Source organism: Mycobacterium sp. D16Q16 (assembly GCF_002013745.1).
Classification (GTDB): Bacteria; Actinomycetota; Actinomycetes; order Mycobacteriales; family Mycobacteriaceae; genus Mycobacterium.
Genome location: NZ_MAEY01000025.1, coordinates 1 through 57,671, shown reverse-complemented (window position 1 = coordinate 57,671; position 57,671 = coordinate 1). Strand labels below are relative to the sequence as shown.

Below are 57,671 nucleotides of genomic sequence, written 5' to 3'. Positions count from 1 at the left end.
GCTGGTCATCGGCGCGCGCCGCAACCACGATCCGCCTGGTCGAGGACGGGGTGTGCGTCAAGCGCCCGGCCATATCTGCGACAGTCGGGGTGAGCATGTCCTCGGCAGCACCAGGATGCGGTCTACTGATGAGCTCGGTGGTGGAGCTGCCCGGATCGACGGAAATCTCGACGTATCCCACAGTCTTACCCGAAAGATTTACTGCAACACGGCTATTCGTTGCGAATATGGCGCGCCGACCCCAGTTGCGCAGTTCGTAGTGGCCGCGTGCCGTGAGGTCGCGCCAGGAACCCCGGGTTCGGCATTCGGGTGTCCTGCTAGTTGCGTTGTCCGGGAGCGTGTCTCGCGTGTGCTGTAGCGCGGCCACGTTCTCTGGGGTATTGCTCTGAAACCAGATCTGATGATCGGTGGGCTTTCCGTCGTACGTGCGCAGCAGGCGGCACGTCTGCAGCTTCGACCAGCCCACGGCCTGGGCCAGGCGCTGCACCGGGACATTCTGGACCGCCAGCGGTGCCACCGCGTGCGGAACGTGAGGATTGGCCTCGAATCCGGCGATGATCAGCGATGCCTGCGCCCACATGGTGACCGTATGGGGAACGCCGGCGGTCCATGTCGATACCTCGGTGCCTCCCGTTCGCGGGTGCCGTCCCGCCATGGCGAGATGGCCCACCACGTGTTCACGGCCGCCATCGAGGTGTACGAGCAGACAAGAGACCCAGCCCTGTGCCGCGTCGGAGAGTGCCTGCTTCCAAGTATGGATCCACATGTATGGCGAATGCGCGGCCGACCACGTCATATCCGTGTGGCCGAACGCCGGTGCCAGCCGCTTCTCGTAGCGCAGGCTGGTTTCCCGCCACGACGCGCCATCGGAAAGCCGCGGCGCGCGCAACATGACCGTCATACCGTCGATTTCGACCGGCCCCAGGGATGGCGGGATGGGCCCATCGCTTGCACGCACCTCGGCAGGGTAGCGCACCGGGGCGGAGACGAATGGCGATTAATAGGCTACTGCGAGAAGGTGATTGCTGTGTACAGCGTGTCTATTTTGGATACGGACTCGCCAGCAGAGTCCACATCCGCAGGGAGGCACCGTGGTCGCCCAGGGTCGGTGGCGCGTCACCTTCGTCGATGAAACCAAACGCGGCGAGCCGATCCGCAAGGGTGCTGTCGACAGCACTGACCGCGATAACCGTCCGGCGCGACCGGTCAGGGCGAGCTGTCAGGTGGCTCGCGAGTGCGGACAACGCCGAAACGCGGGCGTCGTCTGATATCCGCGACTCGAATCGTGGCACTAATTCCGTTGTCGACGTACCAACGTCGGAATGGACGTCGATGGAACCGCCAGGTCGCGCGGCCACCGTCACCCGGTATCGGCCACGGCCGGCCGGCTCGATCTGTACCACTTCCCCACTGGCGGAGGGTATTTCGAATGCAGGCTCGGGCAGTGTGGTTCGCAGCGCGGTGCCGATCAGTTGACGGGTGCGGATCGCCGCGAATCGCGCCCACGCCACCAGATACTCGACATCCGGCCGGCGGGCCGCCGCAGGCGTGAAACGTGTTCTCGTGATGGGAATTTCCGAGAGTTGGTGCTTGACCCAATCTCGGTACTCGGCGGTGTTGGCGAGAATCCACATGTGGTGGTCCGATACCTGCCCGTCGTAGGGGCGCAGAGCTCGGCGGATCTGTAGCTGGTTCCAGCCCATGGACTGCGAGAACCTGTTTGCGCGCATATTCGATACGGCGGTCGGCGCCAGTGCGTGTGGGATGGCGGGGTTTCCCTCGAAAGCGGACAGCACCGTGGTCAACTGCGCCCACCTGCTCACGGCCGGAGGAACGTCGACGGCCCAGGTGGAGATTTCGGCGCCGCCGGTTCGTGGATCTGTTCCGGTCATCGAAAAATGGCCGACGATCGTTTCGCTGCCCTCATCGATCCTTACCAGCAGATATGAGACTCCTCCGGCACGCGCATCCGCACGAGCCGAGCGCCAGGTGTCCACCCAGATCACCGGTGAATGTGCACTCTCCCAGTCCATGTCATCACGGGTGAACGCCGGTGAGAGCCGTTCGGAGAAGGCCAACGCTGTCGTGCGCCAGGACGGACCGTCCGCGAGCCGTGGCGGCCGTAGCACCACCGTCACCCCGTCGATCGTGACGGGCCCCCGGTCCACTGACGACCGGGTTTGGGATTTGCTAGGCACTGAGTCAGGTTACAGGAGAAGAATTCGCTCCGCGATGGTCCTCAGGGGGCGGGCACCAGAACGAGCGGAACCCGCTTGGCACCAATGAGGCGATGTGACACCGATTGCCCGAGCAGTGCGTCCAATGCAGACGCCGGTCCTCCCCGCGGGCTGCCCAGGATGATCATCAGCGCCGCGTACTGCTGCGCCACGGCGAGAATCGCAGCGGTTGCGGGCCCATGGGCGCGGTGGTACTTCCACGCCACCTCCTGGCCGGAGAGCTCTTCCAGCGCCTCTGCCTCGGCGGCGGCAACCGCGGCGCCCGCCTGAGCTTCCCAACTATCCGTATCGGGATCCAGTGGTTCGTCGTCCATATCGAGGATGTGCACGACGTGTACGCACGCGCCCAGGCGCCGAGCCAGATCGATCCCGAAATGCAGCGCGGCAGTGCTCGGTGGGTATCTGTCCCATCCGACCACCAGATGCACATCGGGCTCATCGGTCACAGTGACATCCTCACGCCATCGACCACGCCAGCGCTAGTCCCGCGGCGCAGGCGCCGACGGCGCCCAGCAGCGTGCCGAACGTGTTGCACAGGGCGAGGGACCATTCACGCCGCTCGATGAGTCGCACCGATTCGACACTGGCGGTACTGAAGGTCGTATAGCCGCCGCAGAACCCGGTTCCCAGGACGGTCAGTAGTGCCGACGGCGAGTGGTGGAAGATCACCGCTCCCGCCAGTACACCGATGACGGCGGACCCGGTGAGATTGATGAGCAGCGTCGCCCAGGGGAACAGGTGGTTCCATCGATGTTTGATGGCGGAATCGACGACGAATCGCAACACCGCGCCCAGGGCACCGGCGAGTATCACGGCGATGACCGTCATGCCGACCCCCCCGAGTAGCGTGCGAGGGCTTGTGCGGCAGCGGCTATCCCGGCTATCGCGGCAGCCAAACCCGCGGCAACACTGACCAACGCGTACACGATCGCGATGCCCGAAAACCCGTTGCGGGCGAGTGTGCTGATCTCCAGCGCGAGTGCGCTGTAGGTGGTGAAGGCGCCGCAGACACCCGTTCCAAGAAACAACCGGGCGCGCTGGCGCCAACCGCCGTCGGGGCCCAGCAGCGTGAGGGTTTCCAAGAGCGCGCCGAGCACGAATGCTCCGGTCAGATTGACCGCGAATGTTCCCCAGGGCCACGATGCGCCGGAGGCCGGCCACATCTGCTCGAACCAGTAGCGCAGTCCGGTTCCGCACATGCCGCCGAGAAACACCCACAGCAGTGCGTATGGCCGCAGATGTAGGGGGCGCGGGAATTCCTCGCGTTGTCCACCTGTCACATTCGGCCCCATCGTGTTACGACTCATCAACACAGGAACTATCAGCCGTCAGTGGCGGTTCGGGACAACCCCCGGCGAGATCCATCGCGCGTGACGAATATAGCGCGCGGACCGTCAGTAGACGTCGCGGACGTAACGTTTCTCGGCGACGAGGCCCTTACGGAACTCGAGGGCCTCCTCGCCCGACAGCCGTCCGTGCTTCTGAGCGATCGTGAGCAACGCACCGTCGACGTCTTTGGCCATGCGGCTGGCATCACCGCACACGTAGAGGTGTGCGCCCTCGGCGAGCCACCGCCACATCTGTGCCCCCTGCTCCATCATGCGGTGCTGGACGTAGATGCGTTTCTGCTGGTCGCGCGAGAATGCGAGATCGAGTCGACGCAACGAGCCATCGCGCAGGAAGCCGTCTAACTCCTCGCGATAGTAGAAATGCTGCGTGCGGTGCTGGTCGCCAAAGAACAGCCAATTGGGCCCGGTGTGGCCGAGCGCTCGACGTTCCTGGAGGAACCCGCGGAAGGGGGCAATACCGGTGCCGGGGCCGATCATGATCATCGGTGTATCCGAGGTGCCGGGCGGGCGAAAGTGCGGTGATCGCTGCAGGAAGATCGGGACGGGAAGGGTCTGCGCGCGGTCGGCGAGGAAGGTCGATCCCACACCACCGCGGGCCGAGCCGTCCGGTCCGCGATACCGGACGATCGAAACCGTCAACGCGACGGACTTGGGACTGACCAGGGGGCTTGACGAGATTGAGTACTGGCGCGGGGTGAGTCTGATGAGCACCTGCTGCCACTCATCGATATCGGCGCGGATGGGAAATTCGTGAAGCACGTCGAGGGCATTGCGGCCCTGCAGCCACAGCTCACGCGCCGCGGTGTCGGGGCCGCGTAACAACTTGACGGCGGGTTTGTCGCCTCGTCGGTTGGCCACGAAGCGCAGCAGATCGTCGGTGACGCGGCATATGTCGTAATGACTGGCCAGCGCGGTGGCCAACGGGAGTTCACCCCCATCGATCGTGATCGGCATCTCTGCATCGAAACCTGTTGCCGCGAGCCAGCGTTGGACGTCTTCGTCCCGGTTTGTCGGATAGATCCCGAGTGCGTCGCCCACCGAGTAGTCGACATCGTGGCCGCTCAGATCGAACTCGATGCGCCGCACTTCCTTGCCGGATCCCGGCGCCGACAGAACCTCGTTGTGTGACAATGCAGCCAGGATGGGTGCGTTGCGGGTGAACATTTCCGGCGCGGCAGTCGGCATCCCGTCGCTGCGCAATCGCTTGACCGCCTCCGTGCTGGCGGCGGTTCCTTCCCCGATTGCCTCCAACAGGTCCGCGGTCCACGACGCGATCAGCGATCGATCGGCGGCCTCGCCGTCCACCCGGCCGAGTACCGGGGTGGCACCGAGCTCATGCAACCGGGCGTCGAGTGCCTTCGCATGGCCGCAGAAATCCGCATACGCACGGTCACCGAACCCCAGCACCGCGTACCGCAGGTGATTGAGGGGTTTTGTCTCCCCGGAGAGCGTCGACCAGAATCGCGCGCCGTTATCGGGTGGCCCACCCTCGCCGAAGCTGCTGGCGATGAGCACCGCCGTGCGAACCTCACCGAGATCGGCGGGATCGCATTCGTCCATCGCGGTGATCGTCGCGGAGATCCCCGCCGTCGCCAACAGCGTGTGCACCGAGGTGGCTGCGGTCTCTGCGTTGCCGGTCTGCGAGGTCCACAGAATTGCTATGTCCCCCAGCGCTTGTGCGTGCGAGTCGGTCGCGGTATCGACAATTGTCCGCCCCGTCGGGCGCAGCGCGACGGCGCTGATCTTGAACTCGGGTTGCAGCGAATCCGGGTCGACGGCGTCGTTGGTCACCGCGTTGATCGCCAGACCTGGCCCCTGCGCGTCATTCCAGTGGAAGGGGGCGAAGCAGCTGCCACGCTTGGTTCTGTCGCTGATGATCGCGGGCAGCTCGGCACTGCCGCGGCGCGAAACGATTTCGATGACATCGCCCTCGACGATCCCCAGGGTCGCGGCGTCGTGCGGGTGAATCTCCACAAAGGGTGACGGATGCAGCCTGTCGAGGGACTTGATGCGGCCAGTCTTGGTGAGAGTGTGCCAATGATGTTGTAAACGACCGGTATTCAGGATCATGGGGTATCCATCGCCCGCCAGTTCCGCGGGATCGCGGTGCGCACGGGCGTGGAATACCGCCCGGCGAGACGGTGTGGGGAACGCCAGCCGCGGCATGGTGCCGTTCTCATCGACGTACAGGTCCTGGCTGATTCCGTCATTCAGGTAGCGAATCGGATGGCGATCGCCCGCATTCCCGGGTGGGCACGGCCATTGCACCGGCCCCTGCCGCAACCGGGCATAACTCACACCGCGCATGTCATATCCGGTGCGTGGATTCCAGAACGCGCGGATCTCCTCGAAGATCTCCTCGCTCGAGGAGTAGTCGAACGCATCGCCGAACCCCATCGCGGTGGCGACGTCGCAGATCAAACGCCAGTCGGGTTGGGCATCACCGGGAGCGTCGGCGACCCGGTTGGTCAGCGTCGCCGTGCGCTCCGAGTTGACCGATACGCCATCGGATTCGGCCCACAGAGCGGCGGGCAGCAGTACGTCCGCGTATTCGTTGGTGGCTGTGGCCAGGAAAGCGTCCTGGGCGATCACCAGCTCGGCCCGTTGTAGACCTTCGATGACGTTCTGCCGATTAGCCACCGAGGCAACCGGATTCGTGCAGATAATCCAACATGCCTTGACGTTTCCCGCGGCCATCTGCGCGAACATGTCGACCGTTCCGGCGCCGAAGTCGGTGCGGAGGGATCCGGGCGCCAGGTCCCATTGCCTTTCGACAAAGTCTCGATCGGTGGCGGATTTCACCGACCGCTGGCCCGGCAGACCCGGGCCCATGTAGCCCATTTCCCTGCCGCCCATCGCATTGGGCTGTCCGGTCAACGAGAACGGTCCGCTACCGGGGCGACAAATTGCCCCGGTGGCCAGGTGCATATTGCAGATGGCATTGGTGTTCCAGGTGCCATGGGTGCTCTGGTTGAGGCCCATGGTCCACAAGGTCATCCATTCGCGCGCCTCCCCGATCCACCGGGCCGCGGTGCGGATGTCGTCCTCGGCCAGCCCGGTGATCGCCGCCACCACCGGCGGCGCGTAGCCGGCGAGGAACTCCGGCATTCCGGCCCAGCCCTCGGTGTGCTGGGCGATGAATTCGGAGTCGATGTCACCGTTTTCGACGAGCAGATGCAACAGCCCATTGAGCAGAGCCAAGTCTGTTCCCGGGCTGATCTGCAGGAACAGATCGGCGCGTTCGGCAGTGGCGGTGCGGCGTGGGTCGACCACGATCAACCGTGCTCCGCTGCCGAGTCGGTCGGCCATGCGCAGGAACAGAATCGGATGGCAGTCGGCCATGTTCGCGCCGATGACAAGGAACAGGTCGCTCTGCTCGATATCGGAGTACGACCCCGGGGGCCCATCAGCCCCCAATGATTGTGTGTATCCGGTGCCGGCACTTGCCATGCAGAGACGAGAATTCGATTCGATCTGTGTGGTGCGGATGTAACCCTTCGCGAGCTTGTTGGCGAGGTACTGCGCCTCCAGGCTCATCTGACCGGATACGTACAGCGCGATCGCATCGGGTCCGTGGGTGTCGAGGATGTGGCGTAACCGCCGGCCCGCCTCGGCGGTTGTCGCCGCCAGCGGCGCGGGAACAGGCTCCTGTCCGCGGCCGTGACGAACATATGCCGTTGTCATGCGTCCGTCGGCGGCCATCAGCTGGGCATGGGTGGCGCCTTTGGTGCACAGGCGGCCGTGGTTGCTCGGGTGCAGAGCATCGCCCTCCACGGTGGCGATGGTGACCAAACCTGCCGAACTCGTGTCGGCGCGCACGACCACACCGCAGCCGACACCGCAATACGAGCAGGCGGCGCGGCGCGCGGTGGACTGCGCGCTCAGTTCGATCACCCCGTCATGGTGAGGCACGCAGATTCCCGAATTCTTCCGCCGAGGTTATGCGGCTGTCACGGCGTCCTCACCGCAAGGACCTATCGTGCGTGAGGTGGCGGGCTCATCTGCGGCGTGTCGTTAGAGCACCGGCAAACCGGGTGTTCCACTAGCATCGGCAGCGGGTCGACGCTCGTTTCCTCAGTACCGATACTCGAAGGAGCTAGACATGGTGTTGAACATCATTTGGATGATCATTCTTGGCCTGATCGTTGGCTGGATCGCCCGATTGATCGTGCCCGGCAAGGAGAACTTCGGCTGGATCGTGACAGCGTTGCTGGGCATCGTCGGCGGCTACGTCGGCGGCACGCTGGGCAGTCTGGTGTTCGCCCCACACAAGTTCACGGTGACCCCGCCGATCAATCACGCTTTCCTGGGTGCGTTGGTGGGCGCGGTGATCCTGCTGGTGGTCTACAAGTTCAGCGCGGGAAAAACTAAGAGCTAGTCAGCGCGGCCGGGACTCCGCCGGCGGGGCATGGAAATGCCGACAGCGCATTGGCCGCATTGCCCACGCTGATCGCGTGGGCAATGCGGATCCGATCTTCACCGATAGCTCCACGGCGTTGGCCACTTTCCTGCGGTCCGAGGCACCAGTGGGGTGCCGCGGTGCGCTCGAATCACGGAATCAATCACTGTGGGCAGAACTGATCGAGAGCTAGACGGGAACCCCAGGCGCCGGCGGCGCCGCAGGAGCTGCCGGGGGCGCGGGCTGCCCCGGAGCGGCCGGCTCCGGAGCCGGTGCGCCGGGTGCCGCGGGAGCCGGTGGGGGCGGCGGCTGGTTGGGATCGGCCGGCGGTGGCGGCGGCTGGTTGGGATCCGCGGGCGGAGGTGCCGGCTGGTTCGGATCGGCGGGCTGCCCGGCCGAAGGCGTGGCAGGAGTGGGCGGGGTCCACGGGCGAACCGAGTCGGTCAGGGCCTTGGCCACGCCCTTGTCCACCGGTGATGCCGCCGTGCCGAGCCACACGATGAACCAACGATCCTTGCCCTTGCCCACGGCCGCGGCCCAGATCTGACCGGGCTCCTTGGCGGCGTCATCGAATTTGACCTCGTAGTACGAGGACGCCGCGGGCATGCCCGCGACCTCGAAGCTCTGATCCTCCTGGTTGACGCGGTTACCCGGGTACGGCATGAAAAACTCGCCCATATCCGACGCCAGCCGGCGGGCGGCCTTCTGGTTATCGGGCTCGGCACCCGCGAAGAGCTTGAGGTCGAGGCGACCGAGCAGGATGCTTCCGTTCGGTGCCGCCGGATTGGTCAGCAGCGCCGATCCGTAGGTGAGCCTGCGTGCATCCGACTGTGTCCAGCCTTGGGGCACAACGTAACTAAAGCCGCCTTGGTCATTGTTGACGCGTCCCCCATCCGCCGGCGCACCGGGTGCGGGCGCACCGGGCGGGACCGGCGTCGCGGGCGCGGGCGTGCCGGGTGGAGGTGACGCCGGTGGTGCCGTCACCGTTGTCGGAGTCTCCGGATTGGGTGCCGGTTGACCGGGAGCCGGTGGTGCGGGCGGCGGCGGTGCGTCAGTTGTCACCAGGTGGATATCCGCTGTGCGTACCGACGCCGGCGCCTGACTGGCCGGTCCGGCGACGAGGGTGATGGCCCCTGCCCCTGACAGCGAAGCGACCGCGATGGCGGCCGCCATCACTCGTGCCTGTTGCGCCCGCTTGCCCGCCGATGTTGCCCGTGGTTGCTGCATGTCCATGAACGTACCGTTTTGTCCTGCACGTGCAAGCGTAACCGGCAATCGGCGCGCCCGATTTACCGACAGCTGCCAGTGGCGCCACTTCGCGACCATTCGATGCGGTGGCAAGGGGTTTGGCTGACCAGAGGCAAACATAGGTTTCCTTTCAAAGGCTACCGAAATCCACGTCCCCAGCTATTGCGCCGCCTGAATGACGACCTCATGAGCCTTCACGGCAAAGTATGCCGACGCCTCGGGTGCCAGCTTGAGTTCTGCCGCGGCGGCCGCGGTGATATGTGCCGTGAATATCGCGGCTCCGGCAGACGCCGTTACAACCACGGTGTCCGCATGGGCGCTCAACGTCGTTACCGACACGGCGATGACGTTGCGTGGGCTACCCCCTGGTGGGGACAGATGCACACCGACGGCACGCGGCCCAAACACTGCGATGGCGCGCTGGCCCCGCGCGGGACTACCGGTGCCGGACCACACACCATGGAGGACAAGGTCGCCGACGCGCAGCGCACCGTCCTCGTCCATGGTGCCGTCGAGGAGGTTCACTCCCGCGAATCGGGCGCCAAACTGGCTGGTCGGCCGGGCCAAGACGGTGGTGGTTTCCCCCAGCTCGGCGATTCGGCCGGAGTCCAGCACCATCACACGGTCGGCGATGGCGACCGCATCCATGATGTCGTGGGTCACGATCAGCGCGCTCTGTCCGTCGCGGCCCAGCACCCGCCCGAGCAGTGCCCGGATGGCCGGGGCGCTCTCGGCATCGAGACCGGACAGAGGCTCGTCGAGCAGCACCAGCTCGGGCTCGGTGGCCAGCGCGCGGGCGATGGCCACCCGCTGTGCCTGTCCCCCGGACAGTTGACCGGGTCGGCGTGCTGCGAGATCGCGCGCGCCGACCGAATCCAGCCAGTGATCACGCGTGCCGGGCACCGCTTCACGGTGCAGTCCGCGCATCCCGAACTCGACGTTGCGTGCGACCGTCAGGTGGGGAAACAACAACGCTTCCTGCAGCAGAAGCGCGGTCCGACGGCGGTGCGTGGGCACGAAAGTGGCAGTGGCACAGTTCGTCAGCACGTGGTCGCCGAGCCATATCTCACCGGAGTCGGGTCGCAACAGTCCGGCGATGATCCCGAGCAACGTGGACTTACCCGCCCCGTTGGGGCCGACGATCGCCACCGTCTCTCCGGGTGCAACGGTGAATGTGGCCCGGACTCCACGTCCGGAATGGCCTGCGTCGAATCGGAGTTCACTCATCGCCGCCACCCGCCCGGGCGCCAGGTCCGTGCCCCAACGACGGCCAGGACAACCGCTGCCACCGCCACCAATAGCAGCGAAAGCGCGACGGCCGATTGCGCATCGGATTCGCGCTGCAGATAGATCTCCAGCGGCAGGGTGCGCGTGACGCCCTGCCGTGAACCCGCGAACGTCAAAGTGGCACCGAATTCACCCAGTGAGCGTGCGAAGGCCAGCACCGTGCCCGACATCAGCGCCGGCATCACCAGTGGCAGCGATACGCGACGCAGCACGGTGGTCGGCGGTGCCCCCAAGCTGGCCGCCACGTGGTCATAGCGCTCCCCCGTCGTGACCAGCGCACCCTCGAGGCTGATGACGAGAAACGGCAGCGATACGAAGGTCTGCGCCAGCACCACGGCGGAGGTCGAAAAAGCTATCCGGATTCCCGCCGTGTCCAGGTAGTGCCCAAGCAGCCCCAGCTTGCCGAAGGCATACAGCAGTGCGATACCGCCGACGACCGGTGGCAGCACCAGGGGCAGCAGAATCAACGGGCGCAGCAGCCGGGTCAGCCAACCCGGCCCGCGAGCCAACACAATGGCCAGCGGTACCCCAAGTAACAGACACAGCGTTGTGCTTGCGAGGCATGTCCGGAGGCTCAGCGCCAGAGCCGCCCGCGAGGCGGGGCTCGTGACCAGCGCCGGGAACTGCGCCCAGTCGGCCTTCACCACGAGTGCCAGCAATGGCAGCACGATGAGCCCCGCGCCGATGGCCGCCGGCAGATAGACCCACCGCGGCAGACCGGGCGCCGGCGTCACGGCGCGGAGAACCCCGCCGCCGCCAGAGTCTTGTGTCCAACGTCCCCGGTGACGGTTTCGATGAACTGGTTCGCACGTTCCGGATTGCGTGAATTCGCGGTCACCGCAATGGGATAGGTGTTGACGATGGACCGTGCTTCGGGGAACCCGACGGCGGTGACCTTGTTACCGGCGGCCTTGGCATCGGTGACGTACACCAGACCGGCGTCGGCTTGTCCCGCGATCACTTTGTTGAGCACGTCGGTCACCGAGGACTCCTCGCTGACCGGATTCAAGTGCACTCCAGTCTCTTTGGACGCAGTGGCGGTGGCCGCACCGCACGGTACCTGCGGTGCGCACACCACCACGTCGAGTCCCGGGCGCGCCAGGTCGGCAAAGGTGGCGATGCCCTTCGGATTACCCGGGGCGGCGACGATCGTCAGCGTGTTGGCGGCGAAGTCGACGGGATTGATGACCGTGTGCGCTTTCCACGCCTTATCCATATTGGCCGAGTCCGCGGTGGCGAGCACATCGGCCTCGGCGCCCTGAGTCAGCTGCGTGACCAGGTCCGAGGAGCCTGCGAAGGTGAACTCGACCGTGGTTCCGGCGTGGGTGGACTCGAACGACTTCCCAATCTCGGTGAACGCCTTGCGCAGCGACGCGGCGGCCAGCACATGCAACCGGACGGAGGCGGCCCCCGGACCTGTCGACGAGCCCGTTGCGCTGTCAGCGGGTGCCGATCGCGATCCGCAGCCGGCCATGGCCAGCGAACCCGTGAAAAGAACCGCGACGAGAAGTTTCCATGCTCTGCTGGTCACCACCACGACCCTAGCGGTCGCTGGGCCGATACGCGGTGGTCAAGGGTATTGCTACCGTCCAGTAATATTGGGCGTCAAACCCGTGCGACCCGGCTGCCAAATCCGGGGTATGAGGTCCGGGTTGTGTCACGATCAAGCTGATCAGGCCTGGCTTCAGGTGCGGATTGGTAAGGCTTTCAGGAAGGTAAGGAAGGTACCGCCATGGACGTACTGGTAACCGGAGCGGTTAACGAGGTCGGCCGGGCGGTGGCTGCGGAGTTCCGCAACGCCGGCCATCGGGTCGTCATCACCGGCCCCAACGCGGACGAGCTGGAGATCGCCGCCAAGGAACTCGAGGTCGACGCCATCGTGTGCGACAACTCCGACCCCGACAGCCTCGAGGAGAACCTCGAGCTGTTCCCCCAGCACCTTGACGCCATCGTCAACATCCCCAACCCGGTCTGGAGCGAGCCCGGCCCGCATCTGGGCACCCTCACCGACACCGGAGAGGCCTGGCTGTCGCGGTACGAGTCCAGCGTCCTGACCGCCGTGCTGACGGTGCAGGCCATCGGAGACCACCTGCGTTCCGGCGCGGCCATCGTCAACCTGTGCACATTGGGCACTCGCGACCGATCGGGCGCAACCACTGCCGCCAAGGCCGCACTCTCGGCGTGGACCGCCGAGCAGGCCGAGCGGATGGGCACCCGCGGGATCACCATCAACACCATCGCGCCCGGGCAGTCGGCCGAGGCCAATTACGACGGACTCGACAGGGCCGAGGATGCACAGGATCTGGTCGGCGCCGAGATCGCCCGGCTGGCCTTGTTCCTCACCAGCCCCCAGGCACGTCACATCACCGGTCAGACCCTGCACGTCAGCCGCGGCGTTCCGGCCGGCGTCAGCTAATCTGGAGCTGGAGTGCACTCCAGCTCCAGATCTTCGAATTGCCTTGCGGGGCAAGACAGTAATGCCGCATCAGCGGATCGCGCGTAGGCTGGCCGAGTGACCATTCGGCTCGGATATCAGATCCCCAATTTCTCCTACGGCACCGGCGTGTCCGAACTCTTTCCCACCGTCGTCAACCAGGCGCGCGAGGCGGAGGCGTCGGGTTTCGACACCGTCTTCCTGATGGATCACTTCTATCAGCTGCCCATGATCGGCACCCCTGATCAGCCGATGCTGGAGGCCTACACCGCCCTGGGGGCACTGGCGAGTGCCACCAGCACCATTCAGCTGTCCACGCTGGTCACCGGCAATACCTACCGAAACCCGGCCCTGCTCGCCAAGGCCGTCACCACACTCGATGTGGTCAGCGGTGGACGCGCGATCCTGGGTATCGGCGCGGGATGGTTCGAGCTGGAACACCAGCAGCTCGGGTTCGAATTCGGCACGTTCACCGACCGCTTCGAGCGGCTGAGCGAGGCGCTCGAGATCATTCCACCCATGCTCCGCGGCGAGCGCCCCACCTTCAAAGGCAAGTACTACCGCACCGAGACAGCGCTGAACGAACCGCGGATCCGTCCGCACATACCGATCATGATCGGCGGCAGCGGCGAGAAGAAAACGTTCGGCCTGGCGGTGAAGTACGCCGATCACCTGAATCTGCTCAGCGCACTGGACGAGATCCCGCACAAGTTGTCGGTGCTGAGGCAGCGCTGCGAGGAGGCGGGGCGCGACCCGGCCACGCTGGAGACCTCGGCCTTCTTCTCGGTGTTCATCGACGACGACTCGGCGACAGCCTGGAAACTGGCTGCCGAACAGCTACGCAAAAACGGCCTTGACCTGGAGACCCTGCCCGAGGATGTCCGGGCACAGGTGCTCGGACGCACCCTGGTGGGTAGCCCGGAGGAAATCGCCGAGCAGGTGCAAACCCGGGTTCTCGATCAGGGAATCGACTCCGTCACCCTCAACGCCACCGCCAACGGGCACGTCCCCGGCGTGGTGGAGCTGATCGGCAACACTCTTCGCCCGCTGTTCAAGGACTAGTCGGACGGATTCGGTCTCTATCGCGCGATCCTTCGGCAGGATGTGGGATATGGACGCGCCGTTCAGCTTGAAACCCGCCGCTTCCGCGGTGGCGGCACTTCTTCCCGGGGTATCGGACGATGCGCTGGACAACTCGACCCCCTGTGCCGAGCTCACGGTCCGTGCGCTGCTGAATCACCTACTGGGTCTGTCGATGGCCTTCCGGTACGTCGTCCACCCCGAGGAAGCCGCGGCTCTCGGGGTGGACCTCTCCGGCCCGTCGTTCTCGGAGGACCTTGATCCACAGTGGCGGACCTTATTGCCGCAACGTCTCGCCGACCTCGTCGAGACCTGGGCGCGGCCCCGGTCCTGGGACGGAGAGTCGACCATCGCGGGAACCGTCATGCCCAATGACCAGGTGGCAATGGTGGCCCTCGACGAACTGGTACTGCACGGCTGGGATTTGGCGGCGGCGACCGGGCAGCCGTTCGACCTACCCGTGGGCACCGATCCGGGCCTGTACGGGTTCATCAGTGCGCTCGCTTCCGACAGCGGAATTCCCGGTTTGTTCGGTCCGCAGCGGCCCATTTCCCCGGGTGCCCCACAGTTCGATCACATGCTCGCCATGTCGGGACGTGATCCAGGCTGGCGACCACAGGACGTGTGAGATATTTCGCTAAACTAACTGACGCGACGTGAGGGGAAATCCCGACTACGGTTGGGGTGTTGCACCAAGTGTCAGACAAGGTGAATAACCCCAGTTGAGACACCATTCGATGAGGAGTGATCGATGAGCACGACACCAGACGCCGCCAGCTCTGCGGCGCCTGTCGAGGCCAATCCGAAGCCCAAGATCAAGGACGCGCTGACACCGAAACACCGGGTCGTCATCATCGGGTCCGGGTTCGGGGGCCTGACCGCCGCGAAGACACTCAAACGTGCCAACGTCGACGTCACGCTGATCGCACGCACCACTCACCACTTGTTCCAGCCGCTGCTGTACCAAGTGGCCACCGGGATCATCTCCGAAGGCGAGATCGCTCCCCCGACGCGGCAGATCTTGAAGGACCAGGACAACGCCCAGGTCGTTCTCGGCGATGTCACGAGCATCGACCTGGAGAACCAGGTGGTCCACTCCTCGCTACTGGGGCACGACTACTCCACGCCCTACGACAGCCTGATCGTCGCCGCGGGCGCGGGTCAGTCCTACTTCGGCAACGACCACTTCGCCGAGTGGGCCCCGGGCATGAAGTCCATTGACGACGCTCTCGAGCTGCGCGGTCGCATCCTGGGTGCCTTCGAACAGGCCGAGCGCTCCAGCGATCCCGTACGGCGCCGCAAGCTCATGACCTTCACCGTGGTGGGTGCCGGTCCGACCGGCGTCGAGATGGCCGGGCAGATCGCCGAGCTGGCCAACGAGACCCTCAAGGGCACCTTCCGGCACATCGACCCGACCGATGCGCGGGTAATCCTGCTCGATGCCGCGACGGCGGTGCTGCCGCCCTTCGGTCCGAAGCTGGGAGACAAGGCGCGCAAGCGTTTGGAGAAGCTGGGCGTTGAAATCCAATTGGGTGCCATGGTCACCGATGTGGACCGCAACGGCCTGACCGTCAAGCACTCCGACGGCACCGTTGAACGCATCGAGTCCTGGTGCAAGGTGTGGTCGGCAGGTGTGTCCGCGAGCCCCCTGGGCAAGAACTTGGCCGAGCAGTCGGGTGTCGAGCTGGACCGTGCCGGACGCGTAAAGGTCGGTGCCGACCTGTCGATTCCGGGTCACCCGAACGTCTTTGTGGTCGGCGACATGATGGCGGTCGACGGCGTGCCCGGAGTCGCTCAGGGGGCCATTCAGGGTGGGCGCTATGCGGCCAAGCAGATCAAGGCCGAGCTGAAGGGGCGTAGCTCCGCAGAACGCCCCCCGTTCAAGTTCTTCGACAAGGGTTCGATGGCCACCGTGTCGCGGTACAGCGCGGTGTGCAAGATCGGCCGGTTGGAGTTCAGCGGGTTCATCGCGTGGGTCATGTGGTTGGCGCTGCACCTCGTCTACCTGGTTGGGTTCAAGAACCGGCTGGTGACGCTGATCCTGTGGTCCATCGCCTTCGTGACGCGCTCGCGTGGGCAGATGGCGATCACCGAACAGCAGGCCTGGGCGCGCACACGTCTGGATCAGCTTGAGGAGCTCGTCGCGGAGAAGAACGGCGACGATGAAGAGATCGCACAGCCGGAAGAGGAAAAGGCCGCGAGCTAGTCGGGGTTAGCCGGGCGGAAGACGCCGCCCCTGCCACGTGAGCAGGGTGGCGTCGCCCGCGAGGCGCAGCACGGTGGCGTCAACCGGACCGGACTGAGCGGAATCATTTGCGGGGTAGCGTAATTCGCTGATCAGTGCCAGCGGGCAGCCCAATTCGTCATCGGTCACCGATCCGGCCCCGAGTTCTACGCGGTGCCGCAGCAGCGGGCGATCGTCGATATCCGCGTCGAGCTGGCCACTCCAGAATCCCGACGACTCCCCTGCTCTGCCGATCTGCACGCGCTCACGCAGGCGCAGGCTCGCATCGACCGATCCGCGAACGGTGACGTGCGAGTGGTGGGAGGCGTTGGCCGCCACGATGGTGGGCGCAGGGTCCAGATCCAGGCTGCCAGCCACCGAACAGTCCCAGGCCATCCAGGACTGGAGGGTATCGCGGCCGGGCAGGGCCACCGCGGCCGCCACGGACCGCACCTTCAACAGCACCCCTTCGCCGACCTCGATGCGTACCGAGATCTCGTCGCCACCAAGCGGACTCGCCGCCACTCCGACCAGGTGCACGGTGTCGGCGTCGGTGAGTCGGCCCTGCAGGCTGCCGGAACAGCGCAACCGTGGGAGTCGGCCCTTTTCCGCAATGATCTCGACGTCAGTGCGCATGGTCCAGATGGTGCCGCACCCACGCCAGTACTTCGGCGGCCGTCGGGTCCTCGGTCAGCGAGATCATCGCGGTTGGCCGGCCGTCGCGCACGGCCGCCGCATCACGGGCCATCACGCCCAGATCGGCCCCCACCATGGGAGCAAGATCAGTCTTGTTGATGACCAACAAGTCCGAGAAGGTAACGCCGGGGCCGCCTTTGCGTGGCACCTTATCGCCGCCGGCGACGTCGACCACGAAGATCTGCACGTCGATCAGGCCCGAGGAGAAGGTGGCCGTCAGGTTATCGCCGCCCGATTCGACGAGGATGAGGTCGAGTGGATCATTGGTGGCGATGAGGTCCTCGATGGCATCCAGGTTCGCGGTGATGTCGTCGCGGATCGCGGTGTGTGGGCAGCCGCCGGTCTGCACCGCGGTGATGCGCTTATCGGGAAGCACCGCATGGCGGCGCAGGAAGTCGGCGTCCTCGGTGGTGTAGATGTCGTTGGTCAGCACCGCCACCGAGATCTCGTCACGCAGCGTGCGGCACAGCGCGGCAACCAGCGCCGTCTTACCGGATCCCACCGGCCCGCCGATCCCGATGCGCAGCGGCTCCCCCGGTTGACGGACCCGACGCGGCCTGTCGATGTGCTGATGGGGCTGGCCGTCGAGGAGGTGCGGTGGCATGTTGATCCAATCGTGGTTGTGCGTGTAGACCTAAAAACTACGAAACAAACAGCGGGCGTTCGCGTTTAACATGCTGCTCGGCGAGCACATCCAGGAGCGGGTCCGACAGGCAGGCCAGCCCGGAGCTGGCCAGTGTCGCGGTCTCCTCGCATAGGCCCGTCAGGGCCATGGTGCCGACCGCCACCTCCGCCGGGTCCAGAGCCAGCAGTCGCTGTCCTGCCGTGGCAGATCCGGTCAATGTCGTGTACACGACGACGAGGGCGATATCGCGGCCTGATAAACCCGCTGCCACTCCAATGATGCCGTACACCACGGCCAGATGTGGCTGCCGGCCGTGCGCACGCCAATCGATGTGCGGCCAGACACTCCCGGCGAGGCGCTTGAGTCCCCGGCCCTGAGCGCGGGAGGCGTCTCGCGCGGCCTGCGACAGGGTACGTGCGTCCGTTTCGGCATCTGCTCGCACCGGATCCAGCTGCCCGGATGCTATGGCCGCAGCGATGGACGCCGCGACAAGGCCATGAGTTCGGATACGCCGCTGCAGATAGGCATTGAGCGTCGCACCGTCCCGCACGAGGCCCTGTGTGACGGCCTCCTCCACCCCGCCGGAATGCACATGCGAACCGGTCGGCAATCGGGAATCGGCCAGCGACAGCAGCAGAGCTGTTGTCGCGGACGCATCGGTGGACCCCATCAGAACAGGAAGTACCGTTGCGCCATGGGCAGTTCGGTGGCCGGTTGTTCCTGCCACACCTCGCCGTCGATACGTACGGTGAAGGTATCTGGATCGACTCGGATATCAGGCATCGCGTTGTTCAAGGGCAGGTCGGCCTTGCCGCGATGGCGGACATTGCGGGTGGGAACCAGTCTGCGCCGCAGCGCAAGCCGCGCGGCGAGGTCGTCCTCGATGGCCGTCGGTGAGACGAAATGCACGGCCAAGCCCGGTGCCACATTGGGCATGGCGCCGAACATGGGCCGCGGCAGCACGGGTTGCGGGGTGGGAATGGAGGCATTGGCGTCACCCATGGCCGCCCACGCGATGGCACCGCCCTTGATGACGACATGCGGCCGGACCCCGAAGAACGCCGGTTCCCACAGCACCAGATCGGCCAGCTTGCCGACCTCGATGGAACCCAGCTCATGATCGATGCCGTGGGTAATCGCCGGGCAGATGGTGTATTTCGCGACATACCGGCGGACGCGGTTGTTGTCGTTGCCCTTGGCTCCGGCCGGGTCGCCTTCCAGCGCACCGCGGCGCTTCTTCATGACGTGCGCGGTCTGCCAGGTGCGCATCACCACTTCGCCGATGCGCCCCATGGCCTGGCTGTCACTGCCGATCATCGAGATAGCGCCGATATCGTGCAGTAGATCCTCGGCCGCGATCGTGGATGGGCGAATCCGGCTCTCGGCGAAGGCAAGATCCTCCGGGACAGCCGCGTTGAGATGGTGGCAGACCATGAGCATGTCGAGATGCTCGTCGAGGGTGTTGACGGTGTGCGGGCGCGTGGGGTTGGTGGAGCTGGGCATCACGTTCGGGTGACTGGCCACGGTAATGATGTCGGGAGCATGCCCGCCGCCCGCACCCTCGGTGTGGTAGGCGTGGATCGCGCGTCCCGCGATCGCCTCCAGAGTGCCTTCGACAAAACCTGTTTCGTTCAGGGTGTCCGAATGCAGGGCGACCTGAACATCCGCCTCATCCGCGACGCGCAGGCAGGCATCGATCACCGCGGGCGTGGTGCCCCAGTCCTCATGCAGCTTGAAACCCGCCGCCCCGCCGCGCAATTGCTCCCACATGGATTCGGGGTTGACGGTGTTGCCCTTGCCCAGCAGCAGCACGTTCACGGGCCATCTGTCGAGTGCTTGCAGCATGCGGCCCAGATGCCATGCGCCGGGTGTCACCGTGGTGGCCTTACTGCCCTCAGCGGGGCCAGTGCCACCACCGATCATGGTGGTGATGCCACCGCCGATGGCCTCGTCGACCAGCTGCGGACAGATGAAATGGACGTGACAGTCGATGCCGCCCGCCGTGACGATCCGGTCATTGCCGGCGATGATCTCGGTGGACGGGCCGACGATCAGCTGGGGATGGACCCCGTCCATGATGTCCGGATTGCCGGCCTTGCCGATGCCGACGATTCGGCCATCGCGAATGCCGATGTCGGCCTTGACGATTCCCCAGTGGTCGATGATGACAGCGCCGGTGATGACGGTGTCGGGTGCTCCGTCGGCACGGGTGAGGCGGCTCTGCCCCATCGACTCGCGCAGCACCTTGCCGCCGCCGAAGACTGCCTCGTCGCCCGCTAAACCCGGACCGCCACAGCGATCTTCGGTGATCTCGATGATCAGATCGGTATCGGCCAACCGGATACGGTCACCGGTCGTCGGTCCGTACAGCTTGGCGTAATGCTCCCGCGATAGCCGGGTCATGCGGGGTCACCGCCATCCAGCCGTCCCGGGGCGTCCAGTGTCAGTCCGTGCACTTCGCGGCGACCGCGTAAGGGCACCAGCCGAACCTTCTGGGCGACACCGGGTTCAAAGCGAACCGCGGTGCCCGCCGGAATGTGTAAGCGGTGCCCGTGCGCGGCTTCCCGGTCGAAGTCGAGTGCCGGGTTTGACTGGGGGAAGTGGACGTGACTGCCCACCTGCACCGGGCGGTCCCCGGTGTTGACGACGTCGAGCTCGATGACGGTCGCTCCCGCGTTGAGTTCGATAGCGTCTGCTGCGAAGAGGTATTCGCCAGGAATCATGTGGCTCATCCGATCGGGTGGTGCACGGTGACGAGCTTCGTGCCGTCAGGAAACGTTGCCTCCACCTGGACGTCCGGGATCATCTCGGGTACCCCGTCCATCACATCGTCACGCCCGAGAACTTCGCGGCCACTGGCCATCAATTCCGAGACGGTGCGGCCGTCACGGGCACCTTCGAGGAGATGATCGGTGATGATCGCGATCGCTTCGGGATGGTTGAGGCGCAGGCCTCGGGATTGGCGGCGGCGCGCCAATTCCGCCGCATACGAGATGAGCAGCCGTTCCTGCTCGTGCGGGGTCAATCGCATAGGGGGCGATCCTGCCATGATCCGGGCTGCCTGGCACTTTCACAGACGTTGCACAGGCCGTGGTGAGTTTTGCAGTGCGCTGTCGATCGCGAATGCAACAATCTCCCCGAGCTCGCTGTGTATGTGGAGTCGATCAGGAGGGTGCACATGCGGTATGGAATGACGTTGGGGTGCGTGGTGTCGGCCACGGTGCTGATGGCCGGGTGCACTCAACCCAGCGAGGGGATCAAGCCGGTGGCCGCGCCGTCCACCACTACGGCGGACATGCCGATGACTGCGGGCACCTCGGCGCCCCAGTCCGTCCCCACCACCACAAAGGCCCCCGCACCACCACCGCTGGTGGTCACCCCGGACAAGATCGAATCGATCCTGGGCTCGCGCGCCGACGTCGGAAAGGTTCTGGGCACCACGCTGGAGTTCGACCAAAACCGTTCGTCACCGCCGACAGACACGGTGACCGGCCCACCTGATTGCACGAACCTGGACCATCCACGGGCCGGGCAATTGGGGTCCGAATGGACCACCTACCGCTGGAATTACTACCGCGAGACCAAGGACCGAACCTCGTACATCGTCGGACAGGTGGCGGTTCTGTACCCCACACGCGAGGAGGCCGCCGCGGCGTTCGCGCAGGCATATCCGGCCTCAGCATTCAAGACCTGCCAGGGTGCGGAACTCACCGTGCTGGATCAGCACTGGAAGATCAGCAGCCTGGCGCCAACCTCTGCTACCTCGGCCACATGGGCTCAGTTGCAGACCACGGAGAGCTCGCCATGGCACTGCTTCTTCGATTTCCGCACCAAGAACAACGTGCTCTTCGGGGGGTATCTGTGCCAGTACGGCGACGGCGTTCCCGGCGTGACGACCATTACCGATCGGATCGCCGCATGGATCCCACAGTGAAAGGACCGACGGTGACTGGCGCATCGGTTTTCCGTAAGGCCACGATCGTGGCCTGTGCAGGAATTGTCGTGACGGGGTGTTCGTTCTTCGGCGGAAGCCAACAGGGCACGGCGACGTCCGGGCCTTCGGCAGCCTCGGGCGCCTCACAGACATCGGCGGCGGCCACAGCAGAGCTGATCAGCGCGGACAAGGCCAACTCGCTCATCCTTCCGAAGGAGGACGTGAGTCAGCTGGTCGGTTCCGATCTTGACTTCGAGGGAAAGTCCTCCAACCCGGGGAAGCCGACGATCGATGGCAAGGAGTCGTGCCGGTCGCTAGTCGCTCCTTTGACCTTGGGCCTCGGAGAATCGTGGACGACCTACCGCAATGTGTGGTCGCAGGAGGCCGAGAAAACATTTGACCATTGGGTGAGCCAACGCGTGGTGCTGTATCCCAAGGCAGATGCGGCAGCAGAGGCATTCGCCAGCCAATATCCGGCGGACATCCGCAGCTGCACGGGCGAGGAGCTCAAATCTGGTGAATCGTCGTGGCGGGAGACGGTCAAGGACGTGACCCCCAATCGGGCGCAGTGGGCCGACGAGTCCCTCGATAACGGTCAAACCAACGGATGGCGCTGCAGCGATGAAGCACGTGTTATCGACAATCTGCTGCTATCGGCGACCGTATGCCAGCGTGGCAACAGCGCGCCGGCAATGAAGGCGATCATCGACCGCATGGTAGCCAGCGCCACCAAATCGAAGTAGGCAGTCGATTTCGGCGCTCGTGTAACACTGGGCGCCAGCGATCCGATGTAGCCATGATTTGGGTCGATACGGGTCTGAAATCGGCAGGGAGGGACTTGGATGCGTCACGTGTTGGCTGTCGGATGGCTTGGCCTGGCAGCGATGCTCGCGGTGAGTTGTGGGACAGAGACCGGGGGCATCAAGCCGATACCGGTCGGTGCCACCGAGACATCGGCACCGGCCGATCATGGGCAGGACGGGGCGATCGCGAGCCCCAAGTCCAGTGCGCCACCGGTCACCACCTCGCTCGAACCGCCGGCACCGGTGATCGTCACGCCCGACAAGGCGGAATCGATCATCATCTCCGCCGACGATGTGGGCAGGCTGGTCGGATCCCCGCTGACGTACGAGTTCAAGTCCACTCGACCCAGCGATGCCTCCGCGACCGGTAAGTGTCAGGCACTCACCGGGCTGCGCAGCGAGAGCCTCGGTGACGAGTGGACCACCTACCGAGGCTCGCGTCTGCAGGAAACTCAGGATCGGTACGACCACATCGTCTGGCAGGCGGTGGTGCTGTTCCCCGATGCGAAGGCCGCTGCGAGCCAGCTGCAGGCCGCGTATCCCCCGTCGCTGGCATCGTGTGCGGACTCCCGCCAGACCGAGGGCGATATCGAATGGCGTATTGGCCCGTTCTCGAACAACGGCACCAGTGTGACGTGGGTGCGACAAGAGCTCAAGGACGGAAAACCGGCGGGGTGGCGGTGTTTCTACGACTATCGGGTCAAGAACAACGCGCTCTTCGGGAGCCTGTTGTGCCAGAACGGCAATGGCACTCCGATCGTCACCGCGATCGTGGACCGTATGGCCGAGTGGATTCCGGCATGATCGCGGCGAAGAACGTGAGAGGGGGCCTCATGACAGGCACAACAGGGCGGGCGGTGTTGTGTGCGACGGCGATCGCCGCGCTGGCGCTGTCCGGATGTTCCGGCCAGAAGGACGCGCCCGACGCGTCAACGTCTGCCAGCACGACGGCGTCGCGGACCGCACTCGCGCCGGCGCCGGCGCCGCCCAGTACCGGGCCCGCGGGTCTGACGGGGTGGCCGGGGCAGGACAAGGTCACCGAGGATGCCATGGTGGCGGCGTTGTTCACCGGCGAGGAGCTCGCCAAGGTCTTCGACACGGAAGTCGCCAAGACGAACAAGCGGGACAAGCCCTTCACGGCGGCCGAGTCTGATGATGCGAGTTGCAATGTGACGCAGGGGCTTACCGTCGAGTCGGTGGGCAAGGACTACGAGACCTTCCGCGGGACCGAGATGCTGCTCGGAGATGCCAAGAACCCCGACGCTCAGGTCTACCAAGGGATCGCGGCATACAAGGACAAGGACGCGGCGCAGGCGCAGTTCTCGACAGCAGCCGATGAGATCACCGAATGCGACGGAAAGACGTACAACTTCACCGATCCGGGCGGGCGGAAGGTGCCTGTGGCGGTGTCGGTCTCATCGTCAAACGCCAAGAAGGTGAATTGGGCCCTCACCTACGGGCCGAGCACGTATCGCTGCTTCGTGTCCTACAACGGTGTCGCGAATGTGATTGTTCAGACCCAGATTTGCGCGCGAAGCAACTCAAAGCAGCTGGTGCAGAAGATGGCCGACAGGATTGTCGACAAGCTGCAGCTGAGCTGACAAGCCACCTGGATCCCAGTGGGGACTGGATCCGGGCGGGGGGACGAGGATGGCGGCCCGACCATCGGGGGGCCGGCCGACATCTCTCGAGATGAGCTCGGGTGGGCGCGCGGGGGGTCGCGCCCACCCGAGTCTCACAAGTTCTGTAGGCGAACCTGCCCGCGTGCGATTGTCCGGTCCCCGTCGTCGGTGATGGTGACAAGCCACAGCTGCTGACGACGGCCTCGGTGTATCGGCGTGGATGTGGCGGTGAGTGTGCCCGATGAGATGGCGCGCAGGAAGTCGGTGTTGTTGTTGACGCCGACCACCGCGCTCTCCTCCCCCAACACGTTGGCGCGCCAGATGTACCCCGAGACGCTCGCCACGCTCTCGACCACCGAGCAGTACACGCCCCCGTGCACGATCCCGTTGGGTTGCAACAGGTTTTCGGTGATCGTCAGGCTGGCGGACACTCCCTCGGGTGTCAGCGAGGTGTATTCGAGCCCCACGAGCTTGTCGAAGGGCGCGGTGGGCATCTTGCTGAGGTGCTCCGGCGTGTCAGGCATTCGATGTTCATATCAGTGCGGCCTCCGCTAACGAAGAAGTGCCCCACCTGCCGAAGCAGGTGGGGCACTTCCTTCGAGTGGACCGGGGGTCTCTGCAGCCCTCAGGACTCCGGCGCGGTCCGGGTGTCTGGTCGCGCTGTAGCGCGTTCGACGGTTCCAAGGATAGGCAAGGCTGCCCTAAATTGCAAGCGCTTTGTGGCGAACCGGCAATCCGAGTGTCATGAAGCGGTCGAGGATCGCCTGTCCGCGCCGCATTCCATCGGTCTCGCTGGAGCGCGCGAGCAGCGGAACGTGCGTCGCCGCCCCCACCACTGTCGAGCCGACCAGCTGCCACATCTGCCCGATTTCCATTGTCCCGGAGCTGATCTGCGACAGTCGCGTAAACAAGGGCGCGAGTGCGCGATGGCATCGGTGTGCCGTCCACGCGGCGAGTGCTTCCTCGCTGGGGAAGACTACGACCTGTCCGCGGTCGCGGTCCGGGTCGTCGGGCAATACGCGCAGCGTCGGGTCCACGACCCCCGCCCAATCGATGCAGCCCTCGGAATCGAAGTAGACCCACAGGTTCCCCAGGCCCGGATCCCAGGCGCGGCCCTCCAGCACGACCAGGGCGACCAATCGGCCGACCACGGTGTGGACGAGAGCGTCCGCGAGCTGGTGGACGGCGACGGAATCGCTGCCGGTCTCCTCGATGGCGCGGGCGTACATCCGCTCAAGCCGGTCGGTGTTCAAGGCGCGCGCCAGCGGCCACCATCGGCGGCGGCCGACATCAGACATGACGGCGACGCCGTAGGCCCGCGGGCATTCCGGATACAGCTCGCGAAGCCGACTGCTCGATTCGTGCAGCGGCAGTGATTGGCGGATGGACATCCCGGCGATCAGCGGATCGTCGGCGATGAGACTCCTGGTCGAAGAGCATCGATCGATGGCCAGTGTCACAGTTGGCAGCCTCCCTTCACGTAGACAAGATAGGTAAGCCTAACCACATGTAGGATGACATCGCCAGGTGCGGGTGTTGTGACTGCTCTCACCGAAGCTCCTGATCATCGGGCCGTGTTGACGGATTTGGCCCACATGGTGAGACCGAATCGAGCGCTGGAACAAAGACCGAGCTATGGATCGTTGGCTGTCAGAAGAAGTACGACTGGATGTAGTACGGCATTGCGTCGGAGGTGAACGTAGAATGTTCGGAATGGCACGCCTGGGCGAACTTGAACGCGCGGTGATGGACCATCTGTGGTCCTCTCCCGAGCCCCAGACTGTCCGCCAGGTCCATGAGGCATTGTCGACGCGGCGTGACCTCGCCTATACGACCGTGATGACCGTGTTGCAACGTCTCGCCAAGAAAGATCTGGTGGTGCAGCACCGCGATGATCGCGCGCACCGCTACGCACCCGTGCACGGCCGCGACGAGCTTGTCGCGGGCCTGATGGTGGACGCGTTGGCGCAGGCCAACAACTCGGGTGCCCGCGAGGCCGCCTTGGTGCATTTCGTGGAGCGTGTTGGCCCTGATGAGGCCGATGCACTGCGCCGTGCCCTGGCCGAGCTCGAAGCCAAAGATCCATCTGCTGGCGGTCGCCCCACCGAGTAAGGGACACTAGGTATGTGTCCGCCCTGGCGTTCGCGATTCTCGCGCTGCTGCTGACCGGTCCCGTACCGGCGTTGCTCGCGCGTGCGCGCTGGCCATACCGCGCGCCACGTGCGGCGATGGTTCTGTGGCAGGCCATTGCCGCGGCCGCCGTTCTTTCCGCGTTCAGTTCCGGGCTTGCGATCGCGAGCAGACTTCTCGTGCCGGGGCCGGACGGCCACCCCACCGCCACGATCACCGGTGAAATCGACCGCCTCGGTTGGGGTTTGTGGCTGCTCTACGTCACGGTGTTCGCGATCACGATCCTCATCGGCATCCGGCTCATGGTGTCGGTGATCCGGGTGGGTGTACGTACCCGCCGCCGCCGCGCCCATCACCGGGCGGTCGTCGACCTGCTGGATCACAAGCGGTACTGCGAGAACTGGCGCGGGGGCTACGACATCCATCGCCGGCGTGACCACGATCTGCGGGTGCTGGAAGTCGATGAACCCCTGGCCTACTGCTTGCCAGGTGTGCGGAGCCGCGTGGTCGTCAGCGAGGGCACGCTGAGCACACTGGGACACAATGAGGTGACCGCGATCGTCGCGCACGAGCGCGCCCATCTGCGCGCGCGCCATGACCTCGTGTTAGAGGCTTTCACCGCCGTCCACGACGCGTTCCCGGTCATCGTGCGCAGCAAAAACGCGCTCGACGCGGTCAAACTGCTCGTCGAGTTGCTCGCCGACGATGCCGCGGTCCGGACGGCCGGCCCTACTCCCCTGGCCCGCGCACTCGTCGCGTGCGCGGGTGGCCCGACACCGGTCGGTGCGATGGCGGCCGGTGGCCCCACCACCCTGATCCGGGTCCGGCGCTTGGGCGGGAGCGGGAACAGCCTGGTCCTGTCGTGCGGCGCTTATGCGGCCGCTGCGGCCATACTGGTGGTGCCGACGTTGGCTGTGGTCATCCCATGGTTCACCGAACTTCAGCGCTTGTTCAGCAGTTAACCCGTGAGTAGGTGACCCGCGCTCGCGGGTCGAGAGTGACTGCGCGAGAATCGGCAATGAGCCGCTTGCGCGACGAGTGAACGGCTTTGGTGCGCAACAACGAAAGGATGTGCTGGTGACGGCTGCAGACGGCTCGGCGCAGGGAAAAGCTCAGATCGGCGTGACGGGGCTGGCCGTCATGGGATCGAATATCGCGCGGAACTTCGCACGGAACGGATACACCGTCGCCCTGCATAACCGATCGGTCGCGAAGACCGACGCGCTGTTGGCCGATCACGGGTCTGAGGGAAACTTCATTCGCAGCGAGACGGTCGAGGAGTTCGTCGCGGCCCTCGAGCGCCCGCGCCGCGTTTTGATCATGGTGAAGGCCGGTGATCCCACCGATGCCGTTATCGAAGAGCTCGCATCCGCGATGGAGCCCGGCGACATCATCATCGACGGCGGTAACGCCCTGTACACCGACACCATTCGCCGTGAGGCTGCGCTGGCCGCACGGGGGCTGCACTTTGTCGGCGCGGGAATTTCCGGTGGTGAGGAGGGCGCGCTGAATGGCCCCTCGATCATGCCCGGCGGCCCCGTCGAGTCCTACAAGGCGCTGGGTCCGCTGCTGGAATCCATTGCGGCACACGTCGATGGCACGCCCTGTTGCACGCATATCGGCCCGGACGGGTCGGGGCACTTCGTGAAAATGGTGCACAACGGCATCGAGTACTCCGATATGCAGCTGATCGGCGAGGCCTACCAACTGCTGCGCGATGCGCTGGGTATGTCGGCACCCGATATCGCCGAGGTCTTCACCGAGTGGAACAGCGGTGAGCTGGAGAGCTATCTCATCGAGATCACCGCCGATGTGCTGGCCCACACCGATGCCAAGACAGGACGGCCCTTGGTCGACGTCATCGTTGACGCCGCCGAGCAGAAGGGCACCGGTCGCTGGACCGTAAAGTCCGCCCTGGACCTCGGCGTACCGGTCACCGGAATCGCCGAGGCGGTCTTCGCCCGTGCCCTGTCCGGATCACGCCCCCAGCGTGCCGCCGCGGCCGGTTTCACCTCCGGATCGCTGGGCGAGAAGCCAAGCGATGCAAAGCAATTTGTCGATGATGTGCGACAGGCGCTGTACGCATCCAAGATCGTGGCGTACGCGCAGGGCTTCAACCAGATCGCCGCGGGGAGCGCCGAGTACGGCTGGAACGTCAAGCCGGGTGACCTGGCCACCATTTGGCGGGGTGGCTGCATCATCCGCGCCCAGTTCCTCAATCGCGTCAAGGACGCTTTTGCCGACGAGCCTGACCTGGCCACGCTGATCGCCGCCCCGTACTTCCGCGCCGCCGTCGAAAACGGCATCGACAGCTGGCGTCGCGTCGTGGTGACGGCGACGCAGCTGGGCATTCCGGTCCCGGGCTTCGCCTCGTCGCTGTCGTACTACGACGGTTTGCGCACCGATCGCCTGCCCGCTGCCCTCACTCAGGCACAGCGAGACTTCTTCGGTGCGCACACCTATGAGCGCGTGGACTCCCCCGGCAAGTTCCACACCCTCTGGAGCGGCGACCGTAGCGAGGTAGAGGCGTAAACCGGACGCCTCGGGAGGCATCTCGGGACGCATAAGGAAAGCGATACTGTGCAGTTTTTAGACGGGCAGCGGCCACCGTACGACCTCACCTACGACGATGTCTTCGTGGTACCGAACCACTCGGATGTCATCTCGCGGTTCGATGTCGACCTGACTACCGCGGACGGCACCGGCACCACGATCCCGATCGTGGTCGCCAACATGACGGCGGTGGCGGGGCGACGGATGGCCGAGACCGTCGCACGCCGTGGCGGAATCACCGTGCTGCCCCAGGATCTTCCGGTGCAGGCGGTCGCGCAGACGGTCGAGTTCATCAAGAGTCGCGATCTGATCTACGACACGCCGGTGACCCTGGCGCCTGATGACTCGGCGGGCGAGGCGGTGGCCTTGATCCACAAGCGCTCGCACGGGGCCGCGGTGGTGCTGGAGGACGGTAAGCCACGGGGGCTGGTCACCGAGGCCGCCTGTACTGGCATCGACCGGTTCACCCGCGTGCACGACATCGCGACCACCGACTTTGTCGCGGTGCCCACGGGGACCGATCCGCGGGCGATCTTCGATCGCCTGGCCGAGGCGCATGTGCCGGTGGCGGTTGTGACGCGCCCGGACGGAACCATGGCGGGGATCCTCACCCGTACCGGGGCGATCCGGGCCGGTTTGTACACACCAGCTGTGGATGCGAGCGGACGCCTGCGTATCGCCGGCGCGGTCGGTATCAACGGCGATGTCCGCGCCAAGGCAACGGCCTTGGCGCAGGCCGGCGTGGATCTCCTGGTCATCGACACCGCGCACGGACACCAGCAGAAGATGATCGAGGTGCTGGGATCGGTCGCGGAGCTGTCGCTGGGTGTGCCCATCGCCGCGGGCAATGTGGTGTCGGCGCAGGGCACCCGGGATCTGATCGGGGCCGGTGCGGACATCGTGAAGGTGGGCGTGGGCCCGGGCGCCATGTGCACCACCCGGATGATGACCGGCGTGGGTCGCCCTCAGCTGTCTGCCGTCATCGAATGTGCAGCGGCTGCACGCGAACTCGGTGCCCACGTGTGGGCCGACGGTGGGGTCCGGCATCCACGAGACGTCGCCCTGGCGCTCGCGGCGGGTGCTGCCAACGTGATGATCGGTTCCTGGTTCGCCGGCACGCACGAATCTCCCGGAGATCTGCAGCTTTCTCCCAGCGGCCGCCGCTACAAGGACAGCTTCGGGATGGCGTCCAAGCGTGCCGTGGCCGCCCGCACCGCCGGTGACAGCGCCTTCGACCAGGCGCGCAAGAGCCTTTTTGAGGAGGGCATTTCCACCTCGAAGATCGAGTTGGACCCGCAACGGCCCGGTGTTGAGGACCTCATCGACCACATCATCTCGGGCGTGCGCAGCACCTGCACGTATGTCGGTGCGCGCACGCTGGCCGAGCTGCACGAACGAGTGGTTCTGGGCGTCCAGTCGGCTGCCGGATTCGCCGAGGGGCGCCCGCTTCCCGAAGGTTGGTGACCGTCCTCCCCCGACGGTTGAGTACCTGCTGGCCACATGCACCGTTACCATGAGCCTCACGACGGTCACACCGTGTGATCTCTCAACCTAAGGGGCCAGCCAGCGGTGACGCTCTTATTCACCGGGCTGAGCTTGCTTGCGTTCGTCGCGCTGACCGCGGGGACGGCACTCTTCGTGGCCGCCGAGTTCTCCCTGACCGCGTTGGAGCGCAGCTCCATCGAGGCGCGTGCCAAGACCGGTGATAGCCGGGACAGGATGGTCAAACGGGCGCACAGCACGTTGTCCTTCCAGCTGTCGGGGGCCCAGCTCGGCATCACCATCACAACACTCGTGACCGGATATCTGGCCGAGCCGGTGATTGCGCGCCTGCTCACACAGGCGATCGGATACACCGGAGCGACGGTCAGCAGCGCGATATCGCTGGCGCTGGCGCTCGTCATCGCGACCTCGATATCGATGATCTTCGGTGAGCTGGTGCCCAAGAACTTCGCTTTGGCGCGCCCTATCTCGACGTCACGCGCCACCGCGGGGCCCATGGTGCTGTTCTCGGCGGTGTTCGCCTTCGCGATCCGCGCCTTGAACGGCATCGCCAACTGGGTGCTGCGGCGCATGGGAATTGAGCCCGCCGAGGAGCTGCGGTCAGCGCGTTCGCCCCAGGAGCTGGGGTCGCTGGTGCGCACCTCGGCCCGCAGCGGCGCGCTGGACGAAACCACCGCGGTGCTGGTGGACCGTTCGCTGCGGTTCGGGAGCCGCACCGCCGAGGAACTCATGACCCCGCGCACCGAGATCGAATCGCTGGAAGCGACGGACACGGTCGCCGACCTGATCGCCATCGCCGTCGACACGGGCTTCTCGCGGTTTCCGATCACCGAGGGTGATCTTGACGCGACGATCGGCATCGTTCACGTCAAGCAGATCTTCGAGGTGCCGCGGGATCGCCGTGCCACGACCACGCTGGCGAGTCTGGCCCGGCCAGTCGCGGTGGTGCCCTCGACTCTCGACGGCGACGCGGTCATGGAGCAGGTGCGGGCCAATGGCATGCAGACCGCGTTGGTGGTCGACGAGTACGGCGGCACCGCCGGGCTGGTGACGGTCGAGGACATGATCGAGGAGATCGTGGGCGATGTCCGGGACGAGCACGATGACGCAACGCCCGATGTGGTGTCCTCCGGGGGCGGTTGGGTGGTGTCGGGTCTGTTGCGCATCGACGAGGTCTCGGCGGCGACCGGTTACCGGGCCCCCGAGGGAGAGTACGAGACGATCGGCGGTCTGGTGCTCCAGGAGCTCGGTCACATCCCGACCGTCGGCGAGACCGTCGAATTGTCGGCGGTGGTGCCGGAACATCCGTTCGCTGAGCTGCCCCGCTGGCGGGCCCGGGTCGCGGGCATGGACGGTCGACGGATCGACCAGATCGAGCTCACCGAGCTGACTGACACCGACGCTCGGGGGAATGACCACGATGGGTAGCGACATACTCGGCGTACTACTCACCGCCGCATTGCTTTTGGCGAACGCGTTTTTCGTCGGTGCCGAATTCGCCCTCATCTCCGCCCGCAGGGATCGGCTCGAGGCACTGGCGGAGGCGGGCAAGAAGCGCGCGGTGACGGTGATGATGGCCGGCCAGAAGCTGTCGCTGATGCTCGCCGGCGCCCAGCTCGGCATCACGATCTGTTCAATCTTGTTGGGCCGCATCGGGGAGCCCGCCGTAGCGCACCTTCTGGAACGTCCTTTCGGGCTGTTGGGCACCCCCTCGGCGGTGACGCACACCGTCGCGTTCGTCATCTCGCTGTCGATCGTGGTGCTGTTACACGTGCTGCTCGGTGAAATGGTGCCCAAGAACATCGCCATCGCCGGTCCAGAATCCGCCGCCATGCTTCTGATTCCGCCCTACCTGGTCTACATCCGGCTGGCGCGGCCCCTGATCGCCTTCTACAACTGGTGCGCCAACACCGCGTTGCGGATCATCAAGGTCCCGGTGAAGGACGAGCTTGAGGTCACGGTATCCACCGTGGAACTTTCGGAAATGATCGCGGAGTCGCTGTCCGAGGGGCTGCTTGACGAGGAAGAACACACCCGGTTGCGGCGCGCGCTGCAGATCCAGCACCGGGTGGTCGCGGACGTGGTGGTGCCCGCTAACCAGATTCGATCGATCGTCGTATCGGGCTCGGCGCAGGCGCCTTCGGTGACCGCTGTGGAGCGGGTCGTGGCCGAAACTGGTTACTCACGATTCCCAGTCATTGGACCCCACGGGGATTACCTCGGCTATCTGCACATAAAGGACGTCTTGACCATGGGGGACGATCCGGAGGCGACCATCGACCCCGCGTTCATTCGGCCCCTGCCGCGGTTGCACGGTTCGGTTCCGCTACCGGAGGCGCTGTCGACATTGCGTCGTAGCAACAGTCATCTGGCACTCATGTCAACCACCGACGGCAGCGTAGTGGGCCTGGTCACCCTGGAGGATCTGGTGGAGGATCTCGTCGGCACCGTGCGTGACGGAACTCACCGCATATAGCGCGGTTTCGGGGTTGATGGCTACCAATGAGTAGGATCATTGTTCACCGATTCGCACGAGCGTCCGGTCCCAGACCCACAAACAACACAGAGGAGTTGCGATGAGTGATCGCGTCGATGTGGGCAACCTGCGCGTGGCGCGGGTGCTATACGACTTCATCACCAATGAGGCCCTCCCGGGCACCGGTGTGGATGCCGACGCTTTCTGGGCTGGGGTCGACAAAGTAGTCACCGATTTGGCTCCGCGGAACCGAGAGCTCCTCGACCGGCGCGACGACCTGCAAACTCAGATTGATCGCTGGCACCGGCAGCGCGCCATCGAGCCGTTGGATCCGTCGGAGTACCGGGAGTTCCTCACCGAGATCGGATACCTGGTTCCGGAGCCTGAGGATTTCACCATCACCACCGCCAACGTGGACGACGAGATCACCACGACGGCAGGGCCGCAGCTGGTTGTTCCGATCTTGAACGCGCGCTTCGCGCTCAACGCCGCCAATGCACGCTGGGGCTCCCTCTACGACGCGCTGTACGGCACCGACGTCATTCCGGAAACTGACGGGGCCGAGAAGGGCTCGTCGTACAACAGGGTCCGCGGCGACAAGGTCATCGCGTACGCGCGCGAGGTGCTCGATGGTGCGGCGCCGCTGGCGGCCGGCTCGTGGAAAGACGCCGTCGGCCTGAAGATCGACGACGGCCAACTGCTCATCGATTTCGGCGACGAACTCTCCACGGGGCTGCAGAACCCCGACCAGTTCGTGGGCTACACCGGCAAGCTCGGTAAGCCGCAGTGGTCGGTGCTGCTCATCAATCATGGCCTGCACATCGAGGTTCTGATCGACCCCGACTCCCCTGTCGGATCCACCGATAAGGCCGGCATCAAGGATGTCGTGCTGGAATCGGCGATCACCACGATCATGGACTTCGAGGACTCGGTGGCCGCCGTGGACGCCGAGGACAAGGTGCTCGGGTACCGAAACTGGCTGGGACTCAACAAGGGAGACCTGTCCGAGGATGTTTCCAAGGGCGGCAAGACCTTCACCCGGGTGCTCAACGAGGATCGCGTGTTCAACACCCCGGACGGCAAGGGTGAGCTGACTCTGCCGGGCCGCAGCCTGCTGTTCGTCCGCAACGTCGGCCACCTGATGACCAATGACGCCATCGTGGACGCCGCGGGCAACGAGATGCCCGAAGGCATCCAGGACGCGCTCTTCACCAGCCTCATCGCCATTCATGGCCTGCGTTCCGGCAAGAAGAACGGTCCGCTGAAGAACAGCCGTACCGGATCCGTCTACATCGTGAAGCCCAAGATGCACGGGCCCGAGGAAGTGGCCTTCACCGCCGAGCTGTTCGGCCGCGTCGAAGAGGTGCTCGGACTTCCGCATGCCACCCTCAAGGTCGGCATCATGGACGAGGAGCGCCGCACCACCATCAACCTGAAGGCTGCCATCAAGGCCGCTTCCGATCGCGTGGTGTTCATCAACACCGGCTTCCTGGACCGCACCGGCGACGAGATCCACACCTCGATGGAAGCCGGTCCGATGTGCCGCAAGGCCGTCATGAAGTCGCAGCCGTGGATCCTGGCCTACGAGGATCACAACGTCGACACCGGGCTGGGTGCCGGTTTGGCCGGTAAGGCACAGATCGGCAAGGGCATGTGGGCCATGCCCGACCTGATGGCGGACATGGTCGCGCAGAAGATCGCGCAGCCGCGCGCGGGAGCCACCACAGCGTGGGTGCCGTCCCCCACCGCCGCGACCCTGCACGCGCTGCACTATCACCAGGTTGACGTCAAGGCGGTGGACCAGGAGCTCGCCGGTAAACACCGCGCGGAACTGGAGTCTTTGCTCACCATCCCGTTGGCCGAATCGCGTCACGACTGGACCGCTGAGGACATCCGCGAGGAAATCGACAACAACTGCCAGTCGATCCTGGGCTACGTGGTGCGCTGGATCGACCACGGAGTCGGCTGTTCCAAGGTTCCGGACATCCACGACGTGGCGCTCATGGAGGACCGCGCTACCTTGCGTATCTCCAGCCAGCTGCTGGCCAACTGGCTGCGGCACGATGTCATCACCGAGGACGAGGTGGTCGAGGGTCTTCAGCGGATGGCACCGGTTGTCGATCGGCAGAACGCCGGCGACAAGGACTACCGTCCGATGGCTCCGGACTTCGACAGCAACATTGCCTTCGAGGCCGCCAAGGAGCTCATCCTGGAGGGTAAGGATCAGCCGAACGGGTACACCGAGCCGATCCTGCACCGGCGCCGTCGCGAGTACAAGGCCGCGGCGGCCAAGTAGCGGATGGCCGTCGGGCGTGCCTTTACCTCGTGGTGCAGGGTACGTCTCCGTGTCTATTTGGACGCGGTTTGGTTGCGCGCACCGTGGTATCGGCGGTCAGGGACAGTAGACTCGGGCCGACGCGCAGCGGGGGGTCGTACTCAACCGCTGGACAAGTATTTAGACACGATCAGAAGGGTCGCGACAACACATGGGCAGGCACAGCGCATCTGGGTCGGGTAGCCCAAACGATCGGGACGACAACGACGATTGGGACGCGGACTCCGAGCCGGTGTCCGAGTCGAGCTCCGGTTCGGAGTTCGACACAGGCAGCTGGCAGCGGTCGCACCGCAGCGGTGGTAGCAACTGGGGCGTCAGCAAGGGGCTGGTCGGCGTCGTGGCGGCGGTGCTTGTGGTGGCCGTGTCCATCGGACTGTGGTGGTACTTCGACAGGCGGACGACCGACAACCAAGCGGAGGCCTCCGCGACCTGCGTGCACGGAAACAACGCCATCGCCGTGGTTGCCGATCCGTCCATCGCGGACCGGATTGGCGAGTTATCCGAACGGTTCAACCAGAAGCACGAGGTGATCGGCGACTACTGCTTCACCGTCGCGGTGCGCCCGGCAGATACGACCAACGTGATCAAGGGGCTGACGGGTCAGTGGCCCGCCGAGCTCGGAGCGCAGCCGGCGCTGTGGATTCCGGGGAGCTCGATCTCCTCGGCACGGCTGAAGGCGGCTTCGAAGACCAACATCGTGAGCGACAGCCGGTCGTTGGTCAGTACGCCGATCGTGATTGCGACCACCCCACGGCTGCGCCAGGCCATTCCTGCCGATAAGAGCTGGGCGGATCTGCCTGCGCTGCAGAACGTTCCGAACTCGCTGGACGGTTTCGGCCTTCCCGGTTGGGGCTCGTTGCGATTGGCGCTGCCCTCGAGCGGTAACGCCGATGCAGCCCAGCTGGCCGCGGAAGCGGTGGCAGCCGCCAGTGTTCGTCCCGGCGATTCGGCTGAGCTCGGTGCCGGTGCGGCCGCGTCGTTGGCCGCGACGGCTCCCAAGCTGCCCGCCAACAATCTCTCCGATGCCCTGGGTGCGCTGCTTGACGGTGGCGAGCAGCCCGGTGCCGCGGTGCACTCGGTGGTCACCACCGAGCAGCAGCTCTACGCCCGTACCCGCAGCAACGGTGATGCCAAGAAGGTCGTCGCCGCATGGTTGCCCGCCGGGGCTACTCCGATTGCCGACTACCCCACGGTGCAGCTGGACGGTGCGTGGCTGTCCGAGGAGCAGCACACCGCGGCAAGCCAATTCGCGCGTTTCCTGGGCGATAAGGATCAGCTCAAGGATCTCGCGGCCGCTGGTTTCCGCGCCGAGGGTGCAGACCTGCCCAGTAGCGATGTGGTGAGCTTCGCGAAGATCGAGAAGCCGCTGACCATCGAGGACAAGGTTCGTGTCGCGCTGGCCGATGGCACGTCAACGGGTGCAGGGGCGACCACCATCATGTTGGATTCCTCGTTGTCCTCCGAGGGCGTGAAGTTGTCCGATGTGACTGGGGCGCTTGCCAACCGCATACGCACCGTTGCCCCGGGCTCTGGTGTGGGGCTCTGGACGTATGACGGCAAGGAAGGCAACACCGTCGTTCGATTGGGTGCTGCCTCCGACGATGTCGAGGGCGTGCCCAGGTCGCAGAGTGTGGCCGACGCGTTGACGGCGCTGCAGCCGACCGCCAATGGTGCGGTGGCATTCACCACGTTGCGCAACGTGTACCAGGAAGCGGTCAACAGCTTCCGCCCGAATCAAGTCAACTCGGTACTCATCGTGGCGGGTCACTCGCACACCGATCAGAGCCTGGACAGTGCAGGCCTCATCGACACGATCAACCGCCAGAAGGATCCGGCGCGGCCGGTGCGCATCAATGTGATCGACTTCGGCAACGACTCCGATCAGCAGACCTGGCAGGCGCTCGCTCAGCAGACCGGTGGTGCCTACCAGAACCTGACGGCCTCGAACAGCCCGGAGCTGGCCGCGGCCATCACGCGCTTCGTGTCCTAACCGCGAGCAGCCCCCCGCACGCGGGGGGCTGCTCGGGGCGGCATCGCTACTCGGCGAAGGCCTCGATCGGTGGGCAGGAGCACACTAGATTGCGATCGCCGTAAGCACCGTCGATGCGACGCACCGGCGGCCACACCTTGGGGCGGAACCCCTTTCCGAGCGGGTACGCCGCCTCGGTCCGGCCGTACGGATGATTCCACTCGTCGGCGGTAAGTGATTCGGCGGTGTGCGGCGCGCCGCGCAGCGGGTTGTCGTCCACCGGCCACACCCCGGAGCCGACCTTGTCGATCTCGGCCTTGATCGCGATCATCGCCTCACAGAAGGCGTCCACCTCGGCCAGGCTCTCGCTCTCGGTGGGCTCCACCATGAGCGTGCCGGCCACCGGGAAGCTCATCGTCGGTGCGTGGAAGCCGTAGTCGGCCAGGCGCTTAGCCACATCGTCGACGGTCACGCCGGTGTTCTTGGTGATATCCCGCAAGTCCAAGATGCACTCGTGGGCCACCATGCCACTATCGCCGGTGTAGAGCACCGGGTAGTACTCGTCGAGACGGCGCGCCAGGTAGTTGGCCGAGGCAATCGCAGTCAGCGACGCCGCCCGCAGCCCGTCGGGTCCCATCATCCGGATGTAGGCCCAGGTGATCGGCAGGATCGACGCCGAACCATAGGGCGCCGAGGACACCGGAGGTCCGGACGGCAGTTCGTCGGCGTACGGATGCCCAGGCAGGTACTGCGCGAGGTGGCTGCGCACCGCGACGGGTCCGACGCCGGGCCCACCGCCGCCATGAGGGATGCAGAAGGTCTTATGCAGGTTCAAGTGGCTGACATCGCCGCCGAAGCGCCCGGGACGGGCAAGTCCCACAAGGGCGTTCAGGTTCGCGCCGTCGACGTACACCTGTCCCCCGGCGTCATGCACGGCCGCACAGATGTCGGCAATGTCGTGCTCGTAGACACCGTGGGTGGACGGGTAGGTGATCATGATCGCTGCCAGCGTGCTGGCATTCGCCGCAATCTTGGCCCGCAGGTCGTCCAGGTCGACATCGCCGTTCTCTCGGCAGGCCACCACCACGACGCGCATACCCGCCAAGGCGGCAGAGGCGGCGTTGGTGCCATGCGCGCTCGACGGGATCAGGCACACCTCACGCGCACTTTCGCCGCGGTCGATGTGGTACTGGCGGATGGCCAGCAGCCCCGCGTACTCGCCCTGCGATCCCGCGTTGGGCTGCAGGCTCACGTTGTCATACCCGGTGATATCGGACAGCCAGCCTTCGAGATCGGCGATCAGCGTGCGCAGGCCGCGAGAATCGCCCGCCGGGGCAAACGGATGCTGAGTGGCGAACTGCGGCCAGGTGATGGGCTCCATCTCGGCGGCCGCGTTGAGCTTCATGGTGCAGGATCCGAGCGGAATCATGCTGCGGTCCAACGCAATATCCTTGTCCGACAGCGCGCGCAGGTAGCGCATCATGTCGGTCTCGCTGTGATAGCGATTGAATGCCGGGTGGGTCAGGTAATCGGAGTCTCGGGTCGCGATATCCGCGGGGCGCGGGGCCTCCAGGGTGCCCTCGAACATGTCGGTCCCGAATGCCCGCAGCACCGCCACGAGGTGCGGCAGGGTGGTCGCCTCGTCACAGGCGATCGAGACGTGGTCGCCGTCGGGACTCCAGATGTTGACACCTTCGGCCTTGGCGGCCGCCTGGATCTCCGCGGCCTTGCCGGGGACGTGCACCAGCACTGTGTCGAAGAAGTGGTCGTGCACCACGGTGTAGCCGCCGCGAGTCAGCCCCGAGGCCAGCAGCTGCGCGTTGCGGTGCACCCGGGTGGCGATGCTGCGCAACCCTTCCGGGCCGTGGTAGCTCGCGTACATGGCGGCCATCACGGCCAGCAGCACCTGTGCGGTACAGATGTTGCTGGTCGCCTTGTCGCGGCGGATGTGCTGTTCGCGAGTCTGCAGCGAGAGCCGGTATGCGGGTGCGCCGTCGGCGTCCACCGACACACCGACGAGGCGCCCGGGGAGCTGCCGGGCGTGCGCCGTGTGTACCGCGAGGTACCCGGCATGGGGGCCACCGAATCCCATGGGGACACCAAAGCGTTGAGTGGTGCCGAAGGCGACGTCGGCACCGATGTCGCCGGGTGGGGCGATGAGGGTGAGGGCCAGCAGGTCGGCGCCGACAGCCACCAGTGCGCCGCGCTGATGGGCCTCGGAGATGACCGAAGTCCAGTCACGCACCAACCCGGAGGCGCCGGGCAACTGCACGATCACTCCGAAGAACTCGCCATCGGGTAGTCCCTGGGTGAGATCGGCGGTCACCACCTCAATGCCGAGCGGTTCGGCGCGGGTGGCGATGACGGCCGCGGTCTGCCCGTACACGTCGGCGTCGACAATCAGACGGTTGGACCCGGACTTCACGGCGCGATGCATGAGCGTCATCGCCTCGGCCGCGGCCGTACCCTCGTCGAGCATCGAGGCATTCGCGATATCGAGGCCGGTGAGCTCGGCGACCATGGTTTGGAAGTTCAGCAGCGCCTCAAGGCGTCCCTGACTGATCTCCGGCTGGTACGGCGTGTACGCGGTGTACCAGGCCGGGTTTTCCAGGATGTTCCGGCGAAGCACCGGTGGTGTCAGCGTGTCGAAGTAGCCCTGTCCGATCATCGACACGGCAATCGTGTTCTGGCTGGCGAGCTTCCGCAGTGCGTCCAGAGCCTCGTGCTCGGATGCTGCTGCCGGGAGCGCGTCCAGGCCGGCGGCGAGGCCGCCGTGTTGCTCATCCAGGATGCTGGCCGGAACGGCCTTCGCGGCGAGCTCATCGAGGCTGGCCACGCCGATGGTGGCAAGCATGGTGTCGATATCAGCAGCGGTGGGACCGATATGGCGATCGGCGAAAGACATGACACTCCCGGAGGGCCGAGTCACGCGACAGGCACGCGACGGCGTCTCCCCTCCCTCTGTCATCAACCCGATACGGGCGCCTGAGAGATTCGGTCGTCTCACCAGGCGGATTCGCGGGGTGAGAGCCTTTCCCCGTCGGCGGGCGATCTGATCGAAAGATCGGATCACCGCTTTTCAGAGGCATCGGGGCCGAGAGCGGTTCGGGGGCCTGAGAGATTGGCGGAGAGGTGTTGCTCCTTCGGCGGCCATGACTGGCGGTCATGACACTCTCCCGCCCACGGGCGATGCTTGACCAGTTTACGCGAGTTAACCCTCTGGTCCAGACCGCCGAGCGAGTGGGCCGGATCAGCCGATTTTGCGGGCGCGATCCTTGCGACGGGAGGCCAGCTCGTCCTCGGGTGCCTCGATGGCCTCGCCGCCGTCGGCGCGCTCCCCCGGGAACTCGGCGATGGCGCCGGTCAGCTCGCGCATGGCACCGCTGACCGCGATGCCGAATACGCCCTGTCCGCCCTGCAACAGGTCGACGACCTCTTCGGCGGAGGTGCATTCATAGACCGTGGTGCCGTCCGAGAACAGCGTGATGTTCGCGAGATCCTCGACCCCCCGCTGACGCAGGTGTTCGACGGCTACCCGGATGTTCTGCAGTGAGATTCCGGTGTCCAGCAGTCGCTTGACGATCTTGAGGACCAGGATGTCTTTGAAGGAGTACAGGCGCTGGCTGCCGGAGCCCGCCGCGCCGCGGATCGAGGGAACCACCAGTGAGGTGCGCGCCCAGTAGTCCAGCTGGCGGTACGTGATGCCGGCAACCTGGCAGGCACTGGGTCCGCGGTAGCCAACGAGCTGGTCGGGAACGGAGTCATCCGGGAAGAGACCCGGCTGGACAGGTCCGTCAGACGCGGATGACTCGGCGGAACCCGCCGCGCTCCCATCCAGCGTCATGTCCAGCTGCCCCTGCTGCGGCTGTTCGACCACTTCTGCTCCCTCTCGCCGATCGCTTCGCCGGCTCTCGTGGCGCGGTTCCCTGAGAAACCTCGAGGAACCGAGTCCGCCGGTAGTGCGTTCGTCCAAGCACGAATTCTCCGAGCATACGCTCCTTGCGCTGCCCCGTGCCGGCCGCTGAGTCAAATTATGGCCTCCGGGAAATCACGGTCAACGCGACGCGCCCGGGTCGAGACTGTAAAGGTCAGGTTGAGACTTACTCGTTACTTAAGGCCCTGTTTACGGGCCTTCTGTGGCCTTGAAGTCGTCGGGCGACACGCTGTCGAGGAACTCCTTGAACTTCTCGACCTCGTCTTCTCGCAGCGCTCCGCCGGAGTCCTCGTCGTCCTCGTCGGGAATGATCAGGCCCGCCTCGGCCAGTACGGCTTCCTCGACGTAGATCGGAACCCCTACGCGCAGCGCGATTGCCACCGAATCGGACGGCCGTGCCGACACCCGGATATCACTGTCGAAAACAAGGTCCGCGTAGAACGTGCCTTCTTGCAAATCCACGATCCGTACTTCCTTGAGTGAATGCCCAAGGGCGACAATGAGATCGCGGATCAGGTCATGGGTGAGCGGCCGCGCCGGCTCCACCCCCTGTTGTTCCAGGGCAATGGCCGCAGCCTCGGACTGACCGATCCAAATCGGCAGGTATCGATCGCCGGCGGATTCCCGCAGCAACAACACCGGCTGGTTCTGGGGCTGCTCCACGCGGATTCCCACGACTCGAACTTCGCTCATCGTGCCCTCCAACACCAGTACTTCTGTCGTACCGCGAGTCTAGTCCTCAGCGATCGAGGACGCCGCGCACCGCGGACTTGATCATCGCACCGTGGAGCGCGATCGACAGCGCCGCCACCTCCCGGATCAGGTCATCGGCGCGGTCGCGGGCTCCTGCCTTGTTGGCCTTAACGGTCGGGCCCACGATCTGGGCAATCAAATCAGTCTCGCGATCAACCGCCGATCGGAAGGTGCGCAAGTGCCGCGGCTCGACACCGTAGTCGGCCAGCTCGGCGGCGCACTGAACGATCAGAACCGTGTATTCGTCGAAAAAACCGCCTGGGCCCGAGGTGATGATTCCCGCCCTAATGAGCGAGGTCAGCAGCACCTCATCCGCGCCGGAACGCGACAGCAGATCCTCGCGGCTGAGCCGGGTGGGACGTACCGATGGAAATCCTTGACGGGCAACACTGTTGGTTTCATCACCATCGGTGATCGCGAACAGCCGAGGGCCGCCGCTGAAACCCCCCACATCGGGCAGCGCGCCGTCGGGCTGGGCGTCGAGCTGCTCCTTGATCACCTTTAACGGCAGGTAGTGATCGCGCTGGGCGGTCAGGATGAACCGGAGCCGCTCGGCGTCATAGGCCGAAAACCGGCGATACCCCGACGCGCTACGCGACGGGGTAACCAGGCCCTCCGATTCGAGGAATCGAATCTTCGAGATCGTGACGTCCGGAAACTCCGGACGCAACAGGTCGAGTACCGACCCAATCGACATTCCGGTGAGAGCCGGCCGGTCGGGAGCTGTCACTGGCCACCCGGGGCGGTGTCATCGCCGGCCGACTTCGGCCCGGTCAGGAAGACCAGACGGAACTTTCCGATCTGCACTTCGTCGCCATTGGCGAGAACCGCCGAATCCACGGGCTCGCGGTTGACATAGGTCCCGTTGAGGCTGCCCACGTCGACGACCTGGAATTCGCCACTGTCAAGCCGGAATTCGGCGTGACGACGGCTTACGGTGACGTCATCGAGGAAGATGTCGCTGTCCGGGTGCCGTCCGGCCGATGTGGTCGCCTGATCGAGCAAAAATCGCGATCCCGCGTTGGGTCCGCGCTTGACCACCAACAGTGCCGAACCGGCGGGCAATCCCTCGACACCCGACACGTCGGTAGCGGCCTGCGCGGGCGCTTCCAGCTCCGTCGCGAAATCGGCGCGGAACACCGAGGTCGTCTCCGCGGTGACCTCGCCTGACGTGTCGTCCTTGTCGTTATCGGTCACCATCGCTCCTTCTTCCTCGCCCCTGGAGGATTCGATTGTCAGTGCGGATCTCGCTGAGCTTGATGCTCTTCGCGACCCTCATCTGCCCTCATGCTCTTCGCGGCGAGCGCTCATCGCCGCTCATTTCCGACCGTACCGTCTGACCGCCCGTAACGGGCCACCTCTGCCGTATCGGCCAGTGGTCCACCCGAAATAGTGGTCGTCGGACCGGTTGGAGAACTGGTGCCCTCCTAATCGGTGGCGTCACCATATCCCGATGCGTCTAAGAGGTCATTAAGAGCGGCGTCGAGGTCTGCCGCGCTGGTGGCTTCAAGATCGACCAACCATCCCTCGCCGTACGGGTCGGAATTGACCAGCTGCGGGTTGGAATCCAAATCGCCATTTGCGCCAACAACTTTCGCGGTGATCGGCGCGAACAGGTCAGATACCGACTTGGTGGACTCCACCTCGCCGAACGTGGCGCCGGCGGTCAGGTCCGAGCCCACGTCCGGCAGCTGGACGAACACCACATCGCCGAGCTGTGACTGTGCGTAGTCGGTGATCCCGATACGCACGGTGCGCTCACCCGTGCGCCGCACCCATTCGTGTTCCTCGGTGTAGTGCAGGTCGGCAGGAATTTCGGTCACGGTGAATCATCCTTGCTCTCGGTCAGTGGTCTGCGTAGTCGCTGGGCCCGGAGGGCTACTTGCCGGGCTGAGCGTATTGGCGCGGTTTCGGTTCCCGCAAGGTGGTGATGTCTACGCGTGTCGGCTGGTCGATGGTAACGCCACCGCCCACTCGCGACACGGTGTCGACGGCGCCACCGGGAATGTTCATCGCCGCCGCGAGTGTCGGCGGATCGCCTATCGCCAGAACCGAATACGGAGGCGCCAGGAGCGTGCCGTCGACGGTGAGCTGTCCTGGGGTCCCGGTTACCCACGAATCGGCCCCGATGCGCACCGATTGGTCGCCCGACTTGATCTCGATCGCCTCCGCACCGGCCGCCCGCAGCTCGTTGATGATGTCGAGGAGCGCTTCTGGTCCGAGGCCCTGCCCGGGATCGTTGATGGTGAGGACGACACCCGGTCCGGTGGCACCGACTGTCCCCACCATGATGGACAGCGCCGACAGCCGAGCCTTGGCGTCATTGATCACTGCCTGATTGCCGGTTCCACTGGCGCGCATGGTGATAAGGCTCTGCTGCAGGTCTGCGATCTCCTTGTTCAGGCTGGCGTCGCGCTGCTGCAGCGAGTCGAGCAGCACCAGCAGGTCAGCGGGCCGCGCGGTATCCAGGCCATCGCCGGATTCGGTTTGGCGAACCTGAGTGGTGATCGCCAGCCCCAGCAGTGCGCACAGCGCGACACCCAGCACTCCGAAGGTGACTTGAGTGCGGGTCGGCGGCCGGCGCGTCTTGGGCATCTCGTGCTTGCCGGGGTGCGGCTCGTGCTGGGAATCGGTCATCGGCTTACGCCCCAAACAACCTGCGCCGCAGGGCGGCAGCGTTGCCGAAGATGCGAATGCCGAGAACGACGATGATGGCGGTGGACAGCTGCGTGCCGACCCCGAGCTGGTCGCCCACGAACACGATCAGCGCCGCTACCAGCACGTTGAACACGAAGGAGACCACGAACACCTTCGAATCGAATATCTGGTCCAAATAGGCCCGTGCGCCGCCGAAAAGCGCATCGAGCGCCGCCACCACCGCGATCGGCAAGTACGGGGCGACGGCGTCGGGCACGTTCGGATGAAACACCAGCCCCAAAACCACGCCGATCACCAGCGCGACAATGCCGATCATCGTCTACTTCCTCTCCTCGTCACGGTCCGGGTCATGTCATCGGGCTCCTACTGGAGTTTCCTTGGCGTACTTCACGTCCCGATTAGCCGCCGGGGCCAGTTGGACGTCCTCCTGGGTGCCGAGGGTGAGCCGGATGCCATAGGACTTCTGGAGAAGCCGCATCCTGGCCATGCCCGGACTGCGCTCGAACGAGGATTTCATCGTGTTAGCGGGACCAACGGCGACGATGCGGTACGGCGAGCTGATGGGCTGATTGTCGACCAGGATCGCTCCCCCGGCCTGACGCATCGTCACGTTGGGGCCGATACGAACGTCCGAGACCGAAATCGCCTCTGCACCACTGGTCCACAGCGAGTTCACGACAAGCTGCATATCGCGGTCGAGAATAACTTGTTGGCTGCGCGGGATACGTTCCTTCGAGACGTCCGAAAGATCGCCGGTGCTGCCCGGGTCGGCCAACGTGACGATCAGCGCGGGTCCACGCACCGGGGTGCTTGCCGCCGCAAGACCCAACTGGTCCAACCGATTCAGCAGCTCCTTGCCCTGCTCGTTGCCTTCCAGCTGGCTGCGCCGAGCGCCGGCCACCTCCGCCGACAACTGATCGCGGGTTGACTCCAGTGCTCCGGAATCGCGCTGTTCACTGCGGATACTTGCCAGCAGTCCCTGCTTCTCCTGCATGACGCCGGGCGCTATGCGGGTGGTCTGCGCGACGGCCGCCGCGAAGACTGCGGCGGTGGCGATGGCAGCGACTGCCTGCCAACCCCATTCGGCCAGGCGTGAGCGCGGCGCAGCTCCGGCGCGGCGTGCGGCGGCCGCCTCGGTGTATCCGGCGTCGAGATGATCGGAGAGCAGTGTGCGCAAGAGCGAGGGCACCGGATTGCGCTTGGGCCGGTTTGCACTGTGATGGCCCAGACCTTCCTCGGGTTCGAAACCACCCATGAGATGTGGCCCATTGCCATGTATCGGGTCGTCGGTACTCATGTCAGGTGCTGACCTTTGGCAGCTGCCGGACCACCATCACTATCTGTGCGATGTAGAGCACGAACGTCCACAGGTACATGCCCAGCCCCCAGATCAGGAACGCCCAGCCGCAGGGGCCGATTATCCTGCCCCACAGCGAGTCCCATTCGCCGATGAGGATCAGCGGGAACGCCGACATCAATGCGAAGGTCGCGGCCTTGCCGATGTAGATGACCGGCAACGCCTCGATTCCACGGCGGCGCACGATGGGCAGTCCAAGGGTGAGAATCAGGTCGCGGGCCAGCAGGGTGAGGACGATCCACCACGGCACGATGTCCCGGATGGCGAACGCGATGGGGGTGGTCACCATGTACAGCCTGTCGGCGGCCGGGTCCAGGAGCGTGCCCAGGTGTGACGACTGATTCATCAGCCGGGCAATCTTGCCGTCGGCCCAGTCGGTGAAGCCGCTCAGCATCAAAATGGCGACGGCCCAGCCGTCGGCGTGCTTCACCAGCAGCAGGTACAGGAACAACGGGATGAACGCGAGCCGAATAACGCTCAGCACGTTGGGGACCGTCAGTATCCGGTCATCTCCGGGAGGCGGCTCATGGGGAGCTGAAGCTCTTCGCGCAAGCGGCTCATCGGTTCCCATCCGGCCAGCCTCTCATATTCGCGGAGCGATACCCCACGTAAACAGGCGGCTTGTCGTCAGCTGAAGACCCCCGGCAAGTTCAGAATCGAGAGGCTGTCGTTCTTACGCGGGTCGTCGTGGATCATGTACGTCCACGTCGAGGTCGGCCGGGCAAGCTTCGATAGATCCAATCCCTGTTCCTCGTCAACCAGATTCGCGGTTTCGAAGGTCTGCTGCGCGGCCTCCACGGCGTCGGCCGCCAGTGAGGCGAAGGCGTCTACGGCGAGCCGGTGGAACTCGTCGATCGGATTCTGCCGCCCGAGCGCACGCAGGTGGATGCTCTCTCGTACGTCCGAGAGGTAGGCCAGATGGTCCGCCCAACCACGGTCAAGGTGATAGAGCATGATCTGCCGCGAGATGCGCTCCAACCGCTCTTCGGAAAGTTCCTCCGCCAGCTCGTCATAGCGCTCAGCGGAACGCTCCTTGAGCTCTTTGCGGGCGGTATCGGTGCGCAACAGGGTGTCGCGACGGTCCGAGATGATGGCACGCTGCTGGGCGATCAGCTGGTTGTAACGCCAGGTGTTGGCATGCAGATCGAGCATCGCGCCCTCGGCGACCCGCTGGGCGTGGTCGAGCAGACCGCCGGCCTTGGTGCTGACGATCTGCCCGTCGTCATCGGTCTCGGTAGGGAGCTTGGCCGAATCAAGGTATGCCACAACAACCTCGTCCTCCCAGCTGGAGAAGAAGACCGACGAACCCGGGTCGCCCTGGCGCCCGGCGCGCCCGCGCAGCTGGTTGTCGAGCCGTTCGGTGCGGTGTCGTCCGGTGCCGACGACATGCAGCCCGCCAACTTCCACGACGGCGTCGTAGTCGGTCTCCTCGGAACCGCCCAGCCGGATATCGGTGCCGCGGCCGGCCATCTGAGTGGACACCGTGACAGTCTTGAGCGCCCCGGCCTCGGCGATGACGCGGGCCTCCTCGGCGTCGTTCTTGGCGTTCAGCACGACGGCAGGAACGCCCGAACGCACCAAGCGGTGGTGCAGCGCCTCAGATTCGGCGACATCGTGCGTGCCGACGAGCACCGGCTGGCCGGTGGCGTGGATCTCGGCGATATGCGCGACGATGGCGTCGTTCTTGCTCGCCTCGGTGATGTACACGCGGTCGGGCTGGTCCTCGCGAATGTTTGGGGTGTTGGGCGGGATCGGTGAGACGCCCAGCTTGTAGAACTGCCGAAGCTGTTCACCTGCCGCGAGCGCCGTACCGGTCATGCCGCATACGCGCGGGTACCTGTTGATGAGGGCCTGCACGGTGATGGTGTCGAGAACTTCACCGGTGTCGGTGGTTTCGATGCCTTCTTTGGCTTCGACCGCGGCCTGTAAGCCGTCGGGCCAGCGCTGCAGGGCCGCGATGCGGCCCCGTGAGGAGTTGATGAGGTGCACGGCGCCATCGCGCACGATGTAGTGCACGTCGCGCTCCAGGAGAACGTGGGCGTGCAGGGCAACGTTGACCTCGGTGAGGGTTGTCCCGACATTCTGCTCGGAGTAGAGGTCGATGTTCCCCAGACGCTTCTCCAGCCTCCGGGCGCCGGTATCGGTGAGGAAGATGTTGCGGCGATCGTTATCGGCCTCGTAGTCCTCTCCGGCGGTCAGCTCGCGTACCGCTTCGATGACCTCGGAGCTCGGGGCTTCGCGGTGGCTGGTGCCGGCCAGTACCAGCGGCACCAGGGCCTCATCGACCAGCACCGAGTCGGCCTCGTCGACGACCGCGACGTCGGGACTCGGTGACACCAGGTCGTCGACGTCGATCGCCAACTGGTCGCGCAGCACGTCGAAGCCGATTTCGTTAACTGACCCGTAGGTGACGTCAGAGGCGTAGGCCTTCCGGCGTTCGTCGGCGGTCGATTCCTCGGTGATCCATCCGACCGTCAGCCCGAGGCGCTCCAGGAACGGCCCCATCCATTCGGCGTCGCGCCGGGCCAGGTAGTCGTTGACCGAGATGACATGCACGCTGCGCCCGCCGAGCGCGTAGGCGGCGGCGGTGATCGCACCGGTGAGGGTCTTGCCCTCGCCTGTCGCCATTTCGATGACGTCGCCGTCGAGCATGCGCAATGCGCCCAGCAGCTGAACGTCGAACGGTCGTTCTTCGATAGTGCGTTCGGCGGCCTCACGGACGATCGCCAGGAACTGGCCGATGTCCTTGGATTCGATGCCCTCGGCCAGGTCGAGCTTCTTGGCCGCCTTGGTGAGCTGCTCGTCGGTGAGGTCCTTGGCCTTCTCGTCGTACTTCTTCGAGGCGTCCACGAGGTCCAGCGACTGGCTCTGGTTCTTGTCGGTGGCGGCACCGAGGAGCTTCCAGAACTTCCCGGTGAACCGTGAGGCGGTGTTCGACTTGCGCACATGCACACGGTACGTCAGGGAGCTAGGAGCGCCGTCGGTGCCGCGAACTCGACGATCACCGAATCGGCTACCGCCCGAAATATCGAGTTGGAGGTCGGGCCGGCCACAGATGGCACTGCCGTGGCCGCATCGTGGCGCCCCGGCGTGAACCTCGAGGTGCGCAGCACGTGTCTGGCGGAGTACTTAGGCCCGGCCAGGCCTAGTACTCCGCCAGATCCTCGTGAATCGGCGCTCGGGTGCCGAGCCGGCTACCGGGCTAGTTGCCTGCCAGCAGGCCCTTGGCGATATGGGTGATCTGAACTTCGTTGCTGCCGGCATAGATCATGAGCGACTTGGCGTCGCGCGCCAGCTGTTCGACCCGGTACTCCGTCATGTAGCCGTTGCCGCCGAAGAGCTGCACGGCGTCCATCGCGACGTCGGTGGCGGCCTCCGAGCAGTAGAGCTTGATGGCCGAGGCCTCCGCCAGCGAGGGCGTCTTGTTCTCCGACAAGCTCTCGATGGCGTGGAACAGCATGTTCCGCACGTTGAGCCGGGCCACTTCCATCTTCGCCAGCTTGAGCTGGATCAGCTGGAACTGCGCGATTTCCTTGCCCCACAGGGTGCGCGTCTTGGCGTAGTCCAGCGAGAGCCGCAGGCACTCCTCGATGACGCCGAGAGCGAGCGCTGCCACCCCGATGCGTTCCATCGAGAAGTTGGCCCGGGCGCTATCGCGCCCGTCGCCCTGGTCGTTGGTCTCCGATTCGCCCAGGAGCCGGTCCCTGCCGAGACGGACATTCTCGAAGAACAGTTGCCCGGTACGTGAGCTGTGGATGCCCATCTTGCGGAACGGCTTTGACTGTACAAAGCCTTCCATTCCCTTGTCGAGGACGAAGGTCAGCACCGTGCGGTCGCGCTTGTCGACCGACGGGTCCTTTTCGTCCAGCTTGGCGTAGACCACGATGACATCGGCATCGGGCCCGTTGGTGATGAAGGTCTTCTGCCCGTTGAGGATGTAGTCCTCGCCGTCGCGGGTGACATACGTCTTCATTCCGCCGAACGCATCAGAGCCCGAGTCGGGTTCGGTGATGGCCCACGCGCCCACCTTCTCGTAGGTGACCAGCTCCGGCAGCCACCGCTCCATCTGTGCGGCGGTGCCGCGGGAGGCGATCGTCGGCACGGTCAGACCCATGCTCACGCCCATGCCCGTCACCAAACCCATACAGACGCGGGAGATTTCACTGGTGAGTACGAATCCCATGCCGGCCGACCCGCCGGCGAGCCCCATGACTCCCCCACCATCGGACTTCTTGGAGTCCTCCGGCGGCTCTCCGGCCGCTAGCGCGGCCTCCCGGGTCTTCTTCTTCTCGATCTGCTTCTGTAGCGCCTCTTTGGCAAGAGCGTCGATACCAAAGGTGGCGAACATCTTCCGGATGATGGGGTACGGCTCCATCTCGCCGGACTCCAGCGCGTCGACGTGAGGTCTGACCTCCTTGTCGATGAACTGGCGCACGGCGTCACGCACCGCGAGGTCAATCGGTGACCAGTCGAGCATGTGTCCTGCTTTCTTCGGTGAAAGTGATCGACATCAGTGGGCCCGGCACATGGGCTCGTTAGCCGAGCTCCTTGGCCAGCAATTCCTTGAGTCGGGCCACGGAGTTTTCGAGCTCCTCCTGCACTGCCTTGTCGATGGCCGTGCCGATCGCTCCGGTGAGCATCTGCCCGGTGAAGGACGAGTCCACGTTCACTCTGGTGTTGTCCGCGTCGATTTCCTCGACGCTTGACTTGATGATGGCCTCGACGCCTGCCATGCCCGTGCCGCCCAGCTTGAAGGCACCCTTCTTGGCGGACAGCACCTCGTCGGCCGGGGTGAACTCCTGCACGGTCCATTCGACCGTGTTGGCCATGCCCATCAGGGTGACGATTTCGGAGAACTTGGTGCCGACCTTGATGTCCTCAATTGCGGGGACATCGCCCTTGAATCCGGTGTGGATGGTCATCCACTCGTCGTATTTGTTGAGGTCCGGCAACACGGACCAGAGCTTGTCGATGCTGTACGGGAGATCAATGCTGGAGTGCAGCTCGGACATGGGCGAAAGACTCCTTTGTCAGTGGTCTGGCACGGATGATGCCAACAGTTCCGAACGTAACATACATACCCTCGTGTATGTAAGATGCAATTACCGCAGATCTCGCACGGCGGACTGCCTAAATGCAGGGTGTACGACGGTCAAATACCGACAGGCCTGTGGGCACCTGAGCCCGATTCGGTGGCTACCGATCGGTAGCCCAGCGCACGTTACATACAACTGTGCTCGTATGTATTACAGTGGCGCTCATGACCACCCCCGAGGGCGCGGGCAACGATGCGGCGCCCCTCGCTGCCGGAATGTCCGAGAACGGGAGACAACAGCCCGTCGTCCCGGAATCTACCTCGGAACCACCCGCCGCGGCGGTGAATTCGCCGCCGAAGAGCGGGGCGATCGATATCGAGATCACACGCCCGCGGGTCAGACTGAATCCCCCGCCATTTCGGGTGGAGGCCGGGAGGTTTGGCGTCGTTGTCGCCCGGCTCGCTGGATCGGGAGCGCGCCTGCTGACCAAACCCCGGCGCGGAAGAACACTTGAAGTACGGGCCGCCCATGAGCTGCGCCGCACCTTCGCACTCATGGGCCCCACCTATGTGAAGCTCGGCCAGCTCATCGCCTCATCCCCCGGCGTGTTCCCGGAAACGTTGTCCAATGAGTTCCGCACGCTTCTCGACAGGGTTCCGCCCGCGTCCCCGGAGTTGATTCGCCAATCGCTGCGTGATCAGTTGGGTGCTGATCCCGCAACAATATTCGCGACATTCGACGACCATCCGTTTGCCTCTGCGTCAATCGCCCAGGTCCACCACGCGACGCTCAAATCGGGTGAGCGGGTGGTGGTGAAGATTCAGCGGCCGAAGATCCGCACCAGGTTGGCCGCCGACGTTCGGATCATCGGGCGTCTCGCCCGCTTGATCGTCAAGACCGATCTGGGACGTGCCAGCAATGCGCCCGAAATCGTTGAGGACTTTGAGCAGAACCTCAACGAGGAACTTGATTTCGCCGCCGAAGGGCACGCCATGGAGCAGTGGATTGCGAGCCTGGCGGACACCGAGTATGGCGATAAGGTGCGTGTTCCCAAGGTTTTCTGGGAGTACACCACCGAACGTGTGCTAACGATGGAGTACGTCGAAGGCATCAGGATCGACAACGTCGGCGAGCTTTCCGCGGCCGGATTCGACGGAGTCGGATTGGTCAAGGCCATCGTCTATTCACTGTTCGAGACCGGATTTCACAAGGGGCTCTTCCACGGTGATCTGCACGCGGGCAACTTGCTGGTGGACTCGAACGGGCGAATCGTGTTCCTGGACTTTGGGATCGTCGGGCGTATCGATGAACGTAGCCGCAAGATCTTCACCGAGATCATGGTCGACCTGTTTGTGAAGAATGATCATGCTGCGGTCAGTCGCGGTATCTACAAGCTCGGCGCCATCGGAGATCGGGGGAAGGCCGTCGACTCCACCACTGCCGCCAAGACGATCTCCGATTTCACTAATCCCCTACAGCAAGCCAAGCTTTCGGCGATCTCGTACGGCCAGCTCGGCAAGCAGCTGGCGGTGATGGCCAAGGAATACGACGTGCGGCTTCCGCGGGAGCTGGTGCTGATCTCCAAGCAACTTCTGTACGTGGAGCGCTACATGAAGCTGCTGGCGCCGGACTGGGCCCTGCTTTCGGATCCGTCGTTCATCGGGTACTTCGGGAACATGGTCATCCAGGCCGAGCAGTCACGCATGGAGGAAGCGGCAGCGCGAGAGTCGAAGTAGATCAGTCGGAAAGACTGAGCTTTCCGGGGTCTATTGTGCGCAACGCGGAGTCGAGCGGCGCACCGACTGTCGGCGACTCGACGATGTTCAGCAGCATCGCCTTGGCGCGTCCCCAACGTTGATCGCGAACTTCTTGCGGTGCCGTCATGCTGTTGACCAAGATTCCGCGAACAGCGTCCATCGCGGTGAGCGTGATGTTGCGAATGACACGCAACTCCTCGGCGGTCTGGCTTACTGACTGGCCGAGCGTTGAGAATTGTTGCATGACAATGAATTCAAACTGGTCCATCTGCGCGGACAATTCGGGATCGGTGCGTGCGGCGATCCACAGTTCCATGGTGGCGACGAACATCGACCCCTGATGCATCCTCCAGAGCGCATCCAGGCAGCGGCTGATGAAATCGGTGTCGCTCTCGCGGTCCAGCGCTATGAGCTCGGAGAGGATTTCCTGGCCCTGTTTGAACGCCAGGTGCCGCACCGATTCTCCGAGAAGTTCGGATTTCGACTGGAAATGGTGCACCAGTGCGCCGCGGGTGACGCCGGCGCGCTGTGCCACACGGGTGGTCGTGGTGCCCGCGTATCCGTAATTGACGAGGCAGTCCACGGTGGCGTCAAGGAGCCTGCTCCGCATGGCGGCGCTGCGTTCCTCCTGGGTCCTTCGCCCGGAGCGATGATTGCGGGCGGCAGACCGAGCGGGACTTCCAGCGGTGCGTGTCATTCTTCGGGCCCGCCCTTGCTGTCCTCGATTTCTTCCCGGGCCTGCTGGTACTCCGATATTAAGGCGCCGAAGTAAGTGAGGATTTCCGGGTCGCCCACCGGCTGCCATTCGGGCGCAAGCAGTTTGGTGTATCGCTCGACGTAGAGTAGTTGCTTGCCCACCAGGATGAATTCCTTGGGAAGGATGGCGTCATGCTCGCGACCCAGTGCGGTGAGCTGTCGTCCGATCGTGCCGTAGGAAATCTTCCCCAATGAGGTGCCCATGGGGCGGGTGACTTTTCGTAGCGATGCGGCGACCTTGGCGGGATCGGCGCCGGGGTCGATGGCGCCCAGTTTGATCAGTGTCCGCGCGGCCGCCTCGTCATCGGGCTCGATGATGAGGGCGCCGATCAGCTCACGCAACGTCTTGCGGGTCCGCTGATCGAGACGGCCGACAATTCCAAAGTCCAGGAATACGATTCGCCCTTGCGGGTCCACCATCAGGTTTCCGGCGTGCAGATCGCCATGGAAGGTGCCCGCGGCGAACGCCGAGTCGAAAAGGGTGAGCATGAGGGTCTTGACCACTTCGGGGCCGTCGAATCCGGCCGCGCGAATCTCATCCGCGTTGTCGATCCGGATGCCCTCGACATACTCCATGGTGAGCACCTTGTCGGTACACAGCTCCGAATAGAGTTGGGGCACTCGCACCTTCGGTGCGTACTTGGAGCCGGCAAGGCCAGCGGTCCAGTCACGCATGGCCCGTGCTTCCAGGGTGAAATCGAGTTCCTCGGCGAGGTTGGCCTCGAAATCTTGCATCACCTCGTAGATGTTCGACATCCGGCCCATCTCGGTGAGTTCCAGGCCCCGGGCGATTTGCTTGAGGATCTGCAGATCGGCGGCGAGTCGGGTACGGATCGCGGGGCGCTGGATCTTGACGACGACCGCGGTGCCGTCCTTGAGCGTCGCCTTGTGCACCTGAGCGATCGAGGCTGAAGCGAAAGGAACCTCATCGAATGAGGCGAATACATTCTCGGGTGGTGCGCCGAGCTCGGCGGTAAGCATGGAACGGATGGTCTGTGGATTCGCCGGCGGCACCTGATCGAGCAGCGACCGAAACTCCGCGGAGAGGTCTTCGGGAAACATCCCCGGAGATGACGCGATGAGCTGTCCGAACTTGACGTAGGCGGGGCCTAGTTCGGCAAAAGACCGGCGCATTTCCTTGGCGACGACTTGACGCAGGTCGCGCTCCGTGGGGCGTTGGCTCAGGATTCGTGATCCCGCCTTGAGGAGCTGTCCTGCCGTCGCGGCCAGCCGATCGAACTGAATCTCAGCGGAAACCGGGTCGAGCTTCCGGGGCCGCCGCGGCTGATCGGATGTATCGCTCACCGCGACTCCCTTCGTCCTCACCTCATCGTCGCTATCGGTGAGACATTACCGACAATCCGGTATGTATGTTAATCAAATGCGGTGAGTGTCGAGTGCGGACGAACGAGGAAGGGCCTAGCGGTTCAGGGCGCGTTCGACCTGGGCGATCCGGTCGTCGGCGAAGTCCAGCACGATCTTCGTGGGGTAGAGCGCAACCTTAAGTACGCGAATGAGCGGGTTGACGACGTCGATGAGGGTCTCAAGACTCGTCATCGTGTTAGCCAGGGTTGAGGTGGTCTTGGCGAGATCGTTCAAGGTGAGGTTAAGCGAGTCCAGGGAGTCGTCCAGTCGCTCCAGACTGGAGTCCAGGTGGTCGAGCATTGAACCCACTCGGTCGGTGAGGTCGTGCACCTCGACGGCCATCGATTCGATGTGGCCGACGGTGCCGTCGATGTTGAGCGCGACGTTGGCCAGCTTGCGGATCTTGCGGGCCGGTGCGGGCCGATTCCCGTTACTGGTATAGACCTCCGCCATTGGAGTCACCTTTCCGTTGCGCCCAGCCTAAGTGACGGTTCCACGGTCGCCCACCGGCTACCCCGTCGAGCGAGCATTTGATGCACTTTTGTGACCGGTCTCACATAGCACGCCACGTCTACTCAACGGGCAGATACCCGTGCTGACGCGTGCGAACCCGCTCGCCGTCCGAAGAATGAAGCTTCGCCGAGCCTCGTTCCGCTGCTGTAACCCTTGCCGTCCTGAGCAATGTTCGACGCGCTGGCGCCCGCCGCGTAGAGACCCGATATCGCCTCACCGGCCGCGGTGAGCACACGGCCATCCGCGTCCGTGCGAAGACCGCCGAGCGTGAACCCCGCATAAATCGCCTTGCCGAGGGTCAGGTCGAACGCACCCCAGGGGCCGGTTCCCTGCGCGGCAAGGTATTTCGGGTGTTTATGGAAGTCCGGGTCCTCTCCCCTGTCAGCATGCTCGTTGTACCGCTGCAACGTCTTCTCCAGGTTTCCCGCCGGGATGCCCAGCGCCTCTTCCATTTCCGCGATGGTCTCCCATCCGTCGATGAATGGCGTCAACGGCAGCGTCGGTCGGTCCATGTGTTCGGAATCGATGATCAGGTATGCCGCACTGTCGGGCTGGTCCATCACGAATCCAGAGGTCCGGGAGTGGTAGGAATCCTCGGCGACGAACCGTTCACCGTTCTTGTTGACGATAATTCCGGTGAGTAGACCCGATGGCGGGTAGACCGGCGCAGTCACGAAGATCTGGTTCATGTTGCGGGTATCGGCGCCCGCGGAGACCCCGAGCCTGATGCCCAGCCCGTCGTCGTAGGTGCTGCCGAGTACGAACGGTTTCTCGGCGAGCTTGGGGGTGTATTCGGCCACCATGGCGGGGTTCATCACGAATCCTCCCGCCGCGATGATCACCGACTTGGCCCGTATCGCACCGGTTTCGGCGAAATGCTTCCAGGTCGCGCCGACCACCGCGCCCGCCTCATCGAGGATGAGCGCCGTGGCCCCGGTCTCGTAGCGAATGGGCACACCGAGTTCGCCGGCACGCTGGGCAAGAAGGTCCACGACCATGCCCGCACCACCGGTGTCGCCGGGTTTGGGGACCTTGTGCCCGCGCGGCGCGGGGACCGCTTGGTCTCGGTAGGGCCACACCAGCTCGTTCCCCGTGAACATCAGCCCCTCGGTGTTGGGCTGGATGACAGCCTTCTCCGGGTAGAAGCTGCGTTCGAACTGAAAACCCAGTGCCTCAAGCCAATTGAAATGCTCGACGCTCCCGTCACAGTACAACCGGATCTTCTCCGGATCAGGATCCGGCGATACCGCCATGAGGTACTTGTACATCTCGTCGGCGCTATCGGCGTGTCCGGTGGCCTCTTGAACGGCCGTGCCGCCGCCCAGGTAGAAGTGCCCGCCGGCCATCGCGGTGGTTCCGCCCGCGGAGGCGGCACGTTCGAGTGCAAGCACCTGCGCACCGGCCTCGGCGGCCGAGACGGCGGCACATCCACCGCCCATGCCAAAGCCGATGACGAGCACTTCTACCTCGTCAGACCACTCGGTGATGTCCTGGACCGCTACGGTTTCCGGTATCGCTGCGCTCATGCCTGCTCACTCTTGATGTAGTCGTAGAACGCCCGGATCTCGGGCGGGACGAAGGCCAGTTCCATGTACGGCAAGGCGGCCGCGGGTGCCGAGAGGTAGGCAAAGCGCATACCGCCGGGCATCACGCCGTCCTGTACCACTTCCATGCCGCGTGCCGTCGCGTGAGCGAGTGCCGCGTCCAGGTCGGCTGGCTCCATGCATACGTGGTGCAGTCCCGCGGGATGCCGTTCCAGAAACTCGGTATAGATACTCGTCCCGCTGACCGGCCGGATCAGTTCGAGTTGCATGTCGTCGAGGTAGCTCAGCGCGATGGTCGCGGTGAAGTCGGCCGGCGCACCGCGATAGGTGCACGAGTCGGGGCCGAAGTGCACATCTGGAATTCGTGTCCATTTCTTGACCCCGAATACGGCACTGAGCATGCCTTCCGTGGCGTCGAGATCATCAGTAACCCAAGCAATTTGGGTGACGCGTCCAAATCCAGAAACATCCGGCGGCATTGCCGATGTGGTCATGGGCCGATAGTAGCGTCCGCTGTGGCGCCGACCACTTCAGCCCGCGGTATAGGCCTGCGTGGTGCGATCAGCCATGCCCCGGGCCTGCGCCGGGTCCATGCCGGAGGCGACGGCCGCCTCGTACCACCGTTCGCTGGATCCGGCCATGAACGCACGCCCCTCATCGCCCGCCGCCCACGCCGCTCCCTCATCGGGAGTTATCCGATCATCGGGCGACGCGATGTATCCGGCCAGGCCGAGAAGCCCGGAATCCCAACCGACTCCGACAGCTCCGGGACCGAACTGCAACCAGTGCTCATCATCGTCGTTGATATCGGAGATGTGTTCGAGAGTGAAGGTGGCCCGGTCGCCGGACTCGGGCGTGATTGTCACCTCGATCCAGCTGGTGACTCCCATGGCTTCCCAGGACGCACTGAACGAATGAGGTGCATCGCACGCTAGCACTGTTCCAGATGCGTTGCCCTCCAAGGAGTAATGACCCCCCAGACATAGGTCCCCGGTGATCGGCAGGAACCAGCGCGGGATGCGTTCGACATTGGTACAGGCATCCCATAGGTTCTCGGCATCGGTGTCGTAGGTCTGGCTGACGGTCACGACGCG

Annotated in this window: 56 protein-coding genes and 2 riboswitches (1 of these 58 running past the window's edge); of the genes, 19 read left to right on the top strand and 37 right to left on the bottom strand. The window is 64.8% G+C overall.

The genetic code is table 11. The annotated features are described in order from the left end of the window. From B4394_RS21730 to B4394_RS21705, 6 genes are all read right to left on the bottom strand, one after another. Positions 1–958, bottom strand: the 5' portion of a protein-coding gene (locus tag B4394_RS21730) for a GNAT family protein (RefSeq protein ID WP_139360368.1). 113 nt of this gene lie to the left of the window's left edge; the window shows 958 of its 1,071 coding nt (coding positions 1–958); its start codon is at positions 956–958; its stop codon lies beyond the left edge, outside the window. Positions 959–1,040: 82 nt separating this feature from the next. Next, positions 1,041–2,198: a GNAT family N-acetyltransferase gene (locus B4394_RS21725; RefSeq protein WP_078316253.1), complete on the bottom strand. Its 1,158-nt coding sequence runs from the start codon at positions 2,196–2,198 to the stop codon at positions 1,041–1,043. Between the two features lie 41 nt (positions 2,199–2,239). After that, entirely contained in the window at positions 2,240–2,683 is a 444-nt protein-coding gene (locus B4394_RS21720) for a universal stress protein (protein ID WP_078312825.1), read from the bottom strand. 10 nt (positions 2,684–2,693) lie between these two features. After that, positions 2,694–3,065, bottom strand: a complete 372-nt coding sequence (locus B4394_RS21715; RefSeq protein ID WP_078316252.1) for a fluoride efflux transporter FluC — start codon at positions 3,063–3,065, stop codon at positions 2,694–2,696. After that, positions 3,062–3,529, bottom strand: a complete 468-nt coding sequence (locus B4394_RS21710; protein WP_139360367.1) for a fluoride efflux transporter FluC — start codon at positions 3,527–3,529, stop codon at positions 3,062–3,064. The genes B4394_RS21715 and B4394_RS21710 overlap by 4 nt, the downstream gene beginning before the upstream one ends. A gap of 13 nt (positions 3,530–3,542) precedes the next feature. Further along, positions 3,543–3,615, bottom strand: a riboswitch (Fluoride riboswitch). A 16-nt stretch (positions 3,616–3,631) separates the two neighbouring features. After that, on the bottom strand, positions 3,632–7,480 hold the full coding sequence (locus B4394_RS21705) for a bifunctional nitrate reductase/sulfite reductase flavoprotein subunit alpha (RefSeq protein WP_078316251.1): 3,849 nt from the start codon (positions 7,478–7,480) through the stop codon (positions 3,632–3,634). A 208-nt stretch (positions 7,481–7,688) separates the two neighbouring features. Here B4394_RS21705 and B4394_RS21700 point away from each other — a divergent pair, with 208 nt between their 5' ends. Next, entirely contained in the window at positions 7,689–7,964 is a 276-nt protein-coding gene (locus tag B4394_RS21700) for a GlsB/YeaQ/YmgE family stress response membrane protein (protein ID WP_078316250.1), read from the top strand. Between the two features lie 76 nt (positions 7,965–8,040). Continuing rightward, positions 8,041–8,178: a hypothetical protein gene (locus B4394_RS25520; RefSeq protein ID WP_176138360.1), complete on the top strand. Its 138-nt coding sequence runs from the start codon at positions 8,041–8,043 to the stop codon at positions 8,176–8,178. On the opposite strand, the gene B4394_RS21695 is transcribed toward B4394_RS25520, so the two are convergent. From B4394_RS21695 to modA, 4 genes are all read right to left on the bottom strand, one after another. Further along, positions 8,175–9,212, bottom strand: a complete 1,038-nt coding sequence (locus B4394_RS21695) for an APA family fibronectin-binding glycoprotein (protein ID WP_078316298.1) — start codon at positions 9,210–9,212, stop codon at positions 8,175–8,177. The genes B4394_RS25520 and B4394_RS21695 overlap by 4 nt on opposite strands. A 180-nt stretch (positions 9,213–9,392) precedes the next feature. Continuing rightward, positions 9,393–10,460 (bottom strand): sulfate/molybdate ABC transporter ATP-binding protein, encoded by a 1,068-nt coding sequence (locus tag B4394_RS21690; RefSeq protein WP_078316297.1) that lies wholly within the window; start codon positions 10,458–10,460, stop codon positions 9,393–9,395. Next, on the bottom strand, positions 10,457–11,254 hold the full coding sequence (locus B4394_RS21685) for an ABC transporter permease (RefSeq protein ID WP_078312829.1): 798 nt from the start codon (positions 11,252–11,254) through the stop codon (positions 10,457–10,459). Before B4394_RS21685 ends, B4394_RS21690 begins: the two co-directional genes overlap by 4 nt. Continuing rightward, positions 11,251–11,994 (bottom strand): molybdate ABC transporter substrate-binding protein, encoded by a 744-nt coding sequence (modA, locus tag B4394_RS21680; protein ID WP_212566669.1) that lies wholly within the window; start codon positions 11,992–11,994, stop codon positions 11,251–11,253. The genes B4394_RS21685 and modA overlap by 4 nt, the downstream gene beginning before the upstream one ends. 258 nt (positions 11,995–12,252) lie before the next feature. On the opposite strand from modA, the gene B4394_RS21675 reads away from it, so the two are divergent. The 4 genes from B4394_RS21675 to B4394_RS21660 all read left to right on the top strand — a co-directional run bounded on the left by B4394_RS21675 (position 12,253) and on the right by B4394_RS21660 (position 16,240). Further along, positions 12,253–12,936, top strand: a complete 684-nt coding sequence (locus tag B4394_RS21675) for an SDR family oxidoreductase (RefSeq protein WP_078316249.1) — start codon at positions 12,253–12,255, stop codon at positions 12,934–12,936. A 96-nt stretch (positions 12,937–13,032) separates the two neighbouring features. Further along, positions 13,033–14,016, top strand: a complete 984-nt coding sequence (locus tag B4394_RS21670; protein WP_078316248.1) for an LLM class F420-dependent oxidoreductase — start codon at positions 13,033–13,035, stop codon at positions 14,014–14,016. 49 nt (positions 14,017–14,065) lie between these two features. Continuing rightward, complete coding sequence (locus B4394_RS21665; RefSeq protein WP_078312833.1) at positions 14,066–14,662, top strand: TIGR03086 family metal-binding protein; 597 nt, start codon at positions 14,066–14,068, stop codon at positions 14,660–14,662. Between the two features lie 123 nt (positions 14,663–14,785). Then, on the top strand, positions 14,786–16,240 hold the full coding sequence (locus B4394_RS21660; protein WP_139360365.1) for an NAD(P)/FAD-dependent oxidoreductase: 1,455 nt from the start codon (positions 14,786–14,788) through the stop codon (positions 16,238–16,240). A 6-nt stretch (positions 16,241–16,246) separates the two neighbouring features. On the opposite strand, the gene B4394_RS21655 is transcribed toward B4394_RS21660, so the two are convergent. The 6 genes from B4394_RS21655 to B4394_RS21630 are packed head-to-tail and all read right to left on the bottom strand — an operon-like array spanning position 16,247 to position 20,610. Then, complete coding sequence (locus tag B4394_RS21655; RefSeq protein ID WP_078316247.1) at positions 16,247–16,894, bottom strand: urease accessory protein UreD; 648 nt, start codon at positions 16,892–16,894, stop codon at positions 16,247–16,249. Beyond that, positions 16,884–17,558, bottom strand: coding sequence for an urease accessory protein UreG (gene ureG, locus B4394_RS21650; RefSeq protein ID WP_078312835.1), 675 nt, complete (start codon positions 17,556–17,558; stop codon positions 16,884–16,886). Before ureG ends, B4394_RS21655 begins: the two co-directional genes overlap by 11 nt. Before the next feature lie 37 nt (positions 17,559–17,595). Continuing rightward, entirely contained in the window at positions 17,596–18,249 is a 654-nt protein-coding gene (locus B4394_RS21645) for an urease accessory protein UreF (RefSeq protein ID WP_078316246.1), read from the bottom strand. Beyond that, positions 18,249–19,982, bottom strand: coding sequence for an urease subunit alpha (locus B4394_RS21640; RefSeq protein ID WP_078316245.1), 1,734 nt, complete (start codon positions 19,980–19,982; stop codon positions 18,249–18,251). The genes B4394_RS21645 and B4394_RS21640 overlap by 1 nt, the downstream gene beginning before the upstream one ends. Further along, positions 19,979–20,302, bottom strand: a complete 324-nt coding sequence (locus tag B4394_RS21635; protein WP_078312838.1) for an urease subunit beta — start codon at positions 20,300–20,302, stop codon at positions 19,979–19,981. Before B4394_RS21635 ends, B4394_RS21640 begins: the two co-directional genes overlap by 4 nt. A gap of 5 nt (positions 20,303–20,307) precedes the next feature. After that, a complete protein-coding gene (locus B4394_RS21630; protein WP_030097951.1) occupies positions 20,308–20,610 on the bottom strand; it encodes an urease subunit gamma in 303 nt (100 codons plus the stop codon). Between the two features lie 147 nt (positions 20,611–20,757). On the opposite strand from B4394_RS21630, the gene B4394_RS21625 reads away from it, so the two are divergent. The 4 genes from B4394_RS21625 to B4394_RS21610 all read left to right on the top strand — a co-directional run bounded on the left by B4394_RS21625 (position 20,758) and on the right by B4394_RS21610 (position 23,917). Further along, positions 20,758–21,513, top strand: coding sequence for a sensor domain-containing protein (locus B4394_RS21625; protein ID WP_078312839.1), 756 nt, complete (start codon positions 20,758–20,760; stop codon positions 21,511–21,513). A gap of 11 nt (positions 21,514–21,524) precedes the next feature. Further along, positions 21,525–22,256 carry a sensor domain-containing protein gene (locus B4394_RS21620; RefSeq protein WP_286142255.1) on the top strand — a complete coding sequence of 244 codons (732 nt, stop codon included), beginning with the start codon at positions 21,525–21,527 and terminating at the stop codon, positions 22,254–22,256. A gap of 99 nt (positions 22,257–22,355) precedes the next feature. Then, the gene (locus tag B4394_RS21615; RefSeq protein ID WP_078312841.1) at positions 22,356–23,120 is read left to right on the top strand and encodes a sensor domain-containing protein; all 765 of its coding nucleotides are present in this window, start codon (positions 22,356–22,358) and stop codon (positions 23,118–23,120) included. Next, the gene (locus B4394_RS21610; RefSeq protein ID WP_078312869.1) at positions 23,117–23,917 is read left to right on the top strand and encodes a sensor domain-containing protein; all 801 of its coding nucleotides are present in this window, start codon (positions 23,117–23,119) and stop codon (positions 23,915–23,917) included. The genes B4394_RS21615 and B4394_RS21610 overlap by 4 nt, the downstream gene beginning before the upstream one ends. A 134-nt stretch (positions 23,918–24,051) precedes the next feature. Here B4394_RS21610 and B4394_RS21605 read toward each other — a convergent pair whose 3' ends face one another. Together B4394_RS21605 and B4394_RS21600 are read right to left on the bottom strand one after the other, a co-directional pair. Further along, positions 24,052–24,462, bottom strand: coding sequence for a PaaI family thioesterase (locus B4394_RS21605; protein WP_078312842.1), 411 nt, complete (start codon positions 24,460–24,462; stop codon positions 24,052–24,054). A 177-nt stretch (positions 24,463–24,639) separates the two neighbouring features. Next, a complete protein-coding gene (locus B4394_RS21600; protein WP_078312843.1) occupies positions 24,640–25,398 on the bottom strand; it encodes an iron reductase in 759 nt (252 codons plus the stop codon). A 244-nt stretch (positions 25,399–25,642) separates the two neighbouring features. Here B4394_RS21600 and B4394_RS21595 point away from each other — a divergent pair, with 244 nt between their 5' ends. The 8 genes from B4394_RS21595 to B4394_RS21560 all read left to right on the top strand — a co-directional run bounded on the left by B4394_RS21595 (position 25,643) and on the right by B4394_RS21560 (position 36,925). Further along, on the top strand, positions 25,643–26,050 hold the full coding sequence (locus B4394_RS21595; RefSeq protein WP_078304802.1) for a BlaI/MecI/CopY family transcriptional regulator: 408 nt from the start codon (positions 25,643–25,645) through the stop codon (positions 26,048–26,050). 14 nt (positions 26,051–26,064) lie between these two features. Next, the gene (locus B4394_RS21590; protein ID WP_078292451.1) at positions 26,065–27,030 is read left to right on the top strand and encodes a M56 family metallopeptidase; all 966 of its coding nucleotides are present in this window, start codon (positions 26,065–26,067) and stop codon (positions 27,028–27,030) included. Positions 27,031–27,145: 115 nt separating this feature from the next. Continuing rightward, positions 27,146–28,600 carry an NADP-dependent phosphogluconate dehydrogenase gene (gene gnd / locus B4394_RS21585; protein ID WP_078316296.1) on the top strand — a complete coding sequence of 485 codons (1,455 nt, stop codon included), beginning with the start codon at positions 27,146–27,148 and terminating at the stop codon, positions 28,598–28,600. Between the two features lie 48 nt (positions 28,601–28,648). Further along, positions 28,649–30,085: a GuaB1 family IMP dehydrogenase-related protein gene (locus B4394_RS21580; RefSeq protein WP_078316244.1), complete on the top strand. Its 1,437-nt coding sequence runs from the start codon at positions 28,649–28,651 to the stop codon at positions 30,083–30,085. Between the two features lie 105 nt (positions 30,086–30,190). Further along, entirely contained in the window at positions 30,191–31,552 is a 1,362-nt protein-coding gene (locus B4394_RS21575; RefSeq protein WP_078316243.1) for a hemolysin family protein, read from the top strand. Continuing rightward, entirely contained in the window at positions 31,545–32,600 is a 1,056-nt protein-coding gene (locus tag B4394_RS21570; RefSeq protein ID WP_078316295.1) for a hemolysin family protein, read from the top strand. The genes B4394_RS21575 and B4394_RS21570 overlap by 8 nt, the downstream gene beginning before the upstream one ends. A gap of 100 nt (positions 32,601–32,700) precedes the next feature. Then, positions 32,701–34,896: a malate synthase G gene (locus B4394_RS21565; protein WP_078312846.1), complete on the top strand. Its 2,196-nt coding sequence runs from the start codon at positions 32,701–32,703 to the stop codon at positions 34,894–34,896. 190 nt (positions 34,897–35,086) lie between these two features. After that, a complete protein-coding gene (locus tag B4394_RS21560) occupies positions 35,087–36,925 on the top strand; it encodes a vWA domain-containing protein (RefSeq protein WP_078316242.1) in 1,839 nt (612 codons plus the stop codon). A gap of 46 nt (positions 36,926–36,971) precedes the next feature. On the opposite strand, the gene gcvP is transcribed toward B4394_RS21560, so the two are convergent. From gcvP to B4394_RS21495, 13 genes are all read right to left on the bottom strand, one after another. Next, positions 36,972–39,809 (bottom strand): aminomethyl-transferring glycine dehydrogenase, encoded by a 2,838-nt coding sequence (gene gcvP, locus B4394_RS21555; protein WP_078316241.1) that lies wholly within the window; start codon positions 39,807–39,809, stop codon positions 36,972–36,974. Positions 39,810–39,995: 186 nt separating this feature from the next. Beyond that, positions 39,996–40,093: riboswitch (glycine riboswitch) on the bottom strand. 61 nt (positions 40,094–40,154) lie between these two features. Continuing rightward, positions 40,155–40,781 (bottom strand): MerR family transcriptional regulator, encoded by a 627-nt coding sequence (locus tag B4394_RS21550; RefSeq protein ID WP_078292457.1) that lies wholly within the window; start codon positions 40,779–40,781, stop codon positions 40,155–40,157. Between the two features lie 246 nt (positions 40,782–41,027). Further along, positions 41,028–41,531, bottom strand: coding sequence for a bifunctional nuclease family protein (locus tag B4394_RS21545; RefSeq protein ID WP_043078983.1), 504 nt, complete (start codon positions 41,529–41,531; stop codon positions 41,028–41,030). Positions 41,532–41,577: 46 nt separating this feature from the next. Then, positions 41,578–42,321, bottom strand: coding sequence for a transcriptional regulator FtsR (gene ftsR, locus B4394_RS21540; RefSeq protein ID WP_078316240.1), 744 nt, complete (start codon positions 42,319–42,321; stop codon positions 41,578–41,580). Next, positions 42,318–42,791 carry a glycogen accumulation regulator GarA gene (gene garA, locus B4394_RS21535; protein WP_078292459.1) on the bottom strand — a complete coding sequence of 158 codons (474 nt, stop codon included), beginning with the start codon at positions 42,789–42,791 and terminating at the stop codon, positions 42,318–42,320. The genes ftsR and garA overlap by 4 nt, the downstream gene beginning before the upstream one ends. Positions 42,792–43,018: 227 nt before the next feature. Further along, positions 43,019–43,414, bottom strand: a complete 396-nt coding sequence (gene gcvH, locus B4394_RS21530; protein ID WP_078312850.1) for a glycine cleavage system protein GcvH — start codon at positions 43,412–43,414, stop codon at positions 43,019–43,021. Positions 43,415–43,469: 55 nt separating this feature from the next. Next, positions 43,470–44,228: a DUF881 domain-containing protein gene (locus B4394_RS21525; protein ID WP_078316239.1), complete on the bottom strand. Its 759-nt coding sequence runs from the start codon at positions 44,226–44,228 to the stop codon at positions 43,470–43,472. A 4-nt stretch (positions 44,229–44,232) separates the two neighbouring features. Further along, complete coding sequence (locus tag B4394_RS21520) at positions 44,233–44,565, bottom strand: small basic family protein (RefSeq protein WP_078292462.1); 333 nt, start codon at positions 44,563–44,565, stop codon at positions 44,233–44,235. A 36-nt stretch (positions 44,566–44,601) separates the two neighbouring features. After that, on the bottom strand, positions 44,602–45,546 hold the full coding sequence (locus B4394_RS21515) for a DUF881 domain-containing protein (protein ID WP_078312852.1): 945 nt from the start codon (positions 45,544–45,546) through the stop codon (positions 44,602–44,604). Position 45,547: 1 nt separating this feature from the next. After that, entirely contained in the window at positions 45,548–46,177 is a 630-nt protein-coding gene (locus tag B4394_RS21510; RefSeq protein WP_078312853.1) for a CDP-alcohol phosphatidyltransferase family protein, read from the bottom strand. A 56-nt stretch (positions 46,178–46,233) separates the two neighbouring features. After that, positions 46,234–48,558 (bottom strand): accessory Sec system translocase SecA2, encoded by a 2,325-nt coding sequence (gene secA2, locus B4394_RS21505; RefSeq protein ID WP_176138359.1) that lies wholly within the window; start codon positions 48,556–48,558, stop codon positions 46,234–46,236. Between the two features lie 250 nt (positions 48,559–48,808). Beyond that, positions 48,809–50,083, bottom strand: coding sequence for an acyl-CoA dehydrogenase family protein (locus tag B4394_RS21500; RefSeq protein ID WP_078316238.1), 1,275 nt, complete (start codon positions 50,081–50,083; stop codon positions 48,809–48,811). Positions 50,084–50,141: 58 nt separating this feature from the next. After that, positions 50,142–50,618 carry a type II toxin-antitoxin system Rv0910 family toxin gene (locus B4394_RS21495; RefSeq protein ID WP_030097979.1) on the bottom strand — a complete coding sequence of 159 codons (477 nt, stop codon included), beginning with the start codon at positions 50,616–50,618 and terminating at the stop codon, positions 50,142–50,144. Positions 50,619–50,866: 248 nt separating this feature from the next. Between B4394_RS21495 and B4394_RS21490 the strand changes: the two genes are divergently transcribed. Beyond that, a complete protein-coding gene (locus B4394_RS21490; RefSeq protein WP_078312856.1) occupies positions 50,867–52,378 on the top strand; it encodes an ABC1 kinase family protein in 1,512 nt (503 codons plus the stop codon). 1 nt (position 52,379) lies between these two features. On the opposite strand, the gene B4394_RS21485 is transcribed toward B4394_RS21490, so the two are convergent. The 6 genes from B4394_RS21485 to B4394_RS21460 form a co-directional block, all read right to left on the bottom strand. Next, entirely contained in the window at positions 52,380–53,009 is a 630-nt protein-coding gene (locus B4394_RS21485; protein ID WP_078312857.1) for a TetR/AcrR family transcriptional regulator, read from the bottom strand. A gap of 83 nt (positions 53,010–53,092) precedes the next feature. Next, on the bottom strand, positions 53,093–54,460 hold the full coding sequence (locus tag B4394_RS21480) for an ABC1 kinase family protein (RefSeq protein WP_078316237.1): 1,368 nt from the start codon (positions 54,458–54,460) through the stop codon (positions 53,093–53,095). Positions 54,461–54,574: 114 nt separating this feature from the next. Continuing rightward, positions 54,575–54,973: a hypothetical protein gene (locus B4394_RS21475; RefSeq protein ID WP_078312859.1), complete on the bottom strand. Its 399-nt coding sequence runs from the start codon at positions 54,971–54,973 to the stop codon at positions 54,575–54,577. Positions 54,974–55,095: 122 nt separating this feature from the next. Then, positions 55,096–56,559, bottom strand: a complete 1,464-nt coding sequence (locus B4394_RS21470) for an FAD-binding protein (RefSeq protein WP_078316236.1) — start codon at positions 56,557–56,559, stop codon at positions 55,096–55,098. After that, positions 56,556–57,071 carry a VOC family protein gene (locus tag B4394_RS21465; RefSeq protein ID WP_078312861.1) on the bottom strand — a complete coding sequence of 172 codons (516 nt, stop codon included), beginning with the start codon at positions 57,069–57,071 and terminating at the stop codon, positions 56,556–56,558. Before B4394_RS21465 ends, B4394_RS21470 begins: the two co-directional genes overlap by 4 nt. Before the next feature lie 36 nt (positions 57,072–57,107). After that, the coding region (locus B4394_RS21460) for an SRPBCC family protein (RefSeq protein WP_139360362.1) at positions 57,108–57,671 on the bottom strand (564 nt) is incomplete at its 5' end.

Coding starts and splice junctions, on each gene's coding strand:
- B4394_RS21520 (WP_078292462.1), bottom strand. CDS start 44,565: ATGATCGGCATTGTCGCGCTGGTGATCGGCGTGGTTTTGGGGCTGGTG.
- B4394_RS21615 (WP_078312841.1), top strand. CDS start 22,356: ATGCGTCACGTGTTGGCTGTCGGATGGCTTGGCCTGGCAGCGATGCTC.
- modA (WP_212566669.1), bottom strand. CDS start 11,994: ATGGCCGGCTGCGGATCGCGATCGGCACCCGCTGACAGCGCAACGGGC.
- B4394_RS21700 (WP_078316250.1), top strand. CDS start 7,689: ATGGTGTTGAACATCATTTGGATGATCATTCTTGGCCTGATCGTTGGC.
- B4394_RS21565 (WP_078312846.1), top strand. CDS start 32,701: ATGAGTGATCGCGTCGATGTGGGCAACCTGCGCGTGGCGCGGGTGCTA.
- B4394_RS21605 (WP_078312842.1), bottom strand. CDS start 24,462: ATGCCTGACACGCCGGAGCACCTCAGCAAGATGCCCACCGCGCCCTTC.
- B4394_RS21465 (WP_078312861.1), bottom strand. CDS start 57,071: ATGACCACATCGGCAATGCCGCCGGATGTTTCTGGATTTGGACGCGTC.
- B4394_RS21475 (WP_078312859.1), bottom strand. CDS start 54,973: ATGGCGGAGGTCTATACCAGTAACGGGAATCGGCCCGCACCGGCCCGC.
- ureG (WP_078312835.1), bottom strand. CDS start 17,558: ATGCCACCGCACCTCCTCGACGGCCAGCCCCATCAGCACATCGACAGG.
- B4394_RS21525 (WP_078316239.1), bottom strand. CDS start 44,228: ATGACCGATTCCCAGCACGAGCCGCACCCCGGCAAGCACGAGATGCCC.
- B4394_RS21675 (WP_078316249.1), top strand. CDS start 12,253: ATGGACGTACTGGTAACCGGAGCGGTTAACGAGGTCGGCCGGGCGGTG.
- B4394_RS21495 (WP_030097979.1), bottom strand. CDS start 50,618: ATGTCCGAGCTGCACTCCAGCATTGATCTCCCGTACAGCATCGACAAG.
- B4394_RS21695 (WP_078316298.1), bottom strand. CDS start 9,212: ATGCAGCAACCACGGGCAACATCGGCGGGCAAGCGGGCGCAACAGGCA.
- B4394_RS21625 (WP_078312839.1), top strand. CDS start 20,758: ATGCGGTATGGAATGACGTTGGGGTGCGTGGTGTCGGCCACGGTGCTG.
- B4394_RS21515 (WP_078312852.1), bottom strand. CDS start 45,546: ATGAGTACCGACGACCCGATACATGGCAATGGGCCACATCTCATGGGT.
- B4394_RS21560 (WP_078316242.1), top strand. CDS start 35,087: ATGGGCAGGCACAGCGCATCTGGGTCGGGTAGCCCAAACGATCGGGAC.
- B4394_RS21510 (WP_078312853.1), bottom strand. CDS start 46,177: ATGGGAACCGATGAGCCGCTTGCGCGAAGAGCTTCAGCTCCCCATGAG.
- B4394_RS21500 (WP_078316238.1), bottom strand. CDS start 50,083: ATGCTCGACTGGTCACCGATTGACCTCGCGGTGCGTGACGCCGTGCGC.
- B4394_RS21640 (WP_078316245.1), bottom strand. CDS start 19,982: ATGACCCGGCTATCGCGGGAGCATTACGCCAAGCTGTACGGACCGACG.
- B4394_RS21660 (WP_139360365.1), top strand. CDS start 14,786: ATGAGCACGACACCAGACGCCGCCAGCTCTGCGGCGCCTGTCGAGGCC.
- B4394_RS21470 (WP_078316236.1), bottom strand. CDS start 56,559: ATGAGCGCAGCGATACCGGAAACCGTAGCGGTCCAGGACATCACCGAG.
- B4394_RS21665 (WP_078312833.1), top strand. CDS start 14,066: ATGGACGCGCCGTTCAGCTTGAAACCCGCCGCTTCCGCGGTGGCGGCA.
- B4394_RS21690 (WP_078316297.1), bottom strand. CDS start 10,460: ATGAGTGAACTCCGATTCGACGCAGGCCATTCCGGACGTGGAGTCCGG.
- B4394_RS21710 (WP_139360367.1), bottom strand. CDS start 3,529: ATGGGGCCGAATGTGACAGGTGGACAACGCGAGGAATTCCCGCGCCCC.
- B4394_RS21630 (WP_030097951.1), bottom strand. CDS start 20,610: ATGCGATTGACCCCGCACGAGCAGGAACGGCTGCTCATCTCGTATGCG.
- B4394_RS21545 (WP_043078983.1), bottom strand. CDS start 41,531: ATGAGCGAAGTTCGAGTCGTGGGAATCCGCGTGGAGCAGCCCCAGAAC.
- B4394_RS21645 (WP_078316246.1), bottom strand. CDS start 18,249: ATGGGGTCCACCGATGCGTCCGCGACAACAGCTCTGCTGCTGTCGCTG.
- B4394_RS21655 (WP_078316247.1), bottom strand. CDS start 16,894: ATGCGCACTGACGTCGAGATCATTGCGGAAAAGGGCCGACTCCCACGG.
- B4394_RS21610 (WP_078312869.1), top strand. CDS start 23,117: ATGATCGCGGCGAAGAACGTGAGAGGGGGCCTCATGACAGGCACAACA.
- B4394_RS21490 (WP_078312856.1), top strand. CDS start 50,867: ATGACCACCCCCGAGGGCGCGGGCAACGATGCGGCGCCCCTCGCTGCC.
- B4394_RS21715 (WP_078316252.1), bottom strand. CDS start 3,065: ATGACGGTCATCGCCGTGATACTCGCCGGTGCCCTGGGCGCGGTGTTG.
- garA (WP_078292459.1), bottom strand. CDS start 42,791: ATGGTGACCGATAACGACAAGGACGACACGTCAGGCGAGGTCACCGCG.
- B4394_RS21595 (WP_078304802.1), top strand. CDS start 25,643: ATGTTCGGAATGGCACGCCTGGGCGAACTTGAACGCGCGGTGATGGAC.
- B4394_RS21635 (WP_078312838.1), bottom strand. CDS start 20,302: ATGATTCCTGGCGAATACCTCTTCGCAGCAGACGCTATCGAACTCAAC.
- B4394_RS21485 (WP_078312857.1), bottom strand. CDS start 53,009: ATGCGGAGCAGGCTCCTTGACGCCACCGTGGACTGCCTCGTCAATTAC.
- gcvP (WP_078316241.1), bottom strand. CDS start 39,809: ATGTCTTTCGCCGATCGCCATATCGGTCCCACCGCTGCTGATATCGAC.
- B4394_RS21570 (WP_078316295.1), top strand. CDS start 31,545: ATGGGTAGCGACATACTCGGCGTACTACTCACCGCCGCATTGCTTTTG.